The 40,558-nt window shown below is 52.4% G+C and carries 37 protein-coding genes, 1 rRNA gene, 1 other RNA gene and 1 other annotated feature (1 of these 40 cut by a window edge); of the genes, 19 read left to right on the top strand and 20 right to left on the bottom strand.

Annotated elements, in window-relative coordinates:
* From BH714_RS00005 to rluD, 4 genes are all read right to left on the bottom strand, one after another.
* Positions 1–1,521, bottom strand: a 16S ribosomal RNA gene (locus BH714_RS00005).
* 427 nt (positions 1,522–1,948) lie between these two features.
* On the bottom strand, positions 1,949–4,522 hold the full coding sequence (gene clpB, locus BH714_RS22890; protein WP_032680474.1) for an ATP-dependent chaperone ClpB: 2,574 nt from the start codon (positions 4,520–4,522) through the stop codon (positions 1,949–1,951).
* 129 nt (positions 4,523–4,651) lie between these two features.
* Positions 4,652–5,383 (bottom strand): purine nucleoside phosphorylase YfiH, encoded by a 732-nt coding sequence (gene yfiH / locus BH714_RS22885; protein ID WP_040018991.1) that lies wholly within the window; start codon positions 5,381–5,383, stop codon positions 4,652–4,654.
* Positions 5,380–6,360 carry a 23S rRNA pseudouridine(1911/1915/1917) synthase RluD gene (gene rluD / locus BH714_RS22880; protein ID WP_014171235.1) on the bottom strand — a complete coding sequence of 327 codons (981 nt, stop codon included), beginning with the start codon at positions 6,358–6,360 and terminating at the stop codon, positions 5,380–5,382. The genes yfiH and rluD overlap by 4 nt, the downstream gene beginning before the upstream one ends.
* Positions 6,361–6,491: 131 nt before the next feature.
* On the opposite strand from rluD, the gene bamD reads away from it, so the two are divergent.
* The 4 genes from bamD (at position 6,492) to pheA (ending at position 9,257) form a co-directional block, all read left to right on the top strand.
* Entirely contained in the window at positions 6,492–7,229 is a 738-nt protein-coding gene (gene bamD, locus BH714_RS22875; RefSeq protein WP_013098339.1) for an outer membrane protein assembly factor BamD, read from the top strand.
* A gap of 267 nt (positions 7,230–7,496) precedes the next feature.
* The gene (gene raiA / locus BH714_RS22870; RefSeq protein WP_003863162.1) at positions 7,497–7,838 is read left to right on the top strand and encodes a ribosome-associated translation inhibitor RaiA; all 342 of its coding nucleotides are present in this window, start codon (positions 7,497–7,499) and stop codon (positions 7,836–7,838) included.
* Between the two features lie 103 nt (positions 7,839–7,941).
* Positions 7,942–8,067 (top strand) — a sequence feature (Phe leader region).
* Positions 7,943–7,990: a pheA operon leader peptide PheL gene (gene pheL, locus BH714_RS24165; protein WP_001386991.1), complete on the top strand. Its 48-nt coding sequence runs from the start codon at positions 7,943–7,945 to the stop codon at positions 7,988–7,990. It overlaps the preceding feature by 48 nt.
* Positions 8,068–8,096: 29 nt before the next feature.
* On the top strand, positions 8,097–9,257 hold the full coding sequence (gene pheA, locus BH714_RS22865) for a bifunctional chorismate mutase/prephenate dehydratase (RefSeq protein ID WP_040018990.1): 1,161 nt from the start codon (positions 8,097–8,099) through the stop codon (positions 9,255–9,257).
* On the opposite strand, the gene BH714_RS22860 is transcribed toward pheA, so the two are convergent.
* Genes BH714_RS22860 through aroF form a run of 3 tightly spaced genes read right to left on the bottom strand, consistent with a single transcriptional unit; the run spans position 9,254 to position 12,389 of the window.
* Positions 9,254–10,126 carry an SMP-30/gluconolactonase/LRE family protein gene (locus BH714_RS22860; protein WP_040018989.1) on the bottom strand — a complete coding sequence of 291 codons (873 nt, stop codon included), beginning with the start codon at positions 10,124–10,126 and terminating at the stop codon, positions 9,254–9,256. The two genes, pheA and BH714_RS22860, sit on opposite strands and share 4 nt — an antisense overlap.
* 60 nt (positions 10,127–10,186) lie before the next feature.
* Positions 10,187–11,308 carry a bifunctional chorismate mutase/prephenate dehydrogenase gene (gene tyrA, locus BH714_RS22855; protein ID WP_014171239.1) on the bottom strand — a complete coding sequence of 374 codons (1,122 nt, stop codon included), beginning with the start codon at positions 11,306–11,308 and terminating at the stop codon, positions 10,187–10,189.
* A 10-nt stretch (positions 11,309–11,318) separates the two neighbouring features.
* The gene (aroF, locus tag BH714_RS22850; protein WP_032680469.1) at positions 11,319–12,389 is read right to left on the bottom strand and encodes a 3-deoxy-7-phosphoheptulonate synthase AroF; all 1,071 of its coding nucleotides are present in this window, start codon (positions 12,387–12,389) and stop codon (positions 11,319–11,321) included.
* Between the two features lie 214 nt (positions 12,390–12,603).
* Here aroF and BH714_RS22845 point away from each other — a divergent pair, with 214 nt between their 5' ends.
* From BH714_RS22845 to BH714_RS22830, 4 genes are all read left to right on the top strand, one after another.
* Complete coding sequence (locus tag BH714_RS22845) at positions 12,604–12,978, top strand: DUF2799 domain-containing protein (protein ID WP_032680468.1); 375 nt, start codon at positions 12,604–12,606, stop codon at positions 12,976–12,978.
* Positions 12,979–13,179: 201 nt separating this feature from the next.
* Positions 13,180–13,668 carry a regulatory sequestration protein YfiR gene (gene yfiR / locus BH714_RS22840; RefSeq protein WP_074147062.1) on the top strand — a complete coding sequence of 163 codons (489 nt, stop codon included), beginning with the start codon at positions 13,180–13,182 and terminating at the stop codon, positions 13,666–13,668.
* The gene (dgcN, locus tag BH714_RS22835) at positions 13,661–14,881 is read left to right on the top strand and encodes a diguanylate cyclase DgcN/YfiN (protein WP_020883917.1); all 1,221 of its coding nucleotides are present in this window, start codon (positions 13,661–13,663) and stop codon (positions 14,879–14,881) included. The genes yfiR and dgcN overlap by 8 nt, the downstream gene beginning before the upstream one ends.
* Positions 14,882–14,893: 12 nt before the next feature.
* Positions 14,894–15,379 carry an OmpA family protein gene (locus BH714_RS22830; RefSeq protein WP_014171244.1) on the top strand — a complete coding sequence of 162 codons (486 nt, stop codon included), beginning with the start codon at positions 14,894–14,896 and terminating at the stop codon, positions 15,377–15,379.
* Between the two features lie 2 nt (positions 15,380–15,381).
* Here the strand turns inward: BH714_RS22830 and BH714_RS22825 are convergent, their stop codons facing one another.
* The 7 genes from BH714_RS22825 to ffh all read right to left on the bottom strand — a co-directional run bounded on the left by BH714_RS22825 (position 15,382) and on the right by ffh (position 20,873).
* A complete protein-coding gene (locus tag BH714_RS22825; protein WP_040018988.1) occupies positions 15,382–16,752 on the bottom strand; it encodes a PepSY-associated TM helix domain-containing protein in 1,371 nt (456 codons plus the stop codon).
* A gap of 39 nt (positions 16,753–16,791) precedes the next feature.
* Positions 16,792–17,196, bottom strand: coding sequence for a DUF2946 domain-containing protein (locus BH714_RS22820; RefSeq protein WP_040018987.1), 405 nt, complete (start codon positions 17,194–17,196; stop codon positions 16,792–16,794).
* A 131-nt stretch (positions 17,197–17,327) separates the two neighbouring features.
* Entirely contained in the window at positions 17,328–17,675 is a 348-nt protein-coding gene (gene rplS / locus BH714_RS22815) for a 50S ribosomal protein L19 (RefSeq protein WP_002914145.1), read from the bottom strand.
* A 43-nt stretch (positions 17,676–17,718) separates the two neighbouring features.
* On the bottom strand, positions 17,719–18,486 hold the full coding sequence (gene trmD / locus BH714_RS22810) for a tRNA (guanosine(37)-N1)-methyltransferase TrmD (protein ID WP_014171247.1): 768 nt from the start codon (positions 18,484–18,486) through the stop codon (positions 17,719–17,721).
* Between the two features lie 31 nt (positions 18,487–18,517).
* Complete coding sequence (gene rimM / locus BH714_RS22805; protein ID WP_040018986.1) at positions 18,518–19,057, bottom strand: ribosome maturation factor RimM; 540 nt, start codon at positions 19,055–19,057, stop codon at positions 18,518–18,520.
* 15 nt (positions 19,058–19,072) lie between these two features.
* Positions 19,073–19,321 carry a 30S ribosomal protein S16 gene (gene rpsP, locus BH714_RS22800; protein WP_014171249.1) on the bottom strand — a complete coding sequence of 83 codons (249 nt, stop codon included), beginning with the start codon at positions 19,319–19,321 and terminating at the stop codon, positions 19,073–19,075.
* A gap of 190 nt (positions 19,322–19,511) precedes the next feature.
* Positions 19,512–20,873, bottom strand: a complete 1,362-nt coding sequence (ffh, locus tag BH714_RS22795) for a signal recognition particle protein (protein ID WP_014171250.1) — start codon at positions 20,871–20,873, stop codon at positions 19,512–19,514.
* A 166-nt stretch (positions 20,874–21,039) separates the two neighbouring features.
* Between ffh and BH714_RS22790 the strand changes: the two genes are divergently transcribed.
* Together BH714_RS22790 and BH714_RS22785 are read left to right on the top strand one after the other, a co-directional pair.
* Positions 21,040–21,831: a cytochrome C assembly family protein gene (locus tag BH714_RS22790; RefSeq protein ID WP_003863130.1), complete on the top strand. Its 792-nt coding sequence runs from the start codon at positions 21,040–21,042 to the stop codon at positions 21,829–21,831.
* An 18-nt stretch (positions 21,832–21,849) separates the two neighbouring features.
* Positions 21,850–23,136, top strand: a complete 1,287-nt coding sequence (locus BH714_RS22785; RefSeq protein WP_040018985.1) for an HlyC/CorC family transporter — start codon at positions 21,850–21,852, stop codon at positions 23,134–23,136.
* A 51-nt stretch (positions 23,137–23,187) separates the two neighbouring features.
* Here BH714_RS22785 and grpE read toward each other — a convergent pair whose 3' ends face one another.
* The gene (grpE, locus tag BH714_RS22780) at positions 23,188–23,781 is read right to left on the bottom strand and encodes a nucleotide exchange factor GrpE (RefSeq protein WP_020883911.1); all 594 of its coding nucleotides are present in this window, start codon (positions 23,779–23,781) and stop codon (positions 23,188–23,190) included.
* A 122-nt stretch (positions 23,782–23,903) separates the two neighbouring features.
* On the opposite strand from grpE, the gene nadK reads away from it, so the two are divergent.
* The 3 genes from nadK to bamE all read left to right on the top strand — a co-directional run bounded on the left by nadK (position 23,904) and on the right by bamE (position 27,006).
* Positions 23,904–24,782, top strand: a complete 879-nt coding sequence (gene nadK / locus BH714_RS22770) for an NAD(+) kinase (RefSeq protein WP_020883909.1) — start codon at positions 23,904–23,906, stop codon at positions 24,780–24,782.
* A gap of 85 nt (positions 24,783–24,867) precedes the next feature.
* Complete coding sequence (recN, locus tag BH714_RS22765; RefSeq protein WP_020883908.1) at positions 24,868–26,529, top strand: DNA repair protein RecN; 1,662 nt, start codon at positions 24,868–24,870, stop codon at positions 26,527–26,529.
* Between the two features lie 138 nt (positions 26,530–26,667).
* The gene (gene bamE, locus BH714_RS22760; protein ID WP_014171256.1) at positions 26,668–27,006 is read left to right on the top strand and encodes an outer membrane protein assembly factor BamE; all 339 of its coding nucleotides are present in this window, start codon (positions 26,668–26,670) and stop codon (positions 27,004–27,006) included.
* Between the two features lie 99 nt (positions 27,007–27,105).
* Here bamE and BH714_RS22755 read toward each other — a convergent pair whose 3' ends face one another.
* On the bottom strand, positions 27,106–27,393 hold the full coding sequence (locus BH714_RS22755) for an RnfH family protein (protein WP_040018984.1): 288 nt from the start codon (positions 27,391–27,393) through the stop codon (positions 27,106–27,108).
* Positions 27,383–27,820, bottom strand: coding sequence for a type II toxin-antitoxin system RatA family toxin (locus BH714_RS22750; protein ID WP_024908332.1), 438 nt, complete (start codon positions 27,818–27,820; stop codon positions 27,383–27,385). Before BH714_RS22750 ends, BH714_RS22755 begins: the two co-directional genes overlap by 11 nt.
* A 156-nt stretch (positions 27,821–27,976) precedes the next feature.
* On the opposite strand from BH714_RS22750, the gene smpB reads away from it, so the two are divergent.
* From smpB to BH714_RS22730, 4 genes are all read left to right on the top strand, one after another.
* A complete protein-coding gene (gene smpB, locus BH714_RS22745) occupies positions 27,977–28,459 on the top strand; it encodes an SsrA-binding protein SmpB (RefSeq protein WP_008502505.1) in 483 nt (160 codons plus the stop codon).
* An 89-nt stretch (positions 28,460–28,548) separates the two neighbouring features.
* Positions 28,549–28,912, top strand: a transfer-messenger RNA (tmRNA) gene (ssrA, locus tag BH714_RS22740).
* 204 nt (positions 28,913–29,116) lie between these two features.
* Positions 29,117–30,358, top strand: a complete 1,242-nt coding sequence (locus BH714_RS22735; protein ID WP_040018983.1) for an integrase — start codon at positions 29,117–29,119, stop codon at positions 30,356–30,358.
* Positions 30,359–30,495: 137 nt separating this feature from the next.
* A complete protein-coding gene (locus tag BH714_RS22730; RefSeq protein WP_040018982.1) occupies positions 30,496–34,125 on the top strand; it encodes a DEAD/DEAH box helicase in 3,630 nt (1,209 codons plus the stop codon).
* A 595-nt stretch (positions 34,126–34,720) separates the two neighbouring features.
* Here the strand turns inward: BH714_RS22730 and BH714_RS22720 are convergent.
* Together BH714_RS22720 and BH714_RS22715 are read right to left on the bottom strand one after the other, a co-directional pair.
* Positions 34,721–35,956, bottom strand: a complete 1,236-nt coding sequence (locus BH714_RS22720; protein ID WP_004180195.1) for an MFS transporter — start codon at positions 35,954–35,956, stop codon at positions 34,721–34,723.
* A gap of 63 nt (positions 35,957–36,019) precedes the next feature.
* The gene (locus BH714_RS22715; RefSeq protein WP_040018981.1) at positions 36,020–36,973 is read right to left on the bottom strand and encodes a sugar phosphate isomerase/epimerase family protein; all 954 of its coding nucleotides are present in this window, start codon (positions 36,971–36,973) and stop codon (positions 36,020–36,022) included.
* Positions 36,974–37,289: 316 nt separating this feature from the next.
* Here BH714_RS22715 and BH714_RS22710 point away from each other — a divergent pair, with 316 nt between their 5' ends.
* Together BH714_RS22710 and BH714_RS22705 are read left to right on the top strand one after the other, a co-directional pair.
* A complete protein-coding gene (locus tag BH714_RS22710; protein WP_040018980.1) occupies positions 37,290–38,171 on the top strand; it encodes an SIS domain-containing protein in 882 nt (293 codons plus the stop codon).
* Between the two features lie 11 nt (positions 38,172–38,182).
* A complete protein-coding gene (locus tag BH714_RS22705; protein WP_040018979.1) occupies positions 38,183–39,109 on the top strand; it encodes a ribokinase in 927 nt (308 codons plus the stop codon).
* Between the two features lie 154 nt (positions 39,110–39,263).
* Here the strand turns inward: BH714_RS22705 and tnpC are convergent, their stop codons facing one another.
* Positions 39,264–40,558: the 3' portion of an IS66 family transposase gene (tnpC, locus tag BH714_RS22700; protein WP_040018978.1), read on the bottom strand. It continues 244 nt past the right edge of the window; 1,295 of the gene's 1,539 nt are visible here — the last part of the coding sequence; its start codon lies off the right edge, out of view — the gene reads right to left on this strand; the stop codon is at positions 39,264–39,266.

Genomic DNA, 40,558 nt, shown 5'->3' with positions numbered 1-40,558 from the left:
AACCGCAGGTTCCCCTACGGTTACCTTGTTACGACACCCCAGTCATGAATCACAAAGTGGTAAGCGCCCTCCCGAAGGTTAAGCTACCTACTTCTTTTGCAACCCACTCCCATGGTGTGACGGCGGTGGTACAAGGCCCGGAACGTATTCACCGTAGCATTCTGATCTACGATTACTAGCGATTCCGACTTCATGGAGTCGAGTTGCAGACTCCAATCCGGACTACGACGCACTTTATGAGGTCCGCTTTGCTCTCGCGAGTTCGCTTCTCTTTGTATGCGCCATTGTAGCACGTGTGTAGCCCTACTCGTAAGGGCCATGATGACTTGACGTCATCCCCACCTTCCTCCAGTTTATCACTGGCAGTCTCCTTTGAGTTCCCGGCCGGACCGCTGGCAACAAAGGATAAGGGTTGCGCTCGTTGCGGGACTTAACCCAACATTTCACAACACGAGCTGACGACAGCCATGCAGCACCTGTCTCAGAGTTCCCGAAGGCACCAATCCATCTCTGGAAAGTTCTCTGGATGTCAAGAGTAGGTAAGGTTCTTCGCGTTGCATCGAATTAAACCACATGCTCCACCGCTTGTGCGGGCCCCCGTCAATTCATTTGAGTTTTAACCTTGCGGCCGTACTCCCCAGGCGGTCGACTTAACGCGTTAGCTCCGGAAGCCACGCCTCAAGGGCACAACCTCCAAGTCGACATCGTTTACGGCGTGGACTACCAGGGTATCTAATCCTGTTTGCTCCCCACGCTTTCGCACCTGAGCGTCAGTCTTTGTCCAGGGGGCCGCCTTCGCCACCGGTATTCCTCCAGATCTCTACGCATTTCACCGCTACACCTGGAATTCTACCCCCCTCTACAAGACTCTAGCCTGCCAGTTTCGAATGCAGTTCCCAGGTTGAGCCCGGGGATTTCACATCCGACTTGACAGACCGCCTGCGTGCGCTTTACGCCCAGTAATTCCGATTAACGCTTGCACCCTCCGTATTACCGCGGCTGCTGGCACGGAGTTAGCCGGTGCTTCTTCTGCGGGTAACGTCAATTGCTGCGGTTATTAACCACAACACCTTCCTCCCCGCTGAAAGTACTTTACAACCCGAAGGCCTTCTTCATACACGCGGCATGGCTGCATCAGGCTTGCGCCCATTGTGCAATATTCCCCACTGCTGCCTCCCGTAGGAGTCTGGACCGTGTCTCAGTTCCAGTGTGGCTGGTCATCCTCTCAGACCAGCTAGGGATCGTCGCCTAGGTGAGCCGTTACCCCACCTACTAGCTAATCCCATCTGGGCACATCTGATGGCAAGAGGCCCGAAGGTCCCCCTCTTTGGTCTTGCGACGTTATGCGGTATTAGCTACCGTTTCCAGTAGTTATCCCCCTCCATCAGGCAGTTTCCCAGACATTACTCACCCGTCCGCCACTCGTCACCCGAGAGCAAGCTCTCTGTGCTACCGTTCGACTTGCATGTGTTAGGCCTGCCGCCAGCGTTCAATCTGAGCCATGATCAAACTCTTCAATTTAAGTTTGATGCTCGTGAATTAAACTTCGTAATGAATTACGTATGTTCACTCAGAGACTTGGTATTCATTTTTTGTCCGAAGACATTAAGAATCCATGTCACTTTGAGTGCCCACACAGATTGTCTGATAAATTGTTAAAGAGCAGTGCCGCTTCGTTTTCGCTACGGCGCGGGGTGTGCATATTACGCTTTCCCGCTTCAGAGTCAAGCATTTATTTTCGCTTATCTCTGCTGACCCGGCGGCGTGTGTGCCGTTGTTCCGTGTCAGTGGAGGCGCATTATAGGGGGTAATTCTGAAGCTGCAAGGATAAAGTGAAAATTATTTACTGACTGCTCACTTTCCAGGCAATTTGCATCCCAGACCTCAATTCTGGCCTGGTTTTTAAACAAAAACGAGCCGCAAGCGGCCCGTTTTTGCGTTTTGTGACTTACTGCACTGCCACAATTTTGTCGTCGTTGGCTTCCAGACGGATAACTTTGCCCGGAATCAGCTCCCCGGAGAGTATCTGCTGCGCCAGTGGGTTTTCGATCTGTTGCTGGATTGCGCGTTTCAGCGGACGCGCCCCATAAACCGGATCGTACCCATTTGCGCTCAAGAGCTTCAGCGCATCATCGGAGATGTGAATTTCATATCCACGCTCTTCCAGACGTTTATACAGACGCTGCAGCTGAATCTGCGCAATCGACGCAATATGTTTCTCACCCAGAGGATGGAACACTACCACTTCATCAATACGGTTAATGAACTCTGGACGGAAGCTATGGCTTACCACGCCCATCACCAGATCCTTCATATGGCCGTAGTCCAGTTCACCGAAACGTTCCTGAATCAAATCGGAACCCAGGTTCGAGGTCATGATCACTACCGTGTTACGGAAGTCGACCGTTCTCCCCTGGCCGTCAGTCAGCCGTCCATCGTCAAGAACCTGCAGCAGAATGTTGAACACATCCGGATGCGCTTTTTCCACTTCATCCAGCAGGATGACGGAATAAGGACGACGGCGCACCGCTTCTGTCAGGTAGCCACCTTCTTCATAACCCACATATCCTGGAGGCGCACCGACCAGCCGCGAAACGGAGTGTTTCTCCATAAACTCGGACATATCGATACGGACCATCGCGTCATCGCTGTCAAACATGAAGTTAGCCAGCGCCTTACACAGTTCGGTTTTACCGACCCCCGTAGGCCCCAGGAACAGGAACGAACCGATCGGACGATTAGGGTCAGACAACCCTGCACGGCTACGGCGAATGGCATTAGAGACCGCTTCAACCGCCTCGTTCTGACCAATCACGCGCTGATGCAGATCCTGCTCCATGCGCAGCAGTTTGTCGCGTTCGCTTTCCATCATGCGCGCAACCGGAATACCGGTCCAGCGAGCCAGCACTTCAGCGATCTCCTCATCTGTTACTTTGTTTCGTAACAGACGCATCGTTTTGCCTTCCGACTGTGTGGCGATCTCAAGCTGTTTCTCAAGCTCAGGAATTTTGCCGTACTGCAGTTCAGACATTCGCGCCAGGTCACCCACACGACGCGCTTGCTCAATGGCAATTTTCGCCTGTTCCAGTTCAGCTTTAATTGTCTGAGTACCCGAGAGTGATGCTTTCTCCGCTTTCCACTCTTCTTCCAGCTCAGAGTACTGACGTTCTTTATCGTCCAGTTCTTCGTTGAGCATATCCAGCCGTTTCTTACTGGCTTCATCAGACTCTTTCTTCAGTGCCTGCTGTTCCAGTTTAAGCTGGATGATGCGACGGTCGAGCCTGTCCAGCTCTTCCGGTTTCGAGTCAATCTGCATACGAATGCTCGAGGCCGCTTCATCAATAAGGTCGATTGCTTTATCGGGCAACTGACGGTCAGCGATATAACGATGCGAAAGCGTGGCCGCTGCAACAATCGCCGGGTCAGTAATCTGCACATGGTGATGCAGTTCATAACGTTCTTTCAGCCCACGCAAAATCGCGATGGTATCTTCAACGCTAGGCTCAGCAACAAACACTTTCTGGAAACGACGCTCCAGCGCAGCATCTTTTTCGATGTACTGACGGTACTCATCCAGCGTGGTAGCCCCTACACAGTGAAGTTCCCCACGTGCCAGGGCTGGTTTCAGCATATTACCGGCATCCATCGCGCCGTCCGCTTTACCTGCGCCGACCATGGTGTGCAGTTCGTCAATAAACAGAATGACGTTGCCTTCCTGTTTCGCCAGGTCGTTAAGCACGCCTTTCAGACGCTCTTCGAACTCACCGCGGTATTTCGCCCCGGCCACCAGCGCACCCATGTCGAGCGCCAGTACACGACGACCTTTCAGCCCTTCCGGCACTTCACCGTTCACAATGCGCTGCGCCAGACCTTCGACGATGGCGGTTTTACCGACCCCCGGCTCACCAATCAGCACCGGGTTGTTTTTGGTACGACGCTGCAGTACCTGGATAGTACGGCGAATCTCTTCATCACGGCCGATCACCGGGTCAAGCTTGCCCTGCTCGGCACGCTCGGTCAGGTCGACCGTAAATTTTTTCAAAGCCTGACGTTGGTCTTCGGCTCCCTGATCGTTCACGCTTTCACCTCCGCGCATTTTCTCAATCGCCTGAGTCACATTGGCGGTGGTTGCGCCGGCAGATTTCAGCAGGTCGGTCAAGGTACCGCGTGATTCAAGCGCCGCCAGAACGAAAAGTTCTGACGAAATAAAGTTGTCCCCACGTTTTTGCGCCAGCTTGTCGCAAAGATTCAGCACACGCACCAGATCCTGAGACGGCTGAACGTCGCCACCGGTACCTTCTACCTGGGGTAAACGGCTCAGAGCCTGATCGATGGCGGTGCGTAACTGGCCAGCATTAATGCCGGCAGACGTTAATAACGGACGTACCGATCCCCCTTCCTGATTCAGCAAGGCGCTCATTAAATGAAGAGGTTCGATGAATTGGTTGTCGTGCCCCAGTGCAAGGGACTGGGCATCGGCGAGAGCAAGCTGGAATTTATTAGTAAGACGATCCAGACGCATAACTCCTCCCATAACAGGTCAAATTTGCTACTGGAGATTAAATGAGGTCATCCCTCAATTATTCAAGGTTAATGACCTGAATTATGTGAAAAGAAAACGGCACGTTCCGGATCGTCTTGATTCTTTAGGTTATATCAGCCAAATAAAACTTGCCATACGACCTGTCGTCTTGTCGCGGCGATAAGAGAAAAAATCACCCTTTTCGGTGAAGGTACAACGATCGCCGCCGAAGATCTGCGTCACGCCGACATTATTCAGGCGCTGGCGGGCCAACAGGTAAATATCGGCCAGATATTTTTCACCGGCAGGAAGGAAAGCATCCGCGGCCTGCAGATCTTTCTCCATAAAGGCTTCGCGGACCTCGGGTCCCACTTCAAACGCATGAGGACCAATGGCCGGGCCGAGCCAGGCCATGATATTCGCAGGGTCATCTTTAAAGCAGGCGACGGTCTCTTCGAGCACACCTTCACACAGACCACGCCAGCCCGCATGCGCTGCTGCCACCTCGGTACCGGCACGGTTACAGAACAGAACCGGCAGGCAATCGGCAGTCATTACCGCACATACCGTTCCCGGGGTATCACTGTAAGACGCATCGGCCCGTTTAGACGCATAGGGTTCGCCCGTTAACGGCAGTACCGTTTTACCGTGAACCTGTTCCAGCCAGACCGGTTTCGACGGTAAATTCCCGGCAGCAAACAGGCGTTTGCGGTTTTCTTCAACGTGGTCCAGGTTGTCACCACAGTGTGCGCCGAGATTCAAAGATTCCCACGCGCCCTGGCTCACACCGCCGATACGGGTTGAACTGCAGGCAGCCACGCCCTCAGGCAGTGGCCACTCCGGGACAATCAGTTTGGTCATAACCAGTCCACTTGATCTTTATGTTCTTCAAAATCAACGCGCATGGCGTCAATAAGGTCGACCATATCCTGTGGGATCGGCGCGTGCCATTCCATCTGAATACCGGTGATAGGATGGTAAAGACGCAGCATCGTTGCGTGCAGCGCCTGGCGATCAAACTTACGCAGTACGCTAATGAACTCATCCGATGCGCCTTTTGGCGGACGCGGACGACCACCGTAGACCTGATCGCCCACCAGCGGATGGGTAATGTGCGCCATATGAACACGGATCTGGTGAGTACGACCGGTTTCCAGACGCAGACGCAGACGCGTATGAATGCGGAAGTGTTCCATAATGCGGTAGTGCGTCACCGCAGGCTTACCCATCGGGTGCACCGACATATGGGTACGTTTGGTTGGGTGACGGCTGATAGGTTCTTCCACCGTGCCGCCAGCGGTCATATGACCAATGGCCACCGCTTCATATTCACGGGTGATTTCACGCAGCTGCAGAGATTCCACCAGACGTGTCTGAGCTGGAACGGTCTTTGCCACCACCATCAGACCCGTGGTGTCTTTATCCAGACGGTGAACGATGCCGGCGCGCGGAACATCCACGATAGGCGGGTAATAATGGAGAAGTGCGTTAAGCACTGTGCCATCAGGGTTCCCCGCGCCCGGATGAACAACCAGGTCACGTGGCTTGTTGATCACCAGGATGTCATCATCTTCATAGACGATGTTCAGCGGGATATCCTGCGGCTCGAAGCGGATATCCTCTTCGATTTCAGCATTGATGGCGACGGCTTCCCCACCTAACACTTTCTCTTTTGGTTTGTCCCAGATCTTGCCGTTTACCAGCACGCGCTGGTCAAGGATCCATTCTTTTATGCGTGAACGCGAATAATCAGGGAACAATTCGGCCAAAGCCTGATCTAAGCGTTGACCGAGCTGATTTTCGGAGACTGTTGCGGTGAGTTCTACTCGTTGTGCCATAAACTGCTTCTTCGTTTAACGTTGGGTTTTACGGCTTTGCCGTTTAATATAGTGTGCTATTGTAGCTGGTCTTAATCGGGAGCAGGAACAGAGTTTCTCCCGGACAAACATTTGAGGAAAGTCAAAACGTCATGACGCGCATGAAATATCTGGTGGCAGCGGCCACGTTGAGCCTGGCTTTGGTGGGCTGCTCCGGTTCAAATGAACAGGTCCCTGACAATCCGCCGAATGAAATCTATGCGACTGCACAACAAAAGTTGCAGGACGGTAACTGGAAACAGGCGATAACGCAACTGGAAGCGTTGGATAATCGCTATCCATTTGGTCCGTATTCGCAGCAGGTACAGTTAGATCTCATCTATGCCTACTATAAAAATGCCGATCTGCCGCTGGCTCAGGCAACCATCGATCGTTTCATGCGTCTGAACCCGACTCATCCTAACATCGATTACGTCATGTACATGCGCGGTCTTACCAACATGGCGCTGGACGACAGTGCCCTGCAAGGTTTCTTCGGTGTGGATCGCTCTGACCGTGACCCGCAGCATGCGCGTGATGCTTTCAACGACTTCTCCAAACTGGTGCGCGGCTACCCGAACAGCCAGTACGTCACTGACGCGACCAAACGTCTGGTGTTCCTGAAAGATCGTCTGGCGAAATACGAATACTCCGTTGCGGAATACTATACCCGCCGTGGCGCATGGGTTGCCGTGGTTAATCGTGTAGAAGGTATGCTGCGTGATTACCCGGATACACAGGCAACGCGTGATGGCCTGAAGCTGATGGAAAATGCTTACCGTCAGATGCAGATGACCGCACAGGCTGACAAAGTGGCGAAAATCATCGCCGCGAACAGCAGCAACACCTGATATTGCCTCAAAGCAAAACGGCAGCCTTCGGGCTGCCGTTTTTTTATGCGTTCAGAGATCAGCTGAAGCGGTTTAGCCTCAACACATCCTATCAACTATGACCGCAAACCCGGCCTTCCACAAGGTAAATATCACCTCTTCCTGCCCTGCCTCACAAAAAACATTCCCTGACAAAAACCGACAAAATAACGTGATCTAAATCACACATTTTGACATTAGGACAGGTATGCTGGAATCACCAAGACGGAAAGACAAGAGGTAAAATTTATGACAATGAACATTACCAGTAAACAAATGGAAATTACTCCGGCAATCCGCCAACACGTCGCAGACCGTCTCGCCAAACTGGATAAATGGCAAACACATTTGATTAATCCACATATCATCCTGTCCAAGGAGCCGCAAGGTTTCATCGCTGACGCAACTATCAATACTCCAAACGGCCATCTGGTCGCCAGCGCAAAACATGAGGATATGTACACCGCTATTAACGATTTGATCAACAAGCTGGAACGGCAGCTCAATAAAGTGCAACACAAAGGTGAAGCCCGTCGCGCCGCAACGTCGGTGAAAGACGCCAGCTTCGCGGAAGAAGTTGAAGAAGAGTAATCCTTTAAATTGAGTTTACCGCCAACGCGCCTTCGGGCGCGTTTTTTATTGACAGCGTGAAAACAGTACGGGTACTTTAACGGTATCAACGACAGGATGATTTCATGAAACACACACCGTTTTTCTTCGCATTCTTTTTTACCTTCCCCTGATTGGGAGGCGTTTCGTCGTGTGATAAAGAATGCGAAGACGAACAACAAGGCCTCCCACACCGGGAGGCCTTTTTTATTAATAACGATAAACGAGACAGGCAACACTATGACACCGGAAAACCCGTTACTGGACCTGCGAGTGAAAATCAGCGCACTGGACGAAAAATTACTGGCCCTGCTGGCAGAACGTCGCACACTCGCCATCGAAGTGGGAAAAGCCAAGCTGGACTCCCATCGGCCGGTGCGTGATATCGACCGTGAACGCGACCTGCTGGAACGCCTGATTCAGCTTGGTAAAGCGCACCACCTCGACGCCCATTACATCACCCGTTTGTTCCAGCTCATCATCGAAGACTCCGTTCTGACCCAGCAAGCGCTACTCCAGCAGCATCTGAATAAAACGAACCCGCACTCTGCACGTGTCGCCTTCCTCGGCCCTAAAGGCTCTTACTCTCACCTTGCCGCGCGCCAGTACGCAGCGCGTCATTTCGAAGAGTTTATTGAAAGCGGCTGCGCAAAATTTGCTGATATTTTCAATCAGGTCGAAACCGGACAGGCGGATTACGCCATCGTACCGATTGAAAACACCAGCTCAGGCGCCATTAACGACGTGTACGATCTTCTGCAGCACACTACGCTGTCGTTGGTTGGCGAGATGACCATCCCTATCGATCACTGCGTACTGGTCTCTGGCTCAACCGACCTGAGCCAAATCGAGACGGTGTACAGTCACCCACAACCGTTCCAGCAGTGCAGTCAGTTCCTCAACCGTTATCCGAACTGGAAAATTGAGTACACCGAAAGCACTTCTGCGGCGATGGAAAAAGTGATGCAGGCAAATTCCCCGACGGTGGCCGCGCTTGGCAGCGAGGCGGGCGGAGCGCTGTATGGGCTGCAGGTACTGGAACGCAACCTGGCGAACCAGACGCAAAATATCACCCGCTTCGTGGTACTGGCCCGTAAAGCCATCAATGTCTCTGAGCAGGTTCCGGCTAAAACGACGCTGCTGATGGCGACCGGGCAGCAGGCGGGTGCGCTGGTTGAGGCCCTGTTGGTACTGCGTAACCACAACCTGATCATGACGAAGCTGGAATCTCGCCCGATTCATGGTAATCCGTGGGAAGAGATGTTTTATCTGGATATCCAGGCCAACCTGGAATCTGCATCCATGCAGAAAGCCCTGCGTGAACTGGGTGAAATCACCCGCTCAATGAAAGTGCTGGGCTGCTATCCGAGCGAAAACGTCGTGCCGGTTGACCCCGTTTAACGTTCGATAAAGCGGCTTTTCTTCATCCCTGCCACGCTAACGGGCAGGGTGAAGATGGCGCCGGAGAGCGGATACTGCGCCACTTCATCCGCATCCATATTTTCCCGCGTGGTCGTGATAAACAGGGTCTTCATATCCTCGCCGCCAAAGCAGACCATCGTCGGACAACGAACCGGCATGCGATGCTCTTCCAGTTGTTCCCCTTGCGGTGAAAAGCGTGCGATACGCCAGCCATCAAACATTGCGCTCCAGTAGCAGCCTTCTTCATCCATCGCAGCACCGTCGGGTATGCCCTCCCCCTCTTTAAAGCGGCGGAATATCTCGCGTTTCCCCGGCTCACCTTGCTCATCAAGCGGCGTGCGGTAGATAACGCCATTTGGCGTGTCAGAGGTGAACATCCACTGTTTGTCCGGGCTGAATGCCAGACCGTTGTGCCCGTGAATATCACACTGGATCACTTTCGGCGTCAGGTCATTATCGATACGCATCAGCATGGCGCCGTTGTAATCCCCCGGCCCCCAGAAGGTTCCCGCATAGAACCGACCATGATGATCGGTCCCCCCATCATTAAAACGCGCCAGTTGCGGGTTAGAGGGGTTATCACACACCTTGCACTGAAGCAGGCCGTGCTTGTCAGCAAGCCAGATGCCATTGCGCATCGCGACGATAAAGCCGCCACGCTCACGCAGAGCGAAACAGCCTACTTCTTCATGGAAAGAGAGTACCGTGTGTTCCGCGGTAGGCAGATGATAACGGTGGATCTCCCCCTCCAGAATATCTGCCCAGTAGAGCGCATGCTCTTCGGCACTCCATGTCGGACATTCGGGCAGATGCCCGGTGTAATTCAACAGCGGCTGCGGTTCGGCCATAACAGTTCCCCAAAATGAAAAAAGCCAGCATTGCTGGCTTTTAGTATATACATCATCGCATTACTGGCGACTGTCATTTGCCTGACGCAAAAGCGTGCGGCTCTCACTCTGAAAACGTTGCGCATAATCGCCAAACCAGTGCTCGACTTTACGGAAGCTGTCGATAAACGCCTGTTTATCGCCATGCTCCAGCAAGGTGATCGCTTCACCAAACCGCTGGTAATAACGTTTGATAAGCGCCAGGTTGTTCTCAGAGGACATAATAATGTCGGCGTAAAGCTGCGGATCCTGAGCGAACAAACGCCCAACCATCGCCAGCTCCAGGCGATAGATCGGTGAAGAGAGCGCCAGCAGCTGTTCAAGCTGCACATTCTCTTCCGCCAGATGCAAACCGTAGGCAAAGGTCGCAAAGTGGCGCAGCGCCTGAATGAACGCCATGTTCTGATCGTGCTCTACCGCGCTGATCCGGTGCAACCTGGCACCCCATACCTGGATCTGTTCCAGGAACCACTGATAGGCCTCCGGCTGACGACCATCGCAGTACACCACAACCTGCTTCGCCAGGCTGCCACTGTCCGGACCAAACATCGGGTGCAGGCCAAGCACCGGGCCAGTATGCGCCGCCAGCATCGCCTGCAGGGGGCCATTTTTGACCGATGCAAGGTCAACCAGGATGCAATCTTTCGGCAACGGTGGAAGCTTGCCGATGATCTGCTCCGTCACGTGGATAGGCACGCTGACGATAACCATCCCAGCATCGGCCATCAGCGCTGGCGCGTGTTCCCAGTCCTCTTTTTCCAGAATGCGAACCTGATAACCAGAAAGCGTCAGCATTTTTTCAAACAGACGCCCCATCTGGCCCGCACCACCCACAATAACCACCGGGCGCAGGGACGGACAGAGGGTTTTGAAGCCCTTATCGTTTTCGCTGGAATAGGATTCCCGCATTACGCGACGCAAGACATCTTCAATCAGATCCGGCGAGACGCCCAGCGCCTGGGCCTCTTTGCGCCGCGAGGCCAGCATGGATGCCTCACGCTCCGGGACGTAAATCGGCAGGCCGTATTTGCTTTTTACCTCACCCACTTCGGCAACCAGAGCCATACGGCGCGCCAGCAGGTCCAGCAACGCCTTATCCACTTCATCAATTTGATCGCGTAACGCGGTCAATTCAGCAACCATAACTACCCTCTTAAGCCAGACGCGTCGCCAGCTGGCCGCTTACATCTTTATGGATCTCACGCAGCAGCGCGTCGGTGGTTTCCCAGCTGATGCAGGCATCCGTGACGGATACGCCGTGCTTCATTGCGCTGCGCGGTTGTTCAGATGACTGATTGCCTTCGTGAATATTGCTCTCAATCATCAGACCGATAATAGAACGGTTGCCGTCTTTTATCTGTGCCACCACAGATTCCGCAACCGCAGGCTGACGACGGTAATCTTTATTCGAATTACCATGACTGCAATCTACCATCAGTGCCGGGCGCAGTCCCGCCTGCTCCATCTCTTTTTCACACTGTGCCACATCTGCCGGGCTGTAGTTCGGTGCTTTACCACCGCGCAGGATCACGTGACCATCCGGGTTACCCTGCGTTTGCAGGAGGCAAACCTGCCCCGCCTGGTTAATGCCAACAAAACGGTGCGGCATTGCCGCGGCACGCATGGCGTTAATTGCAGTGGCCAGGCTGCCATCGGTACCGTTTTTAAAACCAACCGGCATCGACAGGCCAGACGCCATCTCGCGGTGGGTTTGTGATTCTGTGGTGCGTGCCCCAATGGCAGACCAGCTAAACAGGTCGCCCAGGTACTGCGGGCTGTTCGGATCCAGCGCTTCAGTGGCCAGCGGCAGCCCCATGCTGACCAGCTCCACCAGCAGGCGACGCGCAATTTTCAGCCCTGCTTCCACATCAAACGAGCCATCCATGTGCGGATCGTTAATCAACCCTTTCCAGCCAACGGTGGTACGTGGCTTCTCAAAATAGACGCGCATTACCAGATAGAGGCTATCGCTGACCTCCTCCGCTAATGTTTTAAATCGACGAGCGTACTCAATGGCGGCTTCAGGATCGTGAATAGAACAAGGACCACATACCACCAGCAGGCGCGGATCGCGGCCAGCGATAATGTCTGAAATGGTCTGACGCGAGTGCTCGATTTGAGCCTCCTGCGCGACGCTCAGCGGGAATTCCGCTTTCAGTTGATCCGGAGTAATCAAAATCTGTTCGTCAGTGATGTGTACGTTGTTCAGCGCGTCTTTTTGCATGATTGCGATCCTGTAAAGCTCGTTTGCGATAGTTGTTTTCCTCGAAGAGGTGAAACAACGATACCATAACAAGTAAAGATTTCAATCCAAAATACGTACACTTTTCTTTACGAATGCCAATTTATTGCAAAAATCAGCCGCCATAGTCGTAAACTTTAAATTACACCACTTCTTTCCGTTACCAGGCTATGCTGAAGAAAAAAGGAGAATGGCTATGCGTTCAATTGCTCTGGTGCTGTTGTCGCTCATTTTATCGGGTTGCCAAATCAATCCTTATACCTTCCACCCGGACTGGACCAGCCCCAGCTGGTTTGATGCAGGTAAAGAAGACGCCATGAATGGTCTGCCGGTTAAAGATAACCAGACGCTGGCCGATAATTTTAATGATCCACAAGTTGATCGTAGTGAATATCTCCGGGGATATGCAGACGGACAGAAGAAAGTGTGTGAAGAAGGTTTTCTCCACGCCTGGGGATTAGCGGGCAAATCTTTTCCTGCCAGCTGCGATACTGCTGAAAATGCAGCAAAACTGCACGAGTCATGGCAAAAAGGCATGGATGAAAGCATGCGCTCCAGCAGACTTAATTAAGCCTCTTTTTATTCACCGGAATATAACAAAGTGTAGGATTTAGCTTAGGTCGAGGCAGGGAAAATTCTGACATAATGACGGCTCTGATAAACAATGGTATTCTGCCCACAACTCTTAAGGACATCTATTTCCGGAGCGAAGTGGCGGATTCTGGTGAGAAATTTATTCTTGATCTCTTTTTTCCGACTCACTCTGGTGCTAATGCTGTTCCTTATGGTGGGCCCAGCAGCGGCAGGCACGTTCACCGAAACCGATAAATCGGTACGTTCGATCGTTTCAGGTATTGTGAGCTACACCCGATGGCCGTCACTTTCCGGCCAGCCAAAACTCTGTGTTTATGCTTCTTCTCACTACACGCATGCACTCACCAGCAAGGACGGGCAAAGCGAATTACCTTATACCCCCGTTATTGTGCGTAACGATCAGGAAGCCCTGTCCGCGACGTGTGATGCTATTTATTTCGGGGCGGAATCCCCCGTAAAACAACGTGAATTAATAAGTCAGTATCAGGGCAGAGCATTGCTATTAATCTCAGAGCAAAATCCGGAATGTATTATTGGCAGCGCCTTTTGCCTGATAATTGATCGCAACCATGTCCGGTTTTCCGTCAATCTGGATGCGCTGACTCGCAGTGGCGTGAGAGTCAATCCGGATGTATTAATGCTCGCACGGAATAAGCAGCATGGATAAAGATTTCACTTCAGCGCCACGTCCGACGTTTAAAAGAACACTCAGACGAATCAGCATGATAAGCGTCATCATCACGATGACATTAATATGGCTGCTCCTCTGTTTTGCCTCCGTCGTGACATTAAAGCAATACGCACAAAAGAATCTCGAATTAACCGGCGCCACCATGAGCCACAGCCTTGAAGCCTCCCTGGTGTTCAACGATTCAGTGGCAGCCAATGAAACGCTTGCCGCCCTTGGCAAACAGGGCCAGTTTGCCGTGGCTGAAGTCCTCAACGTGCACAAAAAACGCTTTGCGTACTGGTCGTGGAACCCGGCGGATAACAACGACACTCTGGGCGCACTGGTCAGCCGCTGGCTTTTCCCCGAGCCGATTTCCCAGCCCGTATTCCATAACGGCTCAACGATTGGCGAAATACGCCTTACCGCGCGTGACAGCCTGATAAGCCACTTCATCTGGATGTCGTTTGCCGTTCTCACCGGCTGTATTCTGTTTGCGACGGTGGTCGCACTGACCATTACGCAATCCTTGCATCACGGCATGGTTACAGCGCTGCAAAACATTACTGACGTCGTTCATGACGTACGCACTAACCGTAACTTCTCCCGACGGGTGAAAGACGGGCGCATTGAAGAATTTCACCAGTTTGGCGAGGACTTCAACAGCCTTCTGGATGAAATGGAGGAGTGGCAGCTTAAACTGCAGGCGAAAAACGCCCAGCTATTACGCACCGCCATGCACGACCCGCTGACGGGTCTTGCCAACCGTGCGGCGTTTCGTAACAGCATCGCGGCATTAATGAATGACCCCTCAGCAAAAACAAACTCGGCCCTGCTCTTCCTCGACGGTGATAATTTTAAGTTTATTAATGACACCTGGGGACACGCGGCAGGAGACTGTGTGCTGATTGAAGTCGCCAGAAGAATGGTCGAGTTCGGTGATAAGCGCCATCAGTCATACCGCCTTGGCGGCGACGAGTTTGCCATGGTGCTGTACGGCGTCCATTCAGAGCCTGAGGTTCAACATCTTTGTGCTGCCTTATCGCAGCAGTTTATCCGCCCGTTCGAATTGCATAACGGGCAAAAAGCATCAATGTCACTCAGTATTGGCTTTGCTCTGGCGTGGGAAAATGGTTCTGTGGAAGCATTACTGGAGAAAGCCGACCGCAATATGTACCAGGTTAAAAACCAGCGTACAAAAACGATAAATTAGAAGGGAAACGATATGTTAAAGCGATACTTCGCGCCGTTGTTATTAGCCTCAGTCGTGCTGGCAGGTTGCCAGTCACCGCCGCAAGGCAAGTTCACTCCTGAGCAGATTGCGGCGATGAAGTCTTACGGTTTTAACGAACTGAACGGCGACTGGTCTCTTGGCCTGTCAGATACCATCCTGTTTGATAAAAATGACGCCAGGCTGCGTGCGGAAAGTGAAACGCAGATCAAGACCATGGCCTCTCGCCTCGCGGCAACCGGCCTGAACCACGCGCGTATGGACGGTCACACGGACAACTACGGCGAAGAGCGCTACAACGAAGCGCTGTCATTGAAACGTGCAAATGCGGTCGCCGACGCCTGGGCGAAGGGAGCCAATATCCCGCGCAGCAACCTCACCACGCAGGGGTTAGGCAAAAAATACCCTGTTGCGAGCAACAGTACTGCAAAAGGGCGCGCTGAAAACCGCCGGGTTGCGGTGGTTATCAGCACGCCATAAGGTTATTTAACCGATGATTCTGCGAGCGACACGCCTGTTGCCGCTCGCCAGCGCAGCCAGTCGACCAGCACAAACAGGGCCAGACTCACACCCATCACCGGCATCGCCAGCCCCAGCAGGACACTCACTATCGCCGTGACGGCTCTTCCCCATCCCGATAGCGCCAGCCAGCTCTGACAGAGCGTCTGAACCGGGTTCACGACCGATTGCGCCGGACGACGCATCCACCACATCCGGTATCCCCAGACGATCAGCACGCACAGGGCAATACCGAACGCGATCAGCAACAGCTGATTGGCCAGCCCAAACAAAATCCCCATGTGGAAATCCACACCCCAGCGGGTCAGTTTTGCCATTAAGGGGAAATCTTCAAACCGGGTTCTGTCCAGAATGTGCAGGGAGTGCGGATCGACCGACACCGCATCGACCTGAGTCGGCCAGCTGCGATCGATTTCCGTCACGGTCCAGGCCTGTTCAGCCGTTTTCGCCGGGCGGATTTCGAGCTTGCTGGCATCTATACCCGCCGTACGGGCGGCATGCAGGACGTCATCAAAAAGCGTCGGATCCATCACCATCCCGGGCATCATCATCCCGCTATGATGCCCCCGGTGCTCAGCGTGCTCGTCCATGATGGCAGGCACACCGGAGAGCGTAGTATTGACCTGCGGCGTAAGCCAGTTCATCCGGGCACGCAGTGTATCCACGTTACCGCCCGCCCACTGAGACCACGTCAGGCCTGTCGCTGAAAACAATAACATTCCCCCCAGCAACACCCAGCCCAGTGCCACATGCACACGACGGCGGTTCTGGAAACGGTTGTTCATCCGACGTTTTGGTCGGGTGTAAAACCACAGGGCGATTCCACCCAGCGCGGCAACCCACATCCAGGAGGCGGCCAGCTCGCTATAGAGACGCCCGACATCGCCAAGCATCAACGAGGTGTGCAGATAATCGATGGTCTGGCGCAACGGCAGAATGCCACTCGTGCCGTACACCGTCATATCGCCCCGCACCTCAAGGCTCACGGGATCCACAAAGATAGCGCGGTTCTCCGACGGGCCAAGCGCAGGGTCAGCGAACATCACGCGGGTAGTATCACCGTCAACCAGCCCCGGACGAACGGCATGCAGGCGCAGATCTGAACCCACGGCGTTTTCCGCCACGGCAATCTGCTCGGCCAGAGGCCGTGCCTCTCCCACCGAATCCGTGTGCAACGCGTGCCGGTAGAGCGTGTTTTCCAGCTGCGGCGTCGCCACATACAGCGTACCGGTCAGCGCGGCGAAGAAGATAAACGGGCCAACAAACAGCCCGACATAGAAATGGAGTCGACGCAGCAGGTTTCCCCATGCCGCGCGCGGAGTGCAGGTAGTCATACTTTTCCTTTTTAAGGCAAAAAGTTATCGATTTTTTTTTTAAAGGGAAAAAGCAGACTGCCGCGGCGGCGCGCGGGTATCAGGAAAGAGCCAGGGGAAAAAGTGCCAGTGGCTGACCGGCGGTTGCGGCGGTGTAACGCGACTCCTTTGCAGTACCACACTGAGCAGTACAATCAGCGCCAGCATCATGCCCGGCACATGCGCTAACAGTACACAGTAGCCACACGCTTCCGCATGGTCGACGGGCATCGAGTGCGACATATCGCCATGGTGCTCATCCATCGACATCATGCTCATGTCATGATGCATTCCCGGCATGGCGCTCATGGGATCTTTTTGCAGCGAGATGGAGATAAGCGGCGCAACCACGATCAGCAGGATCGCAAACAGCGCGGTCAAAGCCGCTGCGCGTTTCCAGTTATGCCGATGCAGTACGTTATCCACTTTCCCTCCCGTTAAGAGGCCAGCATTGTAAATGATTTATGACGAAAGGGTTAATGCGAGAGGTGCGATGGAATAAAAAAGGGCCAGCCTTTCGGCCAGCCCTTTTTAACAGGATGTCGCTTAAGCGAATCTTAGTTCAGACGCTCTTTAATACGAGCAGACTTACCAGTACGCTCACGCAGGTAGTACAGTTTAGCTTTACGTACAGCACCACGACGTTTAACAGCAATGCTGTCAACTACCGGAGAGTGAGTCTGGAAGACACGCTCAACGCCTTCGCCGTTGGAAATTTTACGAACAGTGAATGCAGAGTGCAGACCGCGGTTACGAATAGCGATAACCACGCCCTCGAATGCCTGCAGACGTTTTTTGGAACCTTCAACAACCCATACTTTCACTTCCACGGTGTCACCTGGACGGAAGGAAGGTACGTCCTGCTTCATCTGCTCTTGTTCAAGTTGCTTAATAATGTTGCTCATAATTTAATCTCTTATCCTGGGTAAACTGATATTCGGGAGCGTATTACGCATTCCCATCATGTTCATGCTGCTGTTGCGCGTGTTCTTTTTTGAACTCGGCCAGCAACTTTGCTTGCTCTTCAGTCAGAGCCAGGTTTTCCAGAAGTTCAGGTCTTCTAAGCCAGGTTCGGCCCAGCGACTGCTTCAAACGCCAGCGACGTATCTCAGCATGGTTTCCTGACAGTAACACCGCCGGTACTTCCATCCCTTCTAACACTTCAGGACGAGTATAGTGTGGACAGTCCAGCAACCCATCAGCAAAGGAATCTTCCGTTGCCGAAGCTTCATGGCCCAGTACACCCGGAATGAACCGGGCAACGGAGTCAATCAGCGTCATCGCTGGTAACTCACCACCGCTGAGTACGTAATCGCCGATAGACCATTCTTCGTCAATCTCGGTTTGAATTACGCGCTCATCTATCCCTTCGTAGCGACCACAGACCAGAATCAATTTTTGATTCGTCGCCAGTTCGCTGACGCCCGCTTGATCAAGCTTGCGTCCCTGAGGTGACAGATAAATCACCTTCGCGCCTTCACCTGCCGCGGCTTTTGCTGTGTGAATGGCGTCCCGTAAGGGTTGCACCATCATTAACATCCCCGGTCCGCCGCCGTAAGGACGATCGTCCACGGTACGGTGCCGGTCATGCGTAAAGTCACGAGGACTCCAGCTCTGGATGTTCAGCAGGCCATTCTTTACTGCCCGGCCAGTTACCCCGTAATCGGTAATCGCGCGGAACATTTCAGGAAACAGGCTAATTATGCCAATCCACATAGCGCCGTCTTTTACCGTTTATCCGGAGAATTTAAAAACCAGGATCCCAATCTACTTCAATCGTTTGAGTAGCGAGATCGACTTTCTTGATAACCTGTCCATCGAGGAACGGAACCAACCGCTCCTTGATGCCAAATGCATCTTTCAGGTTTGCCCTAATGACGAGAACGTCATTTGACCCGGTTTCCATCATGTCGATGACTTTCCCCAGGCTATAACCTTCAGTGGTGACCACCTGGCAATCCATAAGGTCTTTCCAGTAGTAGTCGCCCTCTTCCAGCTGCGGCAACTGCGACGAATCCACGATAATTTCACAATTAGTCAGTGCATTCGCGGCATCACGATCGTCAATGCCTTTCAGCTTGATGATGATGTCCTGATTGTGGTGACGCCAGCTTTCCAGCTCGACCTCTTCCCACTTACCGGCTTTCTGGATAAACCAGGGCTGGTAATTAAAAATGCTATCAGCGTCTTCAGTGGAGGAAAACACTCTGAGCCAACCACGAATACCGTAGCAAGAACCCATTTTGCCCAATACAATCGGTTCAACAGGTGCTTTATTGCTCATCATGACCACCGTGACAGATTAAGCTGCTTTGTTTGCTGCTTTGATCAGCGTAGCAACGCGATCGGAAACAGTAGCGCCCTGGCCAACCCAGTGAGCGATACGATCCAGATCCAGACGGGTTTCTTCTTCAGAACCAGAAGCGATCGGGTTGAAGAAACCAACGCGCTCAATGAAGCGACCGTTGCGTGCATTACGGCTGTCAGTAACAACAACCTGGTAGAACGGACGCTTTTTAGCGCCGTGACGTGCTAAACGAATAGTTACCATAACATCCTCTTGTGTGAATAAAACAACCGGGCCCCATCGAGGAACGGAGCCCGGGTGTCATATTAAAAGCCCGAAAATTTTACTGATTTCTGGGGAAAATGCAATCAGCAGTTAAAACTCTGCTGCAAAACACGTCCAGGGTGTGCTTTTCGGGCACACCCCGGCATTAAAATAGCCAACAGCCAGGCGATTAACGGCCAGGGAATCCTGGCGGCATCATGCCCTTCATGCCACGCATCATCTTCGCCATGCCGCCTTTCTTCATTTTCTTCATCATGCGCTGCATGTCGTCGAACTGTTTCAGAAGGCGGTTTACGTCCTGCACCTGCATGCCGCAACCGGCTGCGATACGGCGTTTGCGGGACCCTTTGATGATGTCCGGGTTAGCACGTTCCTTGAGGGTCATCGAGTTGATGATCGCCTCCATACGCACCAGCACCTTGTCATCCATCTGCGCTTTTACGTTGTCAGGGATCTGGCCCATGCCCGGCAGTTTGCCCATCAGGCTTGCCATGCCGCCCATGTTTTTCATCTGACGCAGCTGCTCAAGGAAATCGGTCAGGTCAAAGCCGTCGCCTTTTTTCAGCTTGCTGGCCAGCTTCTCAGCCTGGGCGCGGTCAACCTTGCTCTCGATATCTTCGATAAGCGACAGCACGTCGCCCATGCCGAGGATACGGGAGGCGATACGGTCCGGGTGGAACGGCTCCAGCGCTTCGGTTTTCTCACCCACACCGAGGAATTTAATCGGCTTGCCGGTGATATGACGAATCGAAAGCGCCGCACCGCCGCGGGCGTCACCGTCCACTTTGGTCAGCACTACGCCGGTTAACGGCAGCGCTTCGTTAAACGCTTTCGCGGTGTTCGCCGCATCCTGACCGGTCATGGCGTCAACAACAAACAGGGTCTCTACCGGATTGATAGCGGCATGCACCTGTTTGATCTCATCCATCATCGCTTCGTCAACGTGCAGACGACCGGCGGTATCCACCAGCAGCACGTCGTAGAATTTCAGCTTCGCCTCTTTCAGCGCCGCGTTAACGATGTCGACAGGCTTCTGGGCAACGTCAGACGGGAAGAAATCCACGCTGACCTGCTGCGCCAGGGTTTCCAGCTGTTTAATCGCCGCCGGGCGATAGACGTCCGCAGAAACGACCAGCACTTTTTTCTTGTGCTTTTCACGCAGGAATTTACCCAGCTTACCCACGCTGGTGGTTTTACCCGCACCCTGCAGGCCCGCCATCAGCACGACGGCCGGTGGCTGTGCCGCCAGGTTAAGCACCTGGTTCTCTTCGCCCATCGCCGAAACCAGTTCGTTACGGACGATTTTGACGAACTCCTGACCCGGGGTCAGGCTCTTGTTAACTTCATGACCAACCGCCTTCTCTTTAACGCGGTTGATAAAATCACGAACAACCGGCAACGCGACGTCTGCTTCCAGCAGCGCCATGCGCACTTCGCGCAGCGTTTCCTTGATGTTGTCTTCGGTAAGGCGTCCGCGGCCGCTGATGTTGCGCAGCGTGCGCGACAAACGATCGGTTAAATTATCAAACATTGTCTCTCGCCTGAGTAGAAACGTTGGGTCGCTGGCAGCGACACATACACAGAATTTTGCCGGAGTATAACATGAAGGCGGCTTTGTTGTTATGCAACGGTTGGAGCAGGCGTCACGTAACGTTATACTGCTTCTCTTTCTTATTAAGACAACTGTCGATGCCTATATGCCTGTTTTCGCACTGATCGCCCTTGTTGCCTACTCTGTCAGCCTCGCGCTGATCATTCCTGGACTGCTGCAAAAAAACAGCGGCTGGCGACGCATGGCTATTCTTTCGGCGGTGATCGCACTGATAAGCCATGCGTTCGCGCTGGAATCGCGCATTATCCCCGGCGATGGCAGCGTACAGAACCTGAGCGTGCTCAACGTCGGCTCGTTGGTCAGCCTGATGATCTGTACGGTGATGACCATTGTCGCCTCTAAAAACCGCGGCTGGCTGCTACTGCCGATTGTGTATGCCTTCGCGCTGATTAACCTGGCCCTGGCCACGTTTATGCCCAATGAGTTTATTACGCATCTGGAAGCGACGCCGGGAATGCTGGTGCATATCGGCCTGTCACTCTTCGCTTACGCAACGCTCATTATCGCCGCGCTCTATGCCATGCAGCTCGCCTGGATTGACTATCAGCTGAAAAACAAAAAGCTGGCCTTTAACCATGAGATGCCGCCGCTGATGGTGATTGAGCGTAAGATGTTCCACATCACGCAGGTCGGTGTCGTGCTGCTGACGTTAACGCTGTGCACGGGCCTGTTTTATATGAAAAACCTGTTCAGCGTGGAGAATATCGATAAAGCGGTCCTCTCCATCATCGCGTGGTTTGTCTATATTGTCCTGTTATGGGGCCATTATCATGAAGGCTGGCGCGGTCGTCGCGTGGTCTGGTTCAACGTCGCGGGCGCGGGCATTCTCACCCTTGCCTATTTTGGCAGCCGCTTCATACAGCAATTTGCTGGCTAAGTAACAAAGGAGTTCCCCCTGGAACACATCTCTACCACCACGCTGATCATTACGCTGATCGTCATGGTGGTCATCTCCGCCTATTTCTCCGGCTCGGAAACCGGCATGATGACCTTAAACCGCTACCGGTTACGTCATCGTGCTAAACAGGGTAACCGTGCCGCCCGTCGCGTCGAAAAACTGCTGCGTCAACCGGATCGTCTGATCAGTCTGGTGCTCATCGGTAACAACCTCGTCAACATTCTTGCCTCTGCGCTCGGTACCATCGTTGGGATGCGCCTGTACGGCAACGCCGGCGTCGCCATTGCCACCGGTGTGCTGACGTTTGTGGTGCTGGTGTTTGCAGAAGTGCTGCCTAAAACCATCGCCGCGCTCTACCCGGAAAAAGTGGCCTACCCCAGCAGCTTCCTGCTGGCACCGCTGCTGATCCTGATGATGCCGCTGGTCTGGTTACTGAACATGGTGACGCGTATTCTGATGCGGATGATCGGTATCAAAGCAGACGTCACCATCAGCAGCGCGCTCAGCAAAGAAGAGCTGCGCACCATCGTGCATGAATCGCGCTCGCAGATCTCCCGGCGTAATCAGGACATGCTGCTGTCGGTACTGGATCTGGAAAAGGTCAGCGTTAACGACATCATGGTGCCGCGTAATGAGATCGTCGGCATTGATATCAATGACGACTGGAAAGCCATCGTCCGCCAGCTGACCCACTCCCCGCACGGGCGTATCGTGCTGTACCGCGACTCTCTGGACGATGCCATCAGCATGCTGCGCGTGCGCGAAGCTTATCGTCTGATGACCGAGAAAAAAGAGTTCACCAAAGAGGTGATGCTCCGCGCCGCCGACGAAATTTATTACGTGCCGGAAGGAACGCCGCTCAGCACCCAGCTGGTGAAGTTCCAGCGTAACAAGAAGAAGGTCGGCCTGGTGGTCAATGAGTACGGGGATATCCAGGGGCTGGTGACGGTTGAAGATATTCTGGAAGAGATTGTCGGGGACTTTACCACCTCAATGTCCCCTTCCCTTGCGGAAGAAGTCACCCCGCAAAACGACGGCTCGGTGCTGATCGACGGTAGCGCGAACATTCGCGAGCTCAATAAAGCCTTTAACTGGCATTTACCGGAAGATGAAGCACGCACCATAAACGGGATGATTCTGGAAGCACTGGAAGAGATCCCGGCGGCGGGCACGCGGGTGCGCATTGAGCAATACGATATTGATATCCTGGACGTGCAGGACAATATGATTAAGCAGGTGAAAGTCCTGCCGGTAAAACCGATTCGGGAAAGTATTGCTGAGTAGAGAGTAGGCCGGGTACGGCGCAAGCCGCCACCCGGCACTACAGATGGCAAATTACGCTTTCGCTTTCGCCACGGTAACCATTGCAGCACGAATGGTACGACCGTTCAGGGTATAACCTTTCTGCATCACGCCAAGCACTTTACCGGCTTCAACGTCTTCTGATTCCACCATCGCAATCGCCTGGTGCACGTTTGGATCCAGCGGAACGTTGGTATCGCCAACCACTTCCACGCCAAACTTACGTACCACATCCAGCATGGATTTCAGCGTCAGTTCGATACCTTCGATCATCGCGGTGTTGTCCGGGTTAGCTTTATCAGCCACTTCCAGTGCGCGATCCAGGCTATCAATCACCGGCAGCAGTTCGTTGATAAATTTCTCCAGCGCAAATTTATGCGCCTTCTCAACGTCCTGCTCGGTACGACGGCGCAGGTTTTCCATTTCCGCCTTGATGCGCAGAACACTGTCGCGTTCGCGATTCTGTGCTTCTACCAGCTGAGCTTCCAGATTCGCAATTTTTTCATCGCGCGGGTCCACCTGCTCAGCAGATGCGTCCGGCTCTACAGCCTCAACATCATCGTGCTGTTCCGTGATAATTTCTTCAGGGGCTTGCCCCTCAGGCGTTTTCTGTTCTTTACTACTCATGAATTTCTCCGCGTTTTTCTGCATTCATATCGCTAACTTCGCTTATTATGGGGATCAGTTTCCGGGATTCAAGGGAACAAGACAGATTGTCATCATTCATCAGGCACAAGGACCTCCAGAAAATGAATAATCATTTCAGGTGTATTGGGATCGTCGGGCATCCGCGTCACCCTACCGCATTGACGACACATGAAATGTTGTATCGCTGGCTGTGTAGCAAAGGCTATGAAGTGATGGTCGAGCAGCAGATTGCCCAGGAGCTGCAGCTGAAGAGTGTCAAAACCGGCACGCTGGCGGAAATTGGCCAGCAGGCGGATCTCGCCGTGGTGGTCGGTGGCGACGGCAATATGCTCGGCGCGGCCCGAACGCTTGCGCGTTATGACATCAAGGTCATTGGTATCAACCGCGGCAATCTCGGCTTTCTGACCGACCTCGATCCGGACAACGCCCAGCAGCAGCTGGCCGACGTGCTGGAAGGTCATTATATCAGCGAAAAACGCTTTTTGCTGGAAGCGCAGGTGTGTCAGCAGGACTGCCAGAAGCGCATCAGCACCGCGATTAACGAAGTAGTGCTCCATCCCGGCAAAGTGGCGCACATGATTGAGTTCGAAGTCTATATCGACGAAATCTTCGCCTTCTCGCAGCGTTCTGACGGGCTGATTATCTCCACGCCGACAGGGTCGACTGCCTACTCGCTCTCTGCGGGTGGCCCGATCCTCACCCCTTCACTGGATGCCATCACTCTGGTGCCGATGTTCCCGCACACGCTCTCCGCGCGTCCGCTGGTGATCAACAGCAGCAGCACCATTCGTCTGCGTTTCTCGCACCGCCGTAACGATCTGGAGATCAGCTGCGACAGCCAGATTGCGCTGCCTATTCAGGAAGGTGAAGATGTTCTCATTCGTCGGTGTGATTACCACCTGAATCTTATTCACCCGAAAGATTACAGCTATTTCAATACATTAAGCTCGAAGCTTGGCTGGTCAAAAAAATTGTTCTGATTTTGCATCCAGTACTTTACTGTATATAAAACCAGTTTATACTGTATGAAAACACAGTCATGGTTTTTCATACAGGAAAACAATTATGCTGGCACAACTGACCATCAGCAACTTTGCCATAGTTCGTGAGCTTGAGATCGATTTCCACAGCGGCATGACGGCGATCACCGGGGAAACCGGTGCGGGTAAATCCATTGCCATAGATGCCCTCGGCTTGTGCCTCGGCGGCCGTGCAGAAGGTGACATGGTGCGCAGGGGCGCAAACCGTGCCGATCTCTGCGCTCGCTTTTCCCTGAAAGATACCCCTGCCGCCCTGCGCTGGCTCGAAGAGAACCAGCTGGAAGACGGACGTGAGTGTTTACTTCGTCGCGTTATCAGCAGCGATGGTCGTTCCCGCGGCTTTATCAACGGCACCGCAGTCCCGCTTTCCCAGCTTCGCGAGCTCGGCCAGTTACTCATTCAGATCCACGGCCAGCACGCGCACCAGCAACTCATTAAACCGGAGCAGCAGAAAGCGCTGCTTGATGGCTATGCTGGTGAGTACGCACTTACTCAGCGCATGGCGGAGCACTATCGCCAGTGGCATCAAAGCTGCCGTGAGCTTGCCCAGCACCAGCAGCAAAGCCAGGAGCGTGCCGCCCGTGCTGAGCTTCTGGAATACCAGCTTAAAGAACTCAACGAATTTAGCCCGCAGGCGGGTGAATTTGAGCTTATCGACGAAGAGTACAAGCGCCTGGCTAACAGCGGTCACCTGCTCTCAACCAGCCAGAATGCCCTTAACATGCTGGCTGACGGTGAAGACGTGAACCTGCAGAGCCAGCTGTATAATGTTCGTCAGCTCATCACCGAGCTGGCCGGCATGGACAGCAAACTCTCTGGCGTACTGGATATGCTGGAAGAGGCCGCGATTCAGATTTCAGAAGCCAGTGACGAACTGCGCCACTACTGTGAACGTCTGGATCTCGACCCGAACCGTCTGTTTGAACTGGAGCAACGCATCTCCCGTCAGATCTCGCTGGCGCGTAAGCACCACGTTACGCCAGAAGAACTGCCTGGCTACTATCAGTCCCTGCTTGATGAACAACAGCAGCTTGACGATCAGGCTGACTCGCTGGAAACCCTGTCACTGGCGGTGAACCTGCACCATGAACAGGCGCTGACGACGGCGAAACAGCTGCATGAGATCCGTCAACATTACGCCCAGGAACTGAGCCAGCACATCACCGACAGCATGCACACGCTGGCGATGCCGCACGGCGTATTCACCATCGATGTCCGTTTCGAAGAGAACCATCTGACGGCGGAAGGTGCGGACCGTATCGAATTCCGCGTCACCACCAACCCGGGGCAGCCGTTGCAGCCCATCTCTAAAGTGGCTTCCGGCGGTGAACTGTCGCGTATCGCGCTGGCGATTCAGGTGATTACCGCACGTAAAATGGAAACCCCGGCGCTGATTTTCGATGAAGTAGACGTGGGGATCAGCGGCCCTACGGCGGCGGTCGTCGGCAAACTGTTGCGCCAGTTGGGTGAATCAACGCAGGTCATGTGTGTTACCCACCTGCCGCAGGTGGCCGGGTGTGGTCATCATCACTTTATCGTCAGCAAAGAAACTGACGGTGAAATGACAGAAACGCATATGAAGCCACTGGATAAACGCGCACGTCTGCAGGAGCTGGCACGCCTGCTGGGCGGCAGTGAAGTCACGCGAAATACGCTCGCGAACGCGAAAGAACTGCTGGCGGCATAAACTTTTTCGGGATCTCAGGGTCATAGAGAACAACAAAAACGCCGCCAGACCGGTTTCAAAGTGGGGCAAGGTCTATTATCATCGGCATATAACATATGAGCCGCGTTCTGCTCGGGCCCGAAAAGGAATCAAATCACTATGCGTTGTAAAATGCTGACCGCTGCCGCAGCGGTTCTTCTGATGTTGACCGCAGGCTGTTCCACTCTGGAGAAAGTGGTTTACCGTCCTGACATCAACCAGGGGAACTACCTTACCCCTAACGATGTGTCCAAAATCCGTGTGGGGATGACACAACAGCAGGTCGCTTATGCACTTGGAACCCCAATGATGTCCGATCCGTTCGGCACAAACACCTGGTTCTATGTATTCCGTCAGCAGCCGGGCCATGAAGACGCGTCCCAGCAGACCCTGACGCTGACCTTCAGCAGCGCCGGTGTGTTGACTAACATCGACAACAAGCCTGCCCTGACCAAATAATCAGGTGTCAGAGATGCAAAAAGGTGCTCAATGAGCACCTTTTTTGTTTTCCTTCATCCCCCTCGCCCCTTTGAGATCAGGCTTAAGGTGAAGAGCGAACTACTTACCCGATTTCTCCGCACGCTGGCGACGCAGCTCTTTCGGGTCGGCAATCAGCGGGCGATAAATTTCGACCCTGTCACCCTCATTCACCACATCAGTCAGTTTGACCGGACGGCTGTAAATGCCGACTTTATTTTTCGCCAGGTCGATGTCACGACGAAGCTCAAGGATGCCAGAAGCGCGAATAGCCGCCTCAACGGTCGCACCTTCGTCCAGCATCACACGCTGCAGATATTGCTTCTCCGGCAGCGCATACACCACCTCGACAGCTATCTTATGCGACACTGTAAACCTCTTTGGCGCGGGTCGTGAACGCCTGAACCATATTCGAGGCCAGCTCTTTAAAGATGCGGCCAAACGCCAGCTCAATCAGTTTATTGGTAAACTCAAAGTCCAGCTGGAACTCGATGCGACAGGCATCAGCGCTGAGGGGGGTAAACTTCCAGCCACCCATCAGGGTTTTAAACGGACCATCTACCAGATGCATCAAAATACTCTGATTGCTCGTCAGCGTATTGCGGGTGGTGAACGTCTTGCTGATCCCCGCTTTGGAGACATCGACCGCCGCCGTCATCTGCGTCGGGCCAGACTCCAGCACTCGGCTCCCGGTACATCCCGGAATAAACTCTGGATAAGACTGAACGTCGTTCACTAACTGATACATTTGTTCCGCGCTGTATGGAACAAGCGCAGTACGGCTAATCTGAGGCATAGCATTTCCCATGGTCACACAACCGACAAATAATAACATTTATCACCTGTTAAAAAAACGCTAAGCCTCATCTCGTGCTAATATAGCGCGTTAGACCTCACAGGACGCAATGAGGTGACTTTTTGAAATCAGATTACCGATGGCTTTACGATACTTATGACGAAGAAAAAAGCACATAAACCAGGCTCGGCGACCATTGCGCTCAACAAGCGTGCTCGCCACGAGTATTTTATTGAAGAAGAATTCGAAGCTGGCCTTGCATTGCAGGGCTGGGAAGTAAAATCGCTGCGCGCCGGGAAAGCCAACATCGGTGATAGCTATGTGATCCTGAAAGATGGCGAAGCCTTCCTGTTCGGTGCCAACTTCACGCCGCTGACCGTCGCCTCGTCACACTACGTGTGTGACCCAACGCGTACCCGTAAGCTGCTGTTGAACAAGCGCGAACTGGAGTCCCTTTATGGGCGCATTAACCGTGAAGGCTTCACCGTGGTTGCCCTGTCGCTGTACTGGAAAAATGCCTGGTGCAAAGTGAAAGTTGGCGTCGCGAAGGGTAAAAAACAGCACGACAAACGTACCGATCTGAAAGAGCGCGAATGGCAGCTCGACAAAGCACGTATTATGAAAAACGCAGGACGTTGATTCTGCGCACTTATTGTACTATTCAATAAGTTAGCGTTCCGGGCTGGTATCCAGGATGTAAAATCTGGTATACTCAGTTCAACACTATTGGGGCTGATTCTGGATTCGACGGGATTTGCGAAACCCAAGGTGCATGCCGAGGGGCGGTTTGCCTCGTAAAAAGCCGCAAAAAAATAGTCGCAAACGACGAAAACTACGCTTTAGCAGCTTAATAACCTGCTCTGAGCCCTCTCTCCCTAGCTTCCGCTCTTAAGACGGGGATTCAAGAGAGGTCAAACCCAAAAGAGATCGCGTGGAAGCCCTGCCTGGGGTTGAAGCGTTAAAACTAATCAGGCTAGTACGTTAGTGGCGTGTTTGTTCGCAGCTGGCGTGCGAATGTAAAGACAAACTAAGCATGTAGTACCGAGGATGTAGAAATTTCGGACGCGGGTTCAACTCCCGCCAGCTCCACCAAAATTCTCCATCGGTGATTACCAGAGTCATCCGATGAAGTCCTAAGAGCCCGCACGGCGCAAGCCCTGCGGGCTTTTTTGTGCCCTCATTTTGTCCCGCGAAGTCTGATGCCGACTAATTAAATCCGAACCTTTTAGGCACCTTGTTAGGCACCTCATAAAGCTTTATTGTTTTTGAGGTGCCTAAAACTATGGAAACCCGGCAATGGCAAGACAAACCAAACCTCTATCCGTTAAAGAAATTGAATCTGCTAAGCCCAAGGAAGCGGACTACGTTCTCTATGATGGTGATGGCCTTGAGCTACTAATCAAATCCAGCGGAAGTAAAATCTGGCAGTTTCGCTACATTCGCCCTGTCACTAAGAAACGTGCGAAGAAGAGCATAGGCCCCTACCCGTCAGTTACCCTTGCCGATGCCCGAAACTATCGGGCAGAGTCCCGCTCTCTTCTGGCGAAACAAATTGATCCCCAGGAACATCAGCAGGAACAACTGCGCAGTTCAATTGAAGCCAAAACCAATACTTTCCAGCTCGTAGCTGAACGTTGGTGGAATGTGAAGAAAGCAAGCGTGACAGCGGACTATGCAGAAGATATCTGGCGCTCTCTTGAGAGAGATGTCTTTCCTGCAATTGGGGACGTTAGCGTTACAGATATTAAAGCTCACACACTGGTTCAGGCCGTTCAACCTGTTCAGGCCAGAGGAGCACTGGAAACCGTTCGTCGACTGTGCCAACGCATTAATGAGGTCATGATCTATGCCCAAAACACAGGGCTGATTGATGCTGTTCCCAGTGTCAACATTGGCAAGGCATTTGAGAAGCCGCAGAAGAAGAATATGCCAAGTATTCGCCCGGATCAGTTGCCTCAGTTGATGCAAACGATGCGAACAGCCAGCATTAGCCTTTCAACACGCTGCTTGTTCATGTGGCAACTTCTTACTATCACCCGTCCCGCCGAAGCGGCTGAAGCTCGCTGGGATGAAGTAGACCTAGAAGCCCGAGAATGGAAGATTCCTGCAGCACGCATGAAAATGAACCGCGACCATACTGTTCCATTGTCAGATGAAGCAATTGCGATACTGGAGATGATGAAGCCGTTAAGTGGAAATCGAGAATTTATCTTTCCCAGCCGCATCAAGCCAAACCAGCCGATGAACAGTCAAACCGTTAACGCATCGCTTAAACGCGCAGGTTTTGGTGGGGTGCTCGTTTCACACGGTTTGCGATCTATTGCCAGTACAGCTCTCAACGAGCAAGGTTTTCCGCCTGATGTGATTGAGGCAGCACTTGCTCATGTGGATAAGAATGAGGTTCGGCGTGCTTATAACCGCAGCGATTACCTGGAGCAACGACGTCCAATGATGCAATGGTGGGCTGATTTTGTGATGGCTGCGGATCGTGGAAGTATGATTGAGGGAGGTACGAAAGGAATGCGTTTAGCGGGATGACGGATAATTAATGACAGTTCCCACTTTAGTAGTGGCCAGATGAGAATTTATATTTCAAGCGAAAGCTAATAGTTTTAGAAATCAAGCTAATTAGCATAATATCTCTTAATTGAAGGGATATGGAGCCGCAGAAATAAATGAAGACACGGCAGTATGCGCAAAAATCAATCTTCGATCTGGAAGCAATCTTCGAGCAGTCCAGCAACAATGTTAGCGAACTTGAACAGTTGTTGAGCGAGCTGACCTTTCGCAACACTGCCAGGGCGCGGACGCTGACGGCTAAAATCGAGCAATCTCTATTTGCACTAAGCGGCCACAGCGTGGTCGCCATGTCGGCTTCCAGCCCATCAACACACCATCCCGATTCGGTGTCCATTCAATCTTCTCGAGTTGTGCCCCACAATTCGCCTGCTGCGGAAGAGCAACTTCAACTGAAGGCCATCCCAGACTCTGCCATACGAGAGCAATTCGACAAAGACCAAATCGACCTTGGTCCGATCCCGTCTTTTTCTCCATCAGGTAAGGCGAATGATGCGCGAGCAATACTGGCAGCATGGACAGCCCTCGAAGCACTGTCGCCTCAAGCTTATAAACGCCCAGAGGATATGGCAACCGGCGACCGCTCTAGGGTTGCTCTATTGGAGCGAGGTGTTCCATGGGGACCAAATGCCCGCAGCAAGCCCAGTTATAAGCTTTATTTCGAGGTCGTCCTCGGCTCCATCGCTCTCGACAAGGCGACGGACGAGCTGGTCAAGGTTTTTGGCGAGGATGAGGAGCGTTCACGCCCGGACGGTAAGAAAGCGGCCATCGGCTCGATCCTGATCGACAAAGAAGGCTTTGTGCTTGAGGACAAAGGCGTTGCCGTGTCCAGTTTTGCCTGGGCACTCAAGCCGGCTCTCGATCTGAAGCTTGGGAGTTTAGGGAATTGGCCGAATGTTGAGCCGCGCATTATCGAGCATCTGGATCGAATGGTTCGCCACCACAACAAAGATGGAGAACCCATACCGATCGATCTGAATGTTGTTCATAACGCTTATAAATGGCTTGTATCGCAGTTCAGTGTACCCGAGCATTTGGTTGAGCCACCCACATTCGCGATTAAGGTGTTTCATCATTTCAAGGCTAAGGCGCCGCCTGAACCTTCGTTACTGAATTCCTTCTATCTTGAAGATCTCGGTGAAGCAACCAAATTGCTCGAGACGGGCAAAGCCGGAACCGGTTTGCGCCGCTACATGGGAATTGGAAGACCTGACCAGAAAATCGACGTGCTATCGCCCATTTCCGCAGTTGAGCCGTTCGTCGCACCGTCGCTCATGCCGCAGGCTCGTTGGCCTTCGAAAGGCGGCCATCCACTGGTGCTGCTTCAACAGGCTGCCGTGAATGCGGCGCGTGCTGAGCTGAATGATGCTCCAGGTATCATCGGCGTCAATGGGCCTCCGGGAACCGGAAAGACCACTCTTCTCCGGGATATCGTCGTTGGATGCATTCTCGATCGGGCCACGGCGATGTCCGGCTTCAACAAACCGCAGGATGCCTTTTCCACAACAGGCGAGAAGCTGGCATTCGGTTCCAATGCATTCCTGCACTTCTACAAGTTACATGCATCCTTGAAGGGCCATGAGATCGTCGTAGCCTCCTCCAATAACAAAGCGGTCGAAAACGTCAGTAAAGAGCTTCCTCTCAAGGAAGCCAATGGTCGCCATGAACAGATCGCCTACTTCCGGTCCATCAGCGATCTGATTGCGAATCCCAAACGCGCCGGCTATTTCGAAGCCGAGGCCGAGGGGGGCATCCCCTCCGACACTGTCGAAACCTGGGGGTTGATCGCCGCAGCTCTCGGCAAGAGCAGCAACCGAGGCGCGTTTCAGCAAGGTTTCTGGTGGAATGAAGACGGTGGTTTCCTTACCTACCTGAAAGCAGCTCGCGGCATAAATGTCATGCGTGAGCTCAAGGACGAGCGAACTGGCGAAACCATCGATCGCGTGATGCCCAGCGTGGTTGTCAATGAGCGGCCCAGCACCAACGAAGCGGATGCTGCTGCGGCCTGGCAGAAAGCGCGAACCGCCTTTCTTAAACTTAAGGAGACGGTAGACGCCGAAATCGCCAGCATCGAAGAGATGCGACGGGATATCCAGGCGCTCAAGGGAGCGATCACCGAACTTCAAAGAGCTGAACAGCGTCGACCGAGTCTGAATGAAGCCGTCGAAGAGGCACACAAGACTGCTGAATCCTGCCAACGAGAGCATGAGAAGGCAAAATCGCAGATCGAGCAGGACAAGATCATGCTCGACAGCCATCTTGCTTGCCGTCCAGGTTTCTTCTCCCGTTTGTTTGCGACTGCGGCCTGGAAGTCGTGGAGATCGACACTGCAGAAGCTCTCGGCGACCTTGCAGCAATCAGTCATACGGGCGCAGGGGACGGACGGTGCCCTAGAGCTTGCAAGGGCTGAGTGGGGCAATACTGAGTCCCAGTTACAGCAACTCGACCAGGAAATTTCCAGCAAATGTCAGGCTGTCTCGGAATTGAAGGCAACCGAGGCACAGGCACGAAACCGTATGGGAGACAGGGTCGTTGATGCGAGGTTCTTCGAGCTCGAGCACGAGGCTATCCACCTCACTGCACCCTGGCTTCCCGATGAGGTTCATCGCCTGCGGGAGGATCTTTTCGCCGCTGCCCTGACTGTGCATAAAACGTTCATCGATGCTTCGGCCAGCCGCTTGCAACACAATCTTGGGTTATTGATGTCAGGCATGGTAGCTGGTGCCTTCCAGTCTTCCGCTCACCGTGAACTTCTCCCCGACCTTTGGTCAAGCCTTTTCGTGGTTGTGCCGACCGTGTCCACGACATTCGCCTCTGTTCGGACGATGTTCGGGGATCTGCCACCAGAGAGCATTGGTTGGCTTCTGGTAGATGAAGCGGGCCAAGCCGTTCCTCAGGCAGCAGTTGGAGCTATCATGCGGGCAAAGCGCTCCATCGTGGTAGGTGACCCGTTGCAAATCCCACCTGTAGTTTCACTTCCTGAAAAGCTGAACGCCGAAATCTGCAAGTTCTTTGACATTGACCAAGTCGAATGGTCTGCCCCCGCAGCATCTACGCAGACCCTTGCTGATCAGGCATCGCGCTTCAAATCCACCTTCGTCATGGACGTAGGTGATCGAGAAGTCGGGCTGCCATTGCTCGTTCACAGGCGTTGCCAGAACCCAATGTTTGATGTTTCTAACTCCATCGCCTATGCCGGGCAGATGGTCCATGCTGTCGGGCCTAAAAAACCCGGATCTATCGGCTCGGCTTTGGGGAGATCTCACTGGGTGGATATCAATGGCGATGCTGAGACGAAGTGGTGTCCCGACGAGGGCGAAGCGGTTGTGCGAATGCTCAAAGAGCTGGCAGCATCGGGCATTACAAATCCGGACGTATTTATCATCACACCATTCAAGATCGTAGAGCAGAACATGCGTCGGCGTCTCGACAGTGAAACTGATCTGCTGCGAACGTTCGGCGTAAAGCTGGATGAATGGTGCCGTGATCGTGTAGGCACAATCCACACGTTCCAGGGCCGAGAGGCGGACACGGTAATCCTGTTGCTGGGTGCGCCGAAAGCGAGTCAGCAAAGGGCACGTCAGTGGGCGGCAAGCCCACCAAACATAATCAATGTAGCCGTCTCACGCGCCAAGCAAAACCTGTATGTGGTCGGCTCGGCTGCTGCATGGGCAGGGGCGGGAACTAGCCTTCAGGTCCTGCATCGGCAATTGGCGAAATCAGCCTAACAATCTCCGAGGTGGCCCTCATTATTGAGGGCTCATCGCGACTCATTTTTGGCTAACTTCAGTAATGGGCTGGCCGCTATGTGTTAAAATCTGACATTGCTCACATAATAGTCAAGCAGTCACTTTTCACCGCCCATCCAAGCTTGATAATTCTTACCGCTCCCCTTATATCCACACTGAGGAATAACCTCTGACATGGCTAAGGAGTATGATTATGGGGCTTAAACCTGGTCCAAAACCAATCGCAAAATCAACAGGAAAACCCGATCAACGCAGACGTGATAATAAGGATACACCCGGCAATACCCCAGGACTGAAACCAAGCAAATCAACTGGGAAGTAATCGTTTAAGGGTATGGAGAATTCATCTATACCCTTATCTCATCAAATCAGTCTGCTTTAGCCCGTTTAGTGCCAAAAGCAGACCTTCCGTCTAACCCAATAACGTTAAATTTTGAGTGCCTGGTCAACTAAAAAATTATAAATAATCTTAAAGAAGTCATAACGGTTCAAAAGCTGGCTGGATGTCGGTTAAACCCGTGGCGATTCACTAAGGCCCGGGATTACCCGGACCTTGTAGTAAAGTTACACCCGATTATGCGACCTTATCTTTCAGTTCAGCCTGCTGATTAAGCTCCTCCGGCGTTTTGAGGAAAGGTGTAAGCACGCCACTGAGGATATATAAACCGGCATAGATGCCTAGAACACCACCTGCGCCAAGAGATGAATAGAACAATGCTGTAATAGCGGGAGCGATGAAGGCTCCCAGGCCTGCACCAAGGTTCAGTACTGACATAGCGGCTCCTTTACTGTCCGGGGCAAGCATCGGAAATAACGCTGACAAAGGAACATAGCCCGCCATGGTCACGCCGCAAAGGCAAAGTACAAATGCCATCACATAGAAATTATGACCCAGTACCTGGGGGACCGCCCACACCAGAATGAGAACAGCGGCATAACCAAATCCCCCGACCCACATAATGGTTTTCCGCCAGCCAAATTTGTCACCAAAGAACCCAAAGAACAGATTGGCAAAAATAGCCACCAGGAATACTGCAGACCACATATGCAGCCACTCTGTTTTACTGTAGCCATAACTGATCAGGTACAGAGGCAGGAAGGTGGCCAGCCCGTACTGCGCGATACCGTTTACGGATTTCACCACCAGGCCCATCGCGATGACCGGCCGCTGCAGAATGGTGATCCCTTTCAGTAATTCACCCGCGCTGAATGGGTGAATTTCTGAAGCAGGAACAACATCACGGTTGACCCAGATCCCGAGAACAGACCCGACCAGGACAAACAGTAAGCCGACCCAGAGCACGTGGATCTCACCCAGCACCGGTAACGCCATCGAAGAGAAGAAGGGCCCAATCACACTCAGCCCTAATGAGAACGTAAACCAGAACCAGCCAACTGCAGTCGCCCTGCGCGCAACAGGCGTGCTGTAGTTAATCCATATCAGGAATGAGTAAGCGAACAGAGGATATCCAATCCCGCGTAATGCGTAGAAAGGAAGCATCCACGCCATTTCCATGTGTTTAAGGCCAACACTGATAAAACCGATACTGCCAATGATAAAGGTTACCAGACCGTAAAACATGACTTTACGCGGGCCTAGCGTCTGAACCAGAACGCCAGTAACCCAGGCTGCCAGCGTAACAGTAACACCATACGCGGTGATCAGGTAGGATGCCTGTGCAACAGACAGCCCCTTCTCTACAAGCCAGATTGAGATCCACGCCTGCTCAACACCATCGCCAATCATAAAGATGGTCAGGCCGATATATCCCCATAATAAATTCCTGGGTAACCCTATCTTTTCAAACATATTTCCCTCCAGTGTCAGACACTGACTGGTCGCGGATACGAGGTAAGGTTCGGGTTGTTTTAATTATTCGGCGATCATTTTCAGTAACATACCCTGTACTTTCAGGGCGTCCTGGCTTTGGATCATTTGCTCAATTTCAGGAATGCTGAGACGGTCAATAAAGTCAGACAGTGCTTTATACATACGGATATTCTGAGCGCACTCCGCGACCGGATCTTCGCGGCTCGGGAAGGTATCGAAATAAATCAGGCCACTAAAACCAACGCGTTTCGCGTAGTAGATATATTCCAGAGTCTGGAGGAGATGTACGGAACCCAGCATCAGGCCATCATCGAAATGACCGTAGCCGTCATTAAGATGGAAACCGACGAGGCGGTTTTTACGAGCTGACTGGAACAGGGAGAAGGCCGGATTTTCCTTCTTCATTATCATATGGCAGAAATCGAGGGTGATACCCAGATTGTCACTGCCAACATCATCAATCAACATCAAGGTTGAGGAAACATCCCCAATAAAGGAGAAAGTACGCGGCTCATAAGGTTTGTATTCAAAGCTGAACTGCATATCCCCATGTGCCTGGGTCACGATGCGTAAGGCATCAACGAGCAGCTCATACGCGCGGAAGTAATCTTGCTGGAACGGGTAATCATAGCCGTCATATCCAAACCATAAGGTGACGGTATTGCCCTCGAGAAATTTACACATCTCAGCGGCTTCCAGCGTCGTCTCAATGGCTTTACTGCGCAACGCAGGATTCGGGTTGGTAAACTCGCCATCAATAAAGTCTTTATTGTAGCGCAGCGCAATACCACCTACCTGCAGACCATTATCAGCAATACATTTTTTAATCAGTTCTTTATCCTGGCCAATAAAATGCTCAGGATAGTTAAGTTCGATATGTGTTAATCCTTCCACACTACCCATACGGGTAATGAGATCACACGTATCCATTTTGTTTTTCGCATCGAATAGTTCAGGTCTTGAACGGAAAGAATTAATTCGGGAGGAAAATTTCATTGCAGTCACCTTGTTTTGTATTCCAGGTGTTTTTATAAGATTGAATTTCATCTCAGTAAATAGAAGCGGGAAAATATTACTGCAAATAAATAAAATTATACCGCTCAGACATAAAAACTTCATTTCCAGTAAAATCATTTAAAATCAACGCATTAAAATTTAATTTTACTGACTGTAAAATTTCATACCAATTAACCAGATGAATATTTTACTGAGAGTAAAATACATTAGTAAAGTATTTTATAGGATGTGACCCAGATAACATTTCATATCATTTTGTCGTGCTAATTTCGTTTTCACATTTACAGGAGGGGTTATGCACAGCAGGCTGAAGGGTAATGAAGTATTTTTACTTGCGAGAACGCTGGCTCCTGAACTAGGTAAAAAAGAGAGAGCTATCGCCCGCTTTATAGATGATAACCCTCAGTCCCTGGCACGTATGTCAATCACAGAAATTGCTAATTATTTGAAGGTTAGCGTATCGAGTATAACCAAAGTCTCCAAAAAACTGGGATTTACCGGGTTTCATGATTTGAAGTTAAGCGTCTCTAATAACATGAACGCCGTTGAAAACACTGTTGACATTCCGGTTGTTCCCGATTCGGAAAAGTATGTTGAAAGTGTTCTTGAAAGTACTTTTCTTAATTCTGTTCTTGCCCTGCAAGAATCGTTAAATGTCATTGATTGTGCCGTCATCAAATCGGTTGCATATCTATTCATTAATAAGCCTGAAGAAGCCAGAATATTTATTGCTGGCTGTGGCGGTTCAAGTGCAATCTGTGATGATTTCAATCATAAGCTACTAAAAATTGGTATCTTCTCATCAGTATTTAGTGATAGTCATAAACAGCTGATGACTGCATCGCTGATGCGGCAAGGTGATATTCTTCTGGCCGTGTCCCACTCCGGACAAACGTCGGATATTATCCAGATGGTAAATATGGCAAATGAGAGCGGCGCAGAAACGATTTGTTTAACTAATTATCCGAACAGTCCGCTTAGCCTTATTGCCCGACATTCAATTATTTCGGCAGTAAAAAATAACCCGATCACGGGCGAGAATGCTACCACCCGAATAGTACATCTGAATATTCTTGACGCTATTTTTACCATTATTGCCAGTAAAACCAGTGACAAAAGTAAAAATAGCTTACTCAGCACCAGAAATGCGGTAGCGTCCAAGCGTACCGCCAGTTAAAGGTTGAAAAGATGAAAAGTGATGTAGTCGTTATTGGTAGTCTGAACTATGACATTCTAGTCCAGCAGGATCGGCTTCCGGAACTGGGCGAAACATTTACTGGCAATGAGTTAATGCTCATGCCAGGTGGGAAGGGGGCTAATCAGGCGGTGCAGTGTTCTAGACTTGGACTGAACGTCAGCATGGTTGGGTGTGTCGGAAATGACATTTATGGTAGCGAGCTGATCAACTCTTTACGTGAGAATAATGTATCGGTAGAGAATGTAAACAAGCGGGGTACCACCACAGGTATCGGTATCGTCCAGATCCTTGAATCAGGTGACTACTGCAGCACCATTATCAAAGGCGCTAATTACCTTATCAGTGAAGATGACATCACTGAGTCACTCTTCGAAGGACAGCCACTGGTTATTCTTCAGTCAGAAATTCCGGCCCCCGTTGTTGAGTATATTATCGGCGTTGCCAGCACCCACCATTGCCGCATTATCCTTAATAACGCCCCGGCACGGGATGTCTCCGCCCACGCCCTGAGTCTGGTGGACTACCTGGTTGTTAATGAGACAGAAGCCGCCTTCATGAGCGGTGCCGATGTATCTTCGATTGATGACGCTCATTCTTGTGCAACCGGACTGCATAAACGAGTGAAGGGACAGGTAATCATTACCCTCGGTGAAAAAGGGGCGGTATTGTCCCAGGAACATGGCACTCGACATTTCCCGGCTGTATTCTGTCCGGATGTTGTTGATACCACCGGTGCCGGCGATTCATTTATTGGAGGTATTGCCTACTGCATTGTTAATGGTTTTTCGCTGACGGACGGAATCCCCTTTGCTGCTGAAATTAGCTCTTGTTCAATACAGAAATATGGCGGGCAAAACTCTTTTCCCATGCTACCGGACGTTTCTCATGCCCTTAAAAACTCCAGCTTGTTAGATTAAGTAAAATCTATCCACCGTTATCAATGAAGGGCAATGAAATTGCTCGCCTGATAAAGATTTTTCGAATCAAGAAGCCATGACCACAGAGATATTTTATCCTTGTGGTCTTTTTCATATGTAAGCGTACAGCGAGGGCCGTATTGACGGTGATGTGTTATTCAGTTGGCAGTGCTATGCGCCAGGGAAGCAGTTCACTGACCCGGTTGACCGGCCAGTCAGCTATGACGCCAAGCACATGGCGAAGGTAGCTTTCTGGATCCACGCCGTTCAGTTTGCACGTCCCGATCAGGCTGTACAGCAGCGCTCCCCGCTCACCACCATGGTCAGAGCCGAAGAACAGGAAGTTTTTACGACCCAGACTGACCGTCCGCAGGGCATTTTCAGCGATATTATTGTCTGCTTCGGCCCATCCATCGTCCGCATAGTACGTCAGTGCCGGCCACTGGTTAAGTGCGTACGCGAACGCTTTCGCCAGCTCTGAGTGTCGTGACAGCGTTTTCATCTTTTCACGCAACCAGCTTTCCAGGGATTTCAGCAGCGGTTTCGTTTTTCGCTGACGTTCAGCAAGCCGCTGCTCCGCCAGCATTCCCCTTATATCCGCCTCGATGGCATACAACCCACCGATACGTTTCAGGGCTTCTTCCGTCAGTGCTGATGGGGTGCGGACGTGCACATCGTGGATCTTTCGGCGGGCATGAGCCCAGCAGGCGGCTTCCGTTATCCGGCCATTGCGGTACAGCTCGTTGAACCCGGCGTACGCATCCGCCTGCAGCACACCGCTGAAGCCGGCAAGATGGGCCTGCGGATGGATGCCTTTTCTGTCCGGGCTGTAGGCGAACCAGACCGCTGGCGCCAGCGCTGACCCGGCGTTGCGGTCGTCACGAACATACGTCCACAACCGTCCGGTCTTCGTCTTCTTATTGCCCGGCAACAGCACCTGGACCGGGGTGTCATCGGCATGGAGTTTACCGTCGGTCAGGACATAACCCTGAAGCGCCTCTTCCAGCGGGGACAGCAGCCGGCAACATGCATCCACCCAGCCCGACAGCAGTGAGCGGCTCAGCTCCACACCCTGCCGGTCGTATATTTCTGACTGGCGATATAGCGGCGTGTGCTCTGCATACTTCGATGTCAGCACGCGGGCCAGCAACCCAGGTCCGGCGATCCCCCGCTCGATGGGCCGCGAAGGCGCCGGGGCCTGCACGATGGCATCGCACTGAGTACAGGCATGTTTTTCCCGCACCGTCCGGATAACCCGGAAGGCGCTGCGCATCAGCTCCAGCTGTTCGGCGGTATTTTCACCCAGATAGCTCAGTGAACCGCCGCAGTCAGGGCAGCACGACTCCGGAGGCAGCAGTCGCTTTTCGTCACGGGGGAGTGATTCAGGGAACGGCTTACGGGTACGTGTCTGACGCAACGGGCGCTGGACTGCCGGGTCATCCACCCGAC

The organism is Enterobacter ludwigii (assembly GCF_001750725.1).
Lineage (GTDB): Bacteria > Pseudomonadota > Gammaproteobacteria > Enterobacterales > Enterobacteriaceae > Enterobacter > Enterobacter ludwigii.
This window is presented reverse-complemented; position numbering and strand designations above follow the sequence as displayed.

Bases quoted from the DNA above. Each gene is read 5' to 3' on its own strand.
- BH714_RS22845 (WP_032680468.1), top strand. From the start codon at position 12,604: ATGCGTTCAATTGCTCTGGTGCTGTTGTCGCTCATTTTATCGGGTTGC.
- BH714_RS22750 (WP_024908332.1), bottom strand. From the start codon at position 27,820: ATGCCTCAGATTAGCCGTACTGCGCTTGTTCCATACAGCGCGGAACAA.
- trmD (WP_014171247.1), bottom strand. From the start codon at position 18,486: ATGTGGATTGGCATAATTAGCCTGTTTCCTGAAATGTTCCGCGCGATT.
- BH714_RS22710 (WP_040018980.1), top strand. From the start codon at position 37,290: ATGCACAGCAGGCTGAAGGGTAATGAAGTATTTTTACTTGCGAGAACG.
- smpB (WP_008502505.1), top strand. From the start codon at position 27,977: ATGACGAAGAAAAAAGCACATAAACCAGGCTCGGCGACCATTGCGCTC.
- BH714_RS22830 (WP_014171244.1), top strand. From the start codon at position 14,894: ATGTTAAAGCGATACTTCGCGCCGTTGTTATTAGCCTCAGTCGTGCTG.
- yfiR (WP_074147062.1), top strand. From the start codon at position 13,180: ATGCTGTTCCTTATGGTGGGCCCAGCAGCGGCAGGCACGTTCACCGAA.
- bamD (WP_013098339.1), top strand. From the start codon at position 6,492: ATGACGCGCATGAAATATCTGGTGGCAGCGGCCACGTTGAGCCTGGCT.
- tyrA (WP_014171239.1), bottom strand. From the start codon at position 11,308: ATGGTTGCTGAATTGACCGCGTTACGCGATCAAATTGATGAAGTGGAT.
- dgcN (WP_020883917.1), top strand. From the start codon at position 13,661: ATGGATAAAGATTTCACTTCAGCGCCACGTCCGACGTTTAAAAGAACA.
- pheA (WP_040018990.1), top strand. From the start codon at position 8,097: ATGACACCGGAAAACCCGTTACTGGACCTGCGAGTGAAAATCAGCGCA.
- clpB (WP_032680474.1), bottom strand. From the start codon at position 4,522: ATGCGTCTGGATCGTCTTACTAATAAATTCCAGCTTGCTCTCGCCGAT.
- rplS (WP_002914145.1), bottom strand. From the start codon at position 17,675: ATGAGCAACATTATTAAGCAACTTGAACAAGAGCAGATGAAGCAGGAC.
- rimM (WP_040018986.1), bottom strand. From the start codon at position 19,057: ATGATGAGCAATAAAGCACCTGTTGAACCGATTGTATTGGGCAAAATG.
- nadK (WP_020883909.1), top strand. From the start codon at position 23,904: ATGAATAATCATTTCAGGTGTATTGGGATCGTCGGGCATCCGCGTCAC.
- rpsP (WP_014171249.1), bottom strand. From the start codon at position 19,321: ATGGTAACTATTCGTTTAGCACGTCACGGCGCTAAAAAGCGTCCGTTC.
- BH714_RS22720 (WP_004180195.1), bottom strand. From the start codon at position 35,956: ATGTTTGAAAAGATAGGGTTACCCAGGAATTTATTATGGGGATATATC.
- BH714_RS22715 (WP_040018981.1), bottom strand. From the start codon at position 36,973: ATGAAATTTTCCTCCCGAATTAATTCTTTCCGTTCAAGACCTGAACTA.
- BH714_RS22705 (WP_040018979.1), top strand. From the start codon at position 38,183: ATGAAAAGTGATGTAGTCGTTATTGGTAGTCTGAACTATGACATTCTA.
- ffh (WP_014171250.1), bottom strand. From the start codon at position 20,873: ATGTTTGATAATTTAACCGATCGTTTGTCGCGCACGCTGCGCAACATC.
- BH714_RS22825 (WP_040018988.1), bottom strand. From the start codon at position 16,752: ATGACTACCTGCACTCCGCGCGCGGCATGGGGAAACCTGCTGCGTCGA.
- BH714_RS22790 (WP_003863130.1), top strand. From the start codon at position 21,040: ATGCCTGTTTTCGCACTGATCGCCCTTGTTGCCTACTCTGTCAGCCTC.
- BH714_RS22730 (WP_040018982.1), top strand. From the start codon at position 30,496: ATGAAGACACGGCAGTATGCGCAAAAATCAATCTTCGATCTGGAAGCA.
- BH714_RS22735 (WP_040018983.1), top strand. From the start codon at position 29,117: ATGGCAAGACAAACCAAACCTCTATCCGTTAAAGAAATTGAATCTGCT.
- grpE (WP_020883911.1), bottom strand. From the start codon at position 23,781: ATGAGTAGTAAAGAACAGAAAACGCCTGAGGGGCAAGCCCCTGAAGAA.
- yfiH (WP_040018991.1), bottom strand. From the start codon at position 5,383: ATGACCAAACTGATTGTCCCGGAGTGGCCACTGCCTGAGGGCGTGGCT.
- aroF (WP_032680469.1), bottom strand. From the start codon at position 12,389: ATGCAAAAAGACGCGCTGAACAACGTACACATCACTGACGAACAGATT.
- raiA (WP_003863162.1), top strand. From the start codon at position 7,497: ATGACAATGAACATTACCAGTAAACAAATGGAAATTACTCCGGCAATC.
- rluD (WP_014171235.1), bottom strand. From the start codon at position 6,360: ATGGCACAACGAGTAGAACTCACCGCAACAGTCTCCGAAAATCAGCTC.
- BH714_RS22860 (WP_040018989.1), bottom strand. From the start codon at position 10,126: ATGGCCGAACCGCAGCCGCTGTTGAATTACACCGGGCATCTGCCCGAA.
- recN (WP_020883908.1), top strand. From the start codon at position 24,868: ATGCTGGCACAACTGACCATCAGCAACTTTGCCATAGTTCGTGAGCTT.
- bamE (WP_014171256.1), top strand. From the start codon at position 26,668: ATGCGTTGTAAAATGCTGACCGCTGCCGCAGCGGTTCTTCTGATGTTG.